General features: G+C 65.6%; 49 protein-coding genes and 1 pseudogene (2 of these 50 cut by a window edge). 17 read left to right on the forward strand and 33 right to left on the reverse strand.

From position 1 onward, the window contains the following. The 3 genes from ligD to AC1VXD_RS01915 all read right to left on the reverse strand — a co-directional run. Positions 1-1,680, reverse strand: the 5' portion of a protein-coding gene (gene ligD / locus AC1VXD_RS01905) for a DNA ligase D (protein ID WP_482990583.1). It extends 792 nt beyond the left edge of the window; 1,680 of the gene's 2,472 nt are visible here — the first part of the coding sequence; its start codon is at positions 1,678-1,680; its stop codon lies beyond the left edge, outside the window. Between the two features lie 3 nt (positions 1,681-1,683). Continuing rightward, complete coding sequence (ku, locus tag AC1VXD_RS01910; protein ID WP_482990584.1) at positions 1,684-2,613, reverse strand: non-homologous end joining protein Ku; 930 nt, start codon at positions 2,611-2,613, stop codon at positions 1,684-1,686. 107 nt (positions 2,614-2,720) lie between these two features. Further along, positions 2,721-3,119, reverse strand: coding sequence for a hypothetical protein (locus tag AC1VXD_RS01915; protein WP_482990585.1), 399 nt, complete (start codon positions 3,117-3,119; stop codon positions 2,721-2,723). A 149-nt stretch (positions 3,120-3,268) separates the two neighbouring features. Here AC1VXD_RS01915 and AC1VXD_RS01920 point away from each other — a divergent pair, with 149 nt between their 5' ends. Next, positions 3,269-3,658 carry a hypothetical protein gene (locus AC1VXD_RS01920; RefSeq protein WP_482990586.1) on the forward strand — a complete coding sequence of 130 codons (390 nt, stop codon included), beginning with the start codon at positions 3,269-3,271 and terminating at the stop codon, positions 3,656-3,658. A 54-nt stretch (positions 3,659-3,712) separates the two neighbouring features. Here AC1VXD_RS01920 and AC1VXD_RS01925 read toward each other — a convergent pair whose 3' ends face one another. Further along, positions 3,713-5,836, reverse strand: a complete 2,124-nt coding sequence (locus AC1VXD_RS01925) for a TonB-dependent receptor family protein (RefSeq protein WP_482990587.1) — start codon at positions 5,834-5,836, stop codon at positions 3,713-3,715. Between the two features lie 168 nt (positions 5,837-6,004). On the opposite strand from AC1VXD_RS01925, the gene AC1VXD_RS01930 reads away from it, so the two are divergent. The 3 genes from AC1VXD_RS01930 to AC1VXD_RS01940 all read left to right on the forward strand — a co-directional run bounded on the left by AC1VXD_RS01930 (position 6,005) and on the right by AC1VXD_RS01940 (position 9,373). After that, positions 6,005-7,207 carry an amino acid aminotransferase gene (locus tag AC1VXD_RS01930; RefSeq protein ID WP_482990588.1) on the forward strand — a complete coding sequence of 401 codons (1,203 nt, stop codon included), beginning with the start codon at positions 6,005-6,007 and terminating at the stop codon, positions 7,205-7,207. A gap of 333 nt (positions 7,208-7,540) precedes the next feature. After that, a complete protein-coding gene (locus AC1VXD_RS01935; protein WP_482990589.1) occupies positions 7,541-8,557 on the forward strand; it encodes a class 1 fructose-bisphosphatase in 1,017 nt (338 codons plus the stop codon). A gap of 108 nt (positions 8,558-8,665) precedes the next feature. Further along, positions 8,666-9,373, forward strand: a complete 708-nt coding sequence (locus AC1VXD_RS01940; protein WP_482990590.1) for a 2OG-Fe(II) oxygenase — start codon at positions 8,666-8,668, stop codon at positions 9,371-9,373. Positions 9,374-9,422: 49 nt separating this feature from the next. Here AC1VXD_RS01940 and AC1VXD_RS01945 read toward each other — a convergent pair whose 3' ends face one another. From AC1VXD_RS01945 to dnaA, 21 genes are all read right to left on the reverse strand, one after another. After that, entirely contained in the window at positions 9,423-9,785 is a 363-nt protein-coding gene (locus AC1VXD_RS01945; protein WP_482990591.1) for a hypothetical protein, read from the reverse strand. Positions 9,786-10,369: 584 nt separating this feature from the next. Then, on the reverse strand, positions 10,370-10,957 hold the full coding sequence (locus tag AC1VXD_RS01950) for a hypothetical protein (protein ID WP_482990592.1): 588 nt from the start codon (positions 10,955-10,957) through the stop codon (positions 10,370-10,372). 604 nt (positions 10,958-11,561) lie between these two features. Beyond that, positions 11,562-13,775, reverse strand: a complete 2,214-nt coding sequence (locus AC1VXD_RS01955; RefSeq protein WP_482990593.1) for an RHS repeat-associated core domain-containing protein — start codon at positions 13,773-13,775, stop codon at positions 11,562-11,564. 15 nt (positions 13,776-13,790) lie between these two features. Then, positions 13,791-14,756 (reverse strand): hypothetical protein, encoded by a 966-nt coding sequence (locus AC1VXD_RS01960; protein ID WP_482990594.1) that lies wholly within the window; start codon positions 14,754-14,756, stop codon positions 13,791-13,793. A gap of 71 nt (positions 14,757-14,827) precedes the next feature. Further along, positions 14,828-16,063, reverse strand: coding sequence for a hypothetical protein (locus tag AC1VXD_RS01965; RefSeq protein ID WP_482990595.1), 1,236 nt, complete (start codon positions 16,061-16,063; stop codon positions 14,828-14,830). Positions 16,064-16,083: 20 nt separating this feature from the next. Next, the gene (locus tag AC1VXD_RS01970; protein WP_482990596.1) at positions 16,084-17,040 is read right to left on the reverse strand and encodes a DUF6531 domain-containing protein; all 957 of its coding nucleotides are present in this window, start codon (positions 17,038-17,040) and stop codon (positions 16,084-16,086) included. Positions 17,041-17,320: 280 nt separating this feature from the next. After that, positions 17,321-18,433, reverse strand: a complete 1,113-nt coding sequence (locus AC1VXD_RS01975; protein ID WP_482990597.1) for a PA0069 family radical SAM protein — start codon at positions 18,431-18,433, stop codon at positions 17,321-17,323. Between the two features lie 246 nt (positions 18,434-18,679). Then, positions 18,680-19,423 (reverse strand): pyridoxine 5'-phosphate synthase, encoded by a 744-nt coding sequence (locus AC1VXD_RS01980; RefSeq protein WP_482990598.1) that lies wholly within the window; start codon positions 19,421-19,423, stop codon positions 18,680-18,682. A 9-nt stretch (positions 19,424-19,432) separates the two neighbouring features. Further along, positions 19,433-19,687, reverse strand: a complete 255-nt coding sequence (locus tag AC1VXD_RS01985) for a hypothetical protein (protein ID WP_164073006.1) — start codon at positions 19,685-19,687, stop codon at positions 19,433-19,435. Positions 19,688-19,729: 42 nt separating this feature from the next. Then, positions 19,730-21,190, reverse strand: a complete 1,461-nt coding sequence (gene cls, locus AC1VXD_RS01990; RefSeq protein WP_482990599.1) for a cardiolipin synthase — start codon at positions 21,188-21,190, stop codon at positions 19,730-19,732. A 160-nt stretch (positions 21,191-21,350) separates the two neighbouring features. Beyond that, positions 21,351-21,764 (reverse strand): ExbD/TolR family protein, encoded by a 414-nt coding sequence (locus AC1VXD_RS01995; protein WP_005411740.1) that lies wholly within the window; start codon positions 21,762-21,764, stop codon positions 21,351-21,353. Positions 21,765-21,767: 3 nt separating this feature from the next. Further along, a complete protein-coding gene (locus tag AC1VXD_RS02000) occupies positions 21,768-22,190 on the reverse strand; it encodes an ExbD/TolR family protein (protein WP_150454962.1) in 423 nt (140 codons plus the stop codon). A 59-nt stretch (positions 22,191-22,249) separates the two neighbouring features. Continuing rightward, positions 22,250-23,011, reverse strand: a complete 762-nt coding sequence (gene exbB / locus AC1VXD_RS02005; protein WP_079224460.1) for a TonB-system energizer ExbB — start codon at positions 23,009-23,011, stop codon at positions 22,250-22,252. Between the two features lie 92 nt (positions 23,012-23,103). Continuing rightward, positions 23,104-23,772 carry an energy transducer TonB gene (locus tag AC1VXD_RS02010; RefSeq protein ID WP_150455009.1) on the reverse strand — a complete coding sequence of 223 codons (669 nt, stop codon included), beginning with the start codon at positions 23,770-23,772 and terminating at the stop codon, positions 23,104-23,106. Positions 23,773-23,915: 143 nt separating this feature from the next. Beyond that, a complete protein-coding gene (locus AC1VXD_RS02015; RefSeq protein ID WP_482990600.1) occupies positions 23,916-25,106 on the reverse strand; it encodes a tetratricopeptide repeat protein in 1,191 nt (396 codons plus the stop codon). A 131-nt stretch (positions 25,107-25,237) separates the two neighbouring features. Further along, complete coding sequence (locus AC1VXD_RS02020; protein ID WP_482990601.1) at positions 25,238-26,044, reverse strand: M48 family metallopeptidase; 807 nt, start codon at positions 26,042-26,044, stop codon at positions 25,238-25,240. Positions 26,045-26,113: 69 nt separating this feature from the next. Continuing rightward, the gene (locus AC1VXD_RS02025) at positions 26,114-26,959 is read right to left on the reverse strand and encodes a CPBP family intramembrane glutamic endopeptidase (RefSeq protein WP_482990602.1); all 846 of its coding nucleotides are present in this window, start codon (positions 26,957-26,959) and stop codon (positions 26,114-26,116) included. A gap of 67 nt (positions 26,960-27,026) precedes the next feature. Further along, positions 27,027-29,486 carry a DNA topoisomerase (ATP-hydrolyzing) subunit B gene (gene gyrB, locus AC1VXD_RS02030; RefSeq protein ID WP_482990603.1) on the reverse strand — a complete coding sequence of 820 codons (2,460 nt, stop codon included), beginning with the start codon at positions 29,484-29,486 and terminating at the stop codon, positions 27,027-27,029. Positions 29,487-29,598: 112 nt separating this feature from the next. Further along, positions 29,599-30,693, reverse strand: a complete 1,095-nt coding sequence (gene recF / locus AC1VXD_RS02035; protein ID WP_482990604.1) for a DNA replication/repair protein RecF — start codon at positions 30,691-30,693, stop codon at positions 29,599-29,601. Positions 30,694-31,569: 876 nt separating this feature from the next. Beyond that, positions 31,570-32,670, reverse strand: coding sequence for a DNA polymerase III subunit beta (dnaN, locus tag AC1VXD_RS02040; RefSeq protein WP_005411731.1), 1,101 nt, complete (start codon positions 32,668-32,670; stop codon positions 31,570-31,572). 276 nt (positions 32,671-32,946) lie between these two features. After that, complete coding sequence (gene dnaA / locus AC1VXD_RS02045; RefSeq protein WP_482990605.1) at positions 32,947-34,278, reverse strand: chromosomal replication initiator protein DnaA; 1,332 nt, start codon at positions 34,276-34,278, stop codon at positions 32,947-32,949. Positions 34,279-34,532: 254 nt separating this feature from the next. Here dnaA and rpmH point away from each other — a divergent pair, with 254 nt between their 5' ends. The 6 genes from rpmH to AC1VXD_RS02075 all read left to right on the forward strand — a co-directional run bounded on the left by rpmH (position 34,533) and on the right by AC1VXD_RS02075 (position 42,192). Then, positions 34,533-34,673, forward strand: a complete 141-nt coding sequence (gene rpmH, locus AC1VXD_RS02050) for a 50S ribosomal protein L34 (RefSeq protein ID WP_005411729.1) — start codon at positions 34,533-34,535, stop codon at positions 34,671-34,673. A 5-nt stretch (positions 34,674-34,678) separates the two neighbouring features. Then, positions 34,679-35,173, forward strand: coding sequence for a ribonuclease P protein component (gene rnpA / locus AC1VXD_RS02055; RefSeq protein WP_482990606.1), 495 nt, complete (start codon positions 34,679-34,681; stop codon positions 35,171-35,173). Next, a complete protein-coding gene (yidC, locus tag AC1VXD_RS02060) occupies positions 35,173-36,891 on the forward strand; it encodes a membrane protein insertase YidC (RefSeq protein ID WP_482990607.1) in 1,719 nt (572 codons plus the stop codon). The genes rnpA and yidC overlap by 1 nt, the downstream gene beginning before the upstream one ends. A gap of 95 nt (positions 36,892-36,986) precedes the next feature. Then, entirely contained in the window at positions 36,987-39,653 is a 2,667-nt protein-coding gene (locus tag AC1VXD_RS02065) for a polysaccharide deacetylase family protein (RefSeq protein ID WP_482990608.1), read from the forward strand. A 3-nt stretch (positions 39,654-39,656) separates the two neighbouring features. Beyond that, positions 39,657-41,006: a tRNA uridine-5-carboxymethylaminomethyl(34) synthesis GTPase MnmE gene (mnmE, locus tag AC1VXD_RS02070; RefSeq protein WP_482990609.1), complete on the forward strand. Its 1,350-nt coding sequence runs from the start codon at positions 39,657-39,659 to the stop codon at positions 41,004-41,006. Positions 41,007-41,085: 79 nt separating this feature from the next. Further along, positions 41,086-42,192 carry a glycerophosphodiester phosphodiesterase gene (locus AC1VXD_RS02075; RefSeq protein ID WP_482990610.1) on the forward strand — a complete coding sequence of 369 codons (1,107 nt, stop codon included), beginning with the start codon at positions 41,086-41,088 and terminating at the stop codon, positions 42,190-42,192. A gap of 38 nt (positions 42,193-42,230) precedes the next feature. Here AC1VXD_RS02075 and AC1VXD_RS02080 read toward each other — a convergent pair whose 3' ends face one another. Beyond that, positions 42,231-43,001, reverse strand: a complete 771-nt coding sequence (locus AC1VXD_RS02080) for a rhomboid family intramembrane serine protease (RefSeq protein ID WP_482990611.1) — start codon at positions 42,999-43,001, stop codon at positions 42,231-42,233. A 107-nt stretch (positions 43,002-43,108) separates the two neighbouring features. Beyond that, the gene (locus tag AC1VXD_RS02085) at positions 43,109-44,071 is read right to left on the reverse strand and encodes a TerC family protein (RefSeq protein WP_482990612.1); all 963 of its coding nucleotides are present in this window, start codon (positions 44,069-44,071) and stop codon (positions 43,109-43,111) included. 350 nt (positions 44,072-44,421) lie between these two features. On the opposite strand from AC1VXD_RS02085, the gene AC1VXD_RS02090 reads away from it, so the two are divergent. Further along, on the forward strand, positions 44,422-45,591 hold the full coding sequence (locus AC1VXD_RS02090) for a class I SAM-dependent rRNA methyltransferase (protein ID WP_482990613.1): 1,170 nt from the start codon (positions 44,422-44,424) through the stop codon (positions 45,589-45,591). A 199-nt stretch (positions 45,592-45,790) separates the two neighbouring features. Beyond that, positions 45,791-47,032, forward strand: a pseudogene (locus AC1VXD_RS02095) (dipeptidase). A 58-nt stretch (positions 47,033-47,090) separates the two neighbouring features. Here AC1VXD_RS02095 and AC1VXD_RS02100 read toward each other — a convergent pair. Both AC1VXD_RS02100 and AC1VXD_RS02105 read right to left on the reverse strand, forming a co-directional pair. Beyond that, entirely contained in the window at positions 47,091-48,518 is a 1,428-nt protein-coding gene (locus AC1VXD_RS02100) for an amino acid permease (RefSeq protein WP_482990614.1), read from the reverse strand. Positions 48,519-48,662: 144 nt separating this feature from the next. Then, a complete protein-coding gene (locus tag AC1VXD_RS02105; RefSeq protein ID WP_482990615.1) occupies positions 48,663-49,658 on the reverse strand; it encodes an aldo/keto reductase in 996 nt (331 codons plus the stop codon). Positions 49,659-49,779: 121 nt separating this feature from the next. Here AC1VXD_RS02105 and AC1VXD_RS02110 point away from each other — a divergent pair, with 121 nt between their 5' ends. Beyond that, complete coding sequence (locus tag AC1VXD_RS02110; protein WP_482990616.1) at positions 49,780-50,682, forward strand: LysR family transcriptional regulator; 903 nt, start codon at positions 49,780-49,782, stop codon at positions 50,680-50,682. Positions 50,683-50,779: 97 nt separating this feature from the next. Here AC1VXD_RS02110 and leuE read toward each other — a convergent pair whose 3' ends face one another. After that, a complete protein-coding gene (gene leuE, locus AC1VXD_RS02115) occupies positions 50,780-51,409 on the reverse strand; it encodes a leucine efflux protein LeuE (RefSeq protein ID WP_482990642.1) in 630 nt (209 codons plus the stop codon). An 8-nt stretch (positions 51,410-51,417) separates the two neighbouring features. After that, complete coding sequence (locus AC1VXD_RS02120; RefSeq protein ID WP_482990617.1) at positions 51,418-52,398, reverse strand: LysR family transcriptional regulator; 981 nt, start codon at positions 52,396-52,398, stop codon at positions 51,418-51,420. Positions 52,399-52,489: 91 nt separating this feature from the next. Here AC1VXD_RS02120 and AC1VXD_RS02125 point away from each other — a divergent pair, with 91 nt between their 5' ends. Next, a complete protein-coding gene (locus tag AC1VXD_RS02125; protein WP_482990618.1) occupies positions 52,490-53,497 on the forward strand; it encodes a zinc-binding alcohol dehydrogenase family protein in 1,008 nt (335 codons plus the stop codon). A 492-nt stretch (positions 53,498-53,989) separates the two neighbouring features. On the opposite strand, the gene AC1VXD_RS02130 is transcribed toward AC1VXD_RS02125, so the two are convergent. Next, positions 53,990-54,592 carry a glutathione S-transferase family protein gene (locus AC1VXD_RS02130; protein WP_482990619.1) on the reverse strand — a complete coding sequence of 201 codons (603 nt, stop codon included), beginning with the start codon at positions 54,590-54,592 and terminating at the stop codon, positions 53,990-53,992. A gap of 44 nt (positions 54,593-54,636) precedes the next feature. Here AC1VXD_RS02130 and AC1VXD_RS02135 point away from each other — a divergent pair, with 44 nt between their 5' ends. The 3 genes from AC1VXD_RS02135 to AC1VXD_RS02145 all read left to right on the forward strand — a co-directional run bounded on the left by AC1VXD_RS02135 (position 54,637) and on the right by AC1VXD_RS02145 (position 57,279). After that, positions 54,637-56,196, forward strand: coding sequence for a DNA recombination protein RmuC (locus AC1VXD_RS02135; RefSeq protein WP_482990620.1), 1,560 nt, complete (start codon positions 54,637-54,639; stop codon positions 56,194-56,196). 72 nt (positions 56,197-56,268) lie between these two features. Continuing rightward, entirely contained in the window at positions 56,269-56,667 is a 399-nt protein-coding gene (locus AC1VXD_RS02140) for a hypothetical protein (protein WP_482990621.1), read from the forward strand. Positions 56,668-56,733: 66 nt separating this feature from the next. After that, on the forward strand, positions 56,734-57,279 hold the full coding sequence (locus AC1VXD_RS02145) for a glutathione peroxidase (RefSeq protein WP_482990622.1): 546 nt from the start codon (positions 56,734-56,736) through the stop codon (positions 57,277-57,279). Between the two features lie 104 nt (positions 57,280-57,383). Here AC1VXD_RS02145 and AC1VXD_RS02150 read toward each other — a convergent pair whose 3' ends face one another. Then, positions 57,384-57,671, reverse strand: the end of a protein-coding gene (locus AC1VXD_RS02150; RefSeq protein WP_482990623.1) for an MlaA family lipoprotein. It continues 720 nt past the right edge of the window; only the last 288 of its 1,008 coding nucleotides appear in the window; the start codon falls outside the window, past its right edge; its stop codon occupies positions 57,384-57,386.

The following is a 57,671-nucleotide window of genomic DNA, read 5'->3' on the forward strand; positions in this document are numbered from 1 at the left end:
GGCCACGTCGCCCTTGCTGAGCTTGCGCTGCGGGTACACCACCCGTTGCGGATGGCTGATGGTCACCGCGGCATCACCGCTGCCTGCTGCCGGTGCCACGCCCAGGTCCTGCGTCTGTTTATCGCTGCGCAGGCGCTTGAAGCTGGCCTGGCGCAGCAGCCCTTCCTTGCCCCAGCCGCGGAAAGCCACTTCAGCCACCACCACCGGTTTCACCCAGCGCACGCTTGCCGCGCGGAAGGGAACATGCGCCGGCAGCTCCAGCACCGCTTTCTTCACCGCCAGCGGTGCCAGCGCGCTGCTCAGCGCCTTCAACGCCGCATCGTCGAAGCCGGTGCCGACCCGACCGACATAGCGCAGGCCGCCGGCATCGGGCGTGGCCAGCAGCAGCGAACCGAAGCCGACCCGGCCGCCCTTGGGCGCGGTGTGGCCGACGACGACGAATTCGTCGGTGTCTTCGTGCTTCACCTTCACCCAGCTGCGCGCGCGGGCATTCACGTAGGGCGCATCGACCTGCTTGCTGACGATGCCTTCGAAGCCGGCCTCACCGCTGGCGGCGAACACCGCAGGGCCATGGTCGAGCACGTGTTCGCTGTAGGCCAGCGTGCCCGGCTCCGGTCCGACCAGGTCCTTGAGTAGCGCCTTGCGTTGCAGCAGCGGCGCGCGGCTGATGTCCACGCCGGCCACACCGGGCAGATCGAACACGATGTAGCGCAGTGGTTGTTTCGAGCTGCCATCGATGACACGCTGCAGAGCCGCGAAGTCGCTGCGGCCCTGCTTGTCGAGCACGACCAGCTCGCCGTCCAGGCGCGCATCACGCACCGGCAACGCGCGCACGGCCTGGGCGACTTCGGGGAAGTCACCGGTCCAGTCCAGGCCATTGCGCGAGCGCAGTTTCAGCTCGCCGTCGTGCAGATCTGCCAGCAGGCGGTAGCCATCCCACTTGATCTCATGCAGCCAGCGTTCGCCATCGGGTGCGGTGTCGCGGTGATCGGTCAGCTGCGGCTTGAAGCCGCGCGGATACGGATGGTCGCGTGCACCAGAAAGCTCCAGCGCGCGCGCATGCCAGCGTGCATCTGCCTTGCGGGGCGCGCGCGATGCCTTCTTCGCTGCTTTCTTCGCCCGCTTTGCTGCGGCCCTGGATGCAGGCATGGCGTTCTCCAGAAGATCATCGGCCTCGGCGTCGCGCGCGTCGGCATCATCACGCTTGATCAGCAGCCACTGCACCTGCCGCCCTTTCATGGCCGTGCGTACCAGCTTCCAGCCGCCACTCAAGCGTTGCCCGTGCAGCACGAAGTCGATCTTGCCATCGGCCAGCGCCTGCAATGGGTCGCCTTCGCAGGCCCAGCTGCCATGGTCGAACACCTGCACGTGGCCGGCGCCGTAATGGCCCTCGGGAATATCCCCTTCGAAGCCGGCATAGGACAGCGGATGGTCCTCCACTTCCACCGCCAGGCGCTTCTCGCCTACCCGCAGCGACGGGCCCTTGGGCACCGCCCAGCTCTTCAGCACACCGTCCATTTCCAGGCGGAAATCGTAGTGCCGCGAACTGGCGTGGTGCAGCTGGATGACGAACTGCGGGCGCCGCTTCGAGTTGCCCGCGGCCGGGCCATCATCCGGCTCCGGCGTCTGCCCGCTGCCACCGCCGAGGCGTCGCTTGCGACGGTACTGGTGCAGCGACATGGCTCAGCCTGCCTTGCGGCGCGGTGCGGTCTTCTTCGTCGCCTTGGCGGCCTTGCCCGCGGTCTTCTTCGTGGCTTTCTTCGCAGCCTTCTTCGCCGGTGCCTTGCGCGTCGCGGTCTTCTTCGCCGGCGTGCGCTTGTTGGCATCCAGGCTCTTCTGCAGCAGCGCCATGAAGTCCACCACGTTGGTGCTGGCATCCTCGTGCACCGCCGGCTCCTCTTCCACCTGGGTGGTGCCGCCCTTGGCCTTGATGCGCTTGTTCAAGACCTGCTGCAGGCGCTCGCGGAATTCATCGTGGTACTGCGTAGGGTCCCAGTCACCGGCCATCGATTCGATCAACTGCTCGGCCATCGCGGTTTCCTTGCTGGTGATCCTGTAATCGGAAAGACTGCCGGTGGGCAGCTTGTAGTCCTCCGGGTCGACCAGCTCCTGCGGGTAGCGCAGGATCATCAGCACCAGCGCGTCTACATTGGGCATCACTGCACAGAGATACTCGCGCGTGCGCACCACTACGCGGGCGATACCCACTTTGCCTGTGCTGCGCAGCGTCTCGCGCAACAGCACGTAGCCCTTCTCGGCCTTTTTGCCCGGTACCAGCAGGTAGGGCTTTTCGAAGTAGCGGGGATCGATCTGCGCGGCGTCGACGAACGACTCCACCTCCACTGTTTCATGGCTCTCCGGCGCGGCCGAGCGGATGTCCCCTTCCTCGAGCACGACATAACTGCCCTTGTCGTACTCGAAGGCTTTGACGATGTCCTTCCACGGTACTTCCTCGCCGGTATCGGCGTTCACCCGCTCGAAACGGATTGGCTTGCGATCGCGCGAGTCCAGCATCCGGAACTGCAGGTCGACCTTGCGCTCGCCAGACATCAGCGACACCGGCACGTTCAGCAGGCCGAAGGAGAGAGTACCGGTCCAGATCGGGCGGGCCATGGGCGCACCAGTCAGTCAGCAGGGGCACCCAGCTTCAGCGGTGCGCCGTGAAACGCCTGTGTCCGGGCTGTGCAGGCGGCATGGCCGGGCAGCTGCCGCGGCCGCCCCTATTGAAGGAGGGGCCTGACGGCGGTAGCAGGAATGTGGTCCAGCGCGCGCCAGGCGTCTTCAACCACCGGCCACGCCTGCTCCCAATCCAGGCGTGACTGCCCTCGCATCTGTTCCCAATGCGCGGCCAGCTCCTCGCAGGTATCCGCATCACCTCCCCGGGGCCAGTCGGCGGCATGGGTGGTCAAGGCGAAGGCGTAGACCGGGCACAGGTCACGCCAGTTCCGCTGGCCGTGGCTGCGGCGCCCTTCGTAGTCAGTCAGCATGTACTGCATGTAGTCCTGCGCCACCGCCTGCGGATCCGGGTGGCGGCGGCTGCCCCGCTTCGGGCTGCGCGCTGACAACGGGTCCAGCAGCGCATTGAAGACGGACGGTGCGGGTCGTTCCAGGCGGGCCATGGCGGGGTCCTGCATCAGTGTCTGGGCTGGCAGGGATACGCGCCACGCTGTTATGCACTGGTGACAGAGGTGTTCATGACGCGGGGTTCGCAGTGGCTTTACCTCCACAGCGGTTAAGTGGGGTCCCCGCCCAGCGAGAAGAGACCGCCATGAACCGAGACACCTCCCGAGACCCGCTGCGCGAGACGACGGCGCCCGTAGCTGGCGAGCAGCGCAGCAAGCACGACAATGATGAGGCCGATTTCCGCGGCACCGGCGCCCCCTTCGTCGATGCTGGAAACCATCCGGTGCATCCCGACCCGGGCAACCCGCAGGCCCCGCAGCAGGACGCGCCGCATCTGCCTGTAAAGCGCGAGGCTGATCAGGCGGCCCTGGACCGTAAGGACTGTGGCGACCGTAATCGCGGAGGTCAGGAAAGCCCGCTCAAGCGCCGCGAGCGCAAGCAGCATGCCAGCGACAACCAGGACCAGGCCTTGGAAGAGACGTTTCCGGCCAGTGACCCGACCTCACCCTTCGTACCGGCCAAGGCACCGGATTGAGGCCACGGGCGCCAGCGTAGCGCTGGCCGCACTGGCGGCCGCCGGCCACGCGCATCAGCGCCATGACCACTGCAGGCCCACGCTGGCGCGCCGGTCCGGGCCCGGTTCGTAAAATCGACCGTTGCCATCGTTGACGATCACCGAGCCGATGTAGGCCTGGTCCAGCAGGTTGTCCAGCCGCGCGAAGGCACGCAGGTCGCCGCCGGGCAGGGTCCAGCGGCGGCCGGCTTCCAGGTTCAGCACGGTGTAGCCGGGCGCGCGCTCGGTGGCCAGGTCGTTCACCACCGTGTCGCTGCTGGCGTTGGCTTCCAGCGCCCACTGCCAGTCGCCGCGCGACCACTGCAGACGGGCGAAGGCCTGCTGCCGCGGCACGCCAGGCAGGCGGCTGCCGGCGGCCACCATGGTGTCGGGCACGCGGCAACCACTGCCACCGCAGGTCAGGTACGGCGAACGCACCTGTGCCTGCAGCCATGTCCAGGCCAGCTGCAGTTCCCATTGCTCGGCCAGCGGCTGCTGGTACTGCAGTTCCACGCCCTGTCGGCGGGTGCGGCCGATGTTGCGGTAGGTGCTGCGGCCATTGGTGTTGCTGGCAACGGCCAGCTCGTCGTCGGTAACGGCGCGGAACACGCTGACATCGAGCTGGGTTCCGTTCTGCGCATGCCACTTGCTGCCGACTTCGATATTGCGGCTGCGCGCGGCCGACAGGTCCAGCGCCAGGCCGGCCTGCCCGTCGCTGCGGTAGCCCAGCTCATTGAAGGTGGGGGTCTCGAAGCCGCGTCCGACCGCCGCGTGCAGGCGCCACTGCGGGGTCGCCTCGAAGCTGACCCCGGCCACCGGCGTGGTCGCCTGGTAGCGGCGGCGGCCGCTGTCGTCGGGATTGCTGCCGGTGATGTAGCGGTCGTCCGACTCAAAGCGGACGGCACTGTGGCGCACGCCGGCCAGCAGCGACCAGCGCGGGCTCCACTGCCACCACGCCTGGGCGAACTGGTCGACGTTCTGCACGGTATCGATCTGGTCGCGGCGCAGGCGGCCGCGCACGCCCAGGGTGGTGCCGACGAAGTTCTCGTAGCCGGTGCGGTGCTGGCGCTGGCGGTCGGCGCTGATGCCCGCCACCACGTCCAGCGGGCGCCCGGCCAGGTCACCGTTCCAGCCCCAGCGCGCGTCCGTCCCGCCATAGCCGCCGTCCAGGTCGATTACGCCGCCGGCATGCAGCGGGTTGGCTTGCGCGGTGGGCGGAATCGGCAGGAACTGGGTCACCGCGCGCTGCCCGGCATAGCCCATCAGCTGCCAGCGCTGGGCGCCGCTTTCGCGGGTCCAACGCAGGCCGGCCTGCTGCTGCCGCACCGATTTGCGGGTGTTGTACTGCTCGGCCAAGGCCGTGGCCTGGCGCGGGTTGGCCGCCACCTGGGTGCGGGTCAGGCCCAGCGGGTCCTGCGCATCGGGGGCATCCAGCGCGTTGAGCAGCAGCTCCAGGCGGCCGCCGCCGACTTCAGCGCCGAGCCGAGCGTTGAGCGATTCACGCCGCGCCTCGCTGTGGTCGCGCCAGCCATCGGTGTGGAAGTGGTTGGCGGCGATGTTGTAGTCGATCACCGGGCCGGCACCGCGCAGCTGCGCGCCGACGCTGACGGTGCTGTCGGCACCGGCGTTCACCCGCAGCCGCCACGGATCGCCAGTCTGGCCCTGCGCGCTCCACACCTGCAGCACGCCGCCGGAGGAGTTGCCGTACAGCGCGGAGAACGGGCCGCGCAGCACTTCGATGCGCTCGGCGCCGAGCAGGCTGGCGTGCGACAGCTGGCCCTGGCCATCGGGCATGGTGGCCGGCACGCCATCGATCAGCACGCGCACGCCGCGCACGCCGAAGGTGGAACGCGCGCCGAAGCCACGGATCGACAGCTGGGTGTCCTGTGCATAGTTCTGGCGGTCACGGGCCAGCACCCCGGGCACCCCGGCCAGCGCCTCGGACACCTGCACCCCGGGCCCGCTGCGGTCGTCGCCCACCCACACCGTGTCCTGGCTGGCCGGCAGCGCGAACGGATCGATGCCTTGCACGCGTGCGGCCTGCACTTCCACGGTCGGCAGCTGCTGCGGGGCAGGGTCGGCGGCGTTCTGGGCCAGCACCGGCAGCGGCAGCAGGGCGATCAACAGGGGCAGGCGGCGGGGCACCAGGGAATCGTTCATCGTTCAGCTACACGCACGGCGGGGAAACAACACGCCATGGTACGGGGTGCGGCGTGACGACGGCCGCCGCGCGCGTGGCACGCTTTGTTACGATGGCATGGCTGTGGCCGACGGCCGCTGCTTCACGACCCGCGCTTCTTCTCCCCCTTAAACAGAACGAGTACTGCCGTGTCCTTCTTTGCAAACGTGGAACTGGTCCCGGGCGACCCGATCCTGGGCCTGACCGAGGCGTACAACGCCGACAGCCGCCCGACCAAGGTCAACCTGGGTGTGGGCATCTACTACGACGAGAGCGGCCGCATTCCGCTGCTTCGCGCCGTCAAGCAGATCGAGCAGCAGCTCGCCACCGAAGCCAAACCGCGTGGCTACCTGCCGATCGACGGCCTGCCTGCCTACACGCAGGCGACCCGTGAACTGGTGTTCGGCAAGGACTCGCCGCTGCTGGCCGCCGGCCGCGTCACCACCGCACAGACCGTCGGTGGCAGCGGTGCGCTGCGCGTCGGCGCCGACGTTCTGAAGAAGCTGCTGCCGCACGCCACCATCGCCATCAGCAACCCGAGCTGGGAAAACCATCGCGCGGTGTTCGGTGCCGCCGGTTTCGACGTGGTCGAGTACACCTACTTCGACGCCGCCACCCATGGCGTGGATTTCGACGGCATGCTGGCCGATCTGCAGAAGCTGCAGGCCGGCACGGTGGTGCTGCTGCACGCCTGCTGCCACAACCCCACCGGCGCCGACCTCACCGTCAGCCAGTGGAAGCAGGTGGCCGAAGTCCTGAAGGACAAGCAGCTGTTCCCCTTCATCGACATGGCCTACCAGGGCTTCGACAAGGGCATCGAGCAGGATGGCGCCGCCGTGCGCATCATCGCCGAAGCCGGCATCGACAGCTTCATCGTCGCCAACTCGTACTCCAAGTCGTTCTCTCTGTACGGCGAACGCGTGGGTGCGCTGTCGATGGTCGCCCCGACCGCCGTTGATGCGAAGGCTGTGCAGTCGCAGGTCAAGCGCGTGATCCGCACGATCTACTCCAGCCCGTCCACCCACGGTGCCGCGCTGGTGGCCGGCGTGCTGACCAACCCGGACCTGCGTGCGATGTGGGAGCAGGAACTGACCGAGATGCGCGAGCGCATCCACGCCCTGCGCCAGGGCCTGGTCGAAAAGCTCGCCGCCGCCGGTGCCCCGCAGTTCGCCTTCATCAACGAACAGGCCGGCATGTTCTCCTACTCCGGCCTGAGCCGTGAGCAGGTGGAACGCCTGCGCGACGAGTTCGGCATCTACGCCGTCGGCACCGGCCGCATCTGCGTGGCCGCGCTGAACCAGAACAACCTGGAATACGTCGCCAAGGCCGTGGCCACCGTCGCCAAGGGCTGAAGCAACGCAGCACCTGCTTGAAAACAAAGGCGCCGAAAGGCGCCTTTGTTTTTGCTCTGCCTTTGACACCCGCCCCGCGCTCGCGGCGAACCCTGAAGCGCGCGGGAGGGGGAGGCGATGCAGGACCGTTGGCGCCATGGATGGCGCCATCGAGCCCCCATGGATGGGTTCACGGCGTGTCCTGCATCGCCTCCCCCTCCCGCGCGCCTCCACAACAGGAAGGCGCCACGCAGCGCAATTCCCCTGTAAACGATTTCGCCTCAAACCAATCACGCACGCGCCGCGCACAGCAGCGACAATAGGCGTTTTCCCGCTGCCGAGACCTGCCCGCTCATGTCCCGTACTTCGTTGACCCGTTTCCTGATCCAGGAACAGCACGCCGGCCGCATCAACGCCGACCTGCGCCAGCTGATCGCCGTGGTCGCCCGCGCCTGCACCAGCATCTCCATCGCCGTCAGCAAGGGCGCCCTCGGCGGCGTACTCGGCGAAGCCGGCACCGGCAACGTGCAGGGCGAAGCACAGAAGAAGCTGGACGTCATCAGCAACGAGATTCTGCTGGAAGCCAACGCCTGGGGCGGTCACCTCGCCGCCTGCGCATCGGAAGAGATGGACCACAGCCAGCCCGTACCGGACATCTACCCGCGCGGTGATTTCCTGCTGCTGTTCGATCCCCTCGATGGCAGCTCCAACATCGACGTCAACGTCTCCGTCGGCACCATCTTCTCGGTGCTGCGCTGCCCGACCAACGTCGAACTGCCGGGCGATGAAGCCTTCCTGCAGCCGGGCAGCAGGCAGATTGCCGCCGGCTACTGCATCTACGGGCCCAGCACCCAGCTGGTGCTCAGCGTCGGCCACGGCACGCATGCCTTCACCCTGGACCGCGAGACCGGCGAGTTCGTGCTGACCACCGAGAACATGCAGATTCCAGCGGCCACCCAGGAATTCGCCATCAACATGTCCAACCAGCGCCACTGGGAAGCACCGATGCAGGGCTACGTGCAGGACCTGCTGGCCGGCAGGGAAGGCGCGCGCGGCAAGAACTTCAACATGCGCTGGATCGCCAGCATGGTCGCCGACGTGCATCGCATCCTCACCCGCGGCGGCATCTTCATCTACCCGTGGGACAAGAAGGAACCGGACAAGGCCGGCAAGCTGCGCCTGATGTACGAAGCCAACCCGATGGGCCTGCTGGTCGAGCAGGCCGGCGGCGCCGCATCCACCGGTCGCGAACGCATCCTCGACATGCAGCCCAACCACCTGCACCAGCGCGTGCCGGTGTTCCTCGGCTCGCGCGAGGAAGTGGCCGAAGCGGTGCGTTATCACCAGGAGCATGACGCGAAGACCGCTTGAAGGCGGCCATCCCTACAGCGGCCATGGCAGTGCGATGACATGACCGCGGGGTGACAGCAGCGGCGGCAAACGGCACCATCAAGCCCTTGCCGCCGAAGGATTGCATGCATGCACGAGCCGGGCCCGGTCGATTTCATCGAAGTCATCCACAACGCCGTCCCCAGTGACGTGTGCGCCGCCATCGTTGCCCGCATGCGCAGCAGCCAGGGCCTGAAACCCGGTGCGGTAGGCAGCGGTGTATTCCCCGAACTCAAGCACAGCAAGGATCTGCGCATCAGCGGCCTGGATGCGTGGCGCGACGTGGACAACGCGCTGCAACAGGCAGTTTTCGCCGGGCTGCAGACTTATCTACGTCGTTATCCACAGGCACTGATCGCACCGTTGATGTTGCAGATCCAGGACAGCAACGGCCAACCGCGCCGACTGTCAGCCGGGGATTTCCCCGACATGGCACCGGAGCAGCTGGCCGAACTGGCCCGGACCTGCCTGCGCCCCGGCGCGATCAACCTGCAGTGGTACGCGGCGGGCGAGGGCGGTTACCCGTACTGGCACTGCGAGCTGTACCCGAAGGATGCGCAGGCCGAGACGTTGCATCGGCACGTGTTGTGGACGCTGTACCTCAACGACGACTTTGAAGAGGGCGAGACCGAGTTCCTGTTCCAGGGCCGCAAGATCGCCCCGCGCACCGGCAGCCTGCTGATCGCCCCGACCGCGTTCACCCACACCCATCGCGGCAACCGGCCGCAGGGCGGCGACAAGTTCATCGCCACCAGCTGGATCCTTTTCCAGAGCGCGCAGAAGCTGTTTGGCGGGTAGAGTCGAGCTTGCTCGACTGCTCTTCTCTCTCAGTCGAGCAAGCTTGACGCTACGAGACCTGCTTACGCCCATACCACTTCGGTCGCTCGTTGGCGACAGGCAACGTGGCGTTTCGCGAGTGGAGATACATCCCCGGCATCCAGGTCAGAACGCCTTGCGCGATCAGCGCCGCAATGCCCCAGAACCATTGCGCTGTCAGGATGCTGGCAACGAAGATCAGTCCCAGAGGCGCTAAAGCCATCAGCGACAGTACGTGCCAGATGGCGGGCGCCACGTAGCCAAGCTCCGACACCACTTCCGATCCACAGCTGCTGCAGCGGGTGCAGGTCTTCCTTTCGATTGCCTGGTAGATCGGAAACCTCTGCCTGGCTGCCCTGCAGGCCGGACAGGAGAAGGTGAACGGCAATCTCATTTCTACGTCCCGGTTCCAAACACTAGTGAAAGGCCGGCATCAGACCAGAGGCAACGAACACCAGCGCCGTCAGACGTCTCGGGTGCCTCGCGGATTGTGGCGTGGGAGCGAAGCATTCGGCTCTATTCTCCTGGTGCCGCTTGTTGCGCTCTCTCTCTGTATACAAGCTGCAGTAGAAGCAGGAGGACTTCAAAAACCAGGTAGGTCGCGCCAAGCGCTGCCAGGTAACTCCATCCGCTTGCTACACCAGGACCGCAGTACGCTCCAGTAAGGCACCCGAAGAGCGGCCGAAGGATCTGAGCTTCGACCAGCAATGCAGCGGCCGCGATAGCGAGCTTCGCGACTACGGATGATGCCTTCCTGAGCATGCTCCCTCGAACGCTGCGGAGATCGCGCAGGATTCTCATGACGCGTACCGGAAGGATACCAACGGCACCTGCGCCGATGAGTCCAAGAAGATAGATCAAAGCGGTGGGTATCACGTGGCCCATATGCTTCCCTTGAGCGCGATTCCAGTGGTCCAGTCAAGCGGATGTCCAGATGTCCTTGATGCAAGGTCGAGGCGACGAATACAGCAGAAGGCATCAGCCTGGCTCCAACTGCCTTTTTGAGGGATGCGCCTCTACAAAGGGAGAGTCATCGGCATGCGGCCTCCCCTCCCACGCACCGAGTTCGGTAATGTTCGCGCTGCCGGCCTTGATTGCACGATGGATGCTGACAGGAACATTGCAGTCTCCGGGCCAGTCCAAAGGGCTTGCGAGCGTGAACGTCGCCCGCAATGAAACCTCAACACGGTGACGCTCGACTGCGTCGACGGTGACCTCACCCGTAGCGGCCGTGCTGTAGCAGCCACTCTTGCCTGCAAAAGCGCTTGCTCCGTTGCTGAAGAACGCGCGTACTCCCTGCTCTCCGATAGTGAAGACCTGTCCGACACGCGGGGATTCGGGAAGTACTACCGTCAGCTTTGAGAAGCTCGAACGGTCGGCATTCCAGGTACGCTTGAAGTCCCTCACAGCGACGACGGTTTGTTCACCATCGGAAACTCTGTGGCATGAGAAGGGCAGGCTTCTCGTATCAACCTCAAGGCATCTTTCCTCAACCGATGATGCGTGGGTCAAGAAGAACGCCGATCGATCAGCCGCTTCTGCCATCACCGGAAACGAAGCCAGCATGCCCAACGCAATTGAGTGGGTGCGCAGACTACTGCGCACAGCCACAGCCGCCCCCGTTGATCCATTGCTTCTGGTTCTCTGTGCGTGCTGCCGCATCCTGGTAAATCTCCGCGTGAGGCCCTTCTGTGGCCGATCCATACCGGACTTGATGCCAGCCGTCCTTTGCCATAGTTCATGAACGGTGGTGTCGTACAAATCCAGCATACCCAGTGGAGACAGTTCTTTGAGTCAGCACGCGGAGGCGGCGGCTCCTGCAACCTCCTGCAATCCAACTTGGGCCAGTGGCTGTTCTCCACGTTGAAGCCCATGCACCTGCGCGCAAGCTTGAATCAGTTGTTTGCCAAGAGCATCAGGAGAACAGCGATAACGCGAATTCCCGACACCTTCCGCTAACGCTCTCCTTGTCCTCTAGAGCTTCCGAGTGAGCGCCGTCGATACAGAATGACCGCTGCTGCTGCTCCGAATATCGCCATGCCAAGGCCAACAACTTCCTTTTCTCCAAAGGACTCGCCTGATAGAAATCTTCCGGTAGTCACCACTATGAAATTCAATGGAAGCATCAGAAGGAATGCGATTCCGAGCCAAAAAAGTACTTTCATGATATTTATTTTCCACAATCACAGGGCGATGTAGGATCCATCACATTATCCTTTATTCCTTTGGCAACTTCGTTTGCGTCTGAAAACTTCGCGTTTCCTCGCAGCACACTTCGAATTCCTTTAGTCAGGCCCGTGACAGTGTTGAAGTCGCTCGCATATCGGCCAATCTGAGCTCCGTGTCCGCCAAGTACTGCACCGCCGACTTTTTCCAATGCTGGCGTCCTCTGTTTGCCGTCGAAGGCTGTCGCCAGATTGTTGGCACCATCGTGAAATGTTGCAAGGCCAAGGGCAGCCACAGATAAACCTGCAAGTCCTCCGTCCTCGCTTCCGGCAAGGGACGCAATGATGGCATCTGCCCCGCCTGTAGCCAAGGCGCTGGCTCCTGCGACCATGTCGACCGCCCCCAGCACTGCTCCAAGGTAGTCCGTCTTGCATAGGCCAAGCGAATCAATGCCGGTGATCGGGTTTCCCTGGACGTATGCGTAGGTGTTTGTCCCCCCCGCCAGTCCAATTGGATCACTCTGCACATACCGCCCCGCGCTCGCATCATAGTCGCGGAAGCCGTTGTACCAGAGCCCACTCTCTTCATCGTAATACTGCCCCGGGAATCCGATGTTCAGGCCACCGATGTCGTCCTTGAGGACGCTGCGTCCGTAGGCATAGTTGTACGCCTTCCACACCACCTGCTGCGTCTTGTTGGTCGCGTACTCAGGTCGGCCAAGGTGATCATTGTGGATGTAGTTCACCGCACCATTGCGATCAATGCCTACGAGTTCGTTGCCAAACCACAGGTAATTCGTCCAGGTCGTGCCTGTCTGTTCGGACAACAGTTGATTTTGGCCAGCGTAGAAGTAGCGACTCGTTGAGTTGGCGCCGCTCTTGCCGACGCGTTGGCCTTGTGCATTGATCAGGTAGTCCGTGCGCAGGCCACCGATGTTGCTTTGTACCATCCGATTGAATGGCCCGTAAGTAAACGTGGAGATCCGGCTTCCAGATGTCTCGCTGATCCGGTTTCCCAGCGCATCGTACTGATAGCTGCGCGTACCGTCGACATTGCCGAACTCCAGCATCCGGTTGCTCTTCGCATCGATGACATAGCGGGTCGCCTCTGTCTTGGCGGTGAGCGCGGCGTAGTTGCCGCCGGCATCGTGACTGAGCGTGTACGTGGTGCCGGATCGGGCCAGCGTGGTCAAGCGTCCCAAGCGGTCGTAGCCCAGCGTCTGACTGAGACTTGCAGTTACGTCGTCGTTAATGGCGGTGATTTCATCATCGCCGTTGTAGCGATAGGACGTACGGCTGAGCGCGGTGCTCTGCTCATTGCGCACCGCTTTGGCCGACAACCTGCCAGATGCGTCCATTGCGAAGCTTTGCACCAGGCTGTTTCCATAGGGCATGCGTTCAAGGGTGCCCAGCGAGGTGTACTTGCTCGGCCCAATGATCTGCTGGGTTACGGTGCCCTTGGTCAACGAGAGTGACTGTGGGTAGCCGAGGGAATTGTACGTGTACCGTGCAACACCTCCATCGGGATAGGTGATGCTGGCGCCTCTGCCGATGGCGTCATAGGTGTAGCTCACAGTACCTTCGGTGATATTGCCAGCCAGCGTGGTCTGATCTGTGCGGCTCACCAGCTGGCCCACTACGGAGTAGGTGAATCGAGCGCTGGTCCCCGGGGCGGCATGGGAACACAGCCTCCCCTTTCCGTTGACGCAGTTGTCATACGTGTAGGACTGTTGCTGTCCATCTGCGCTCTGTGCCGTGAGGCGGCCGAGACCGTCGTATCCATAGCCGACTGCACTGCCGTCACTGCGTACAGTTGCGATGCGCTGTCCTGCCGCATCGTACTCATGATCGGTTCGACCCGTGTCCGGACTGGACTGCATCCACAGCTGGCCGAAGCCATCGGTCTGGTATGTGGTTTTCAGCCCACGCGGATCGGTCACCGAAGTAAGCCGATCCCCCTTGTCGTAGGTGAAACGAGTAGTACCCCCTGCGGCATCGGTCTGGACAACAAGCCGCCCGCGGGGATCATAGGAAAACTTGGTCGCGTGATTCTGCGAGTCCGTTGTCTGGGTAAGACGATCTTCAAGATCGTAGGCATAACGGATGTTGCGCCCCTGATCGGTGCTTTCCGCGACGAGCCGTCCGAGCTCGTCATACTCGTAGTTCACTGCGGAAACGATGGTATTCAGCCCCATCAAGGCCAAAGCAATGCTCGACATGTTCCTGGGCTTTCCTTAGCGCGGTTCTTCACAGAATTTCGGGTTGCAGCTGCCCTTGTCGTTCTCGGCTCTCACCGTTACCTGGCCCTGAGGCCCCCAGGCAGTAGAGCCGGATGCCAGCTGGCCCATGTACTGGAATTGAGCAACGCCACTGCCGCTGTTCACTGGCGCAACGTTCACCGTGAACGTTGCTACCTCACCCGGTGCTACCGCGCCCGGAAGTCCGATGGCATCGCTGGTACGCAGCGTCTTCAGGACCATGTAGGTATCGCCGGGCGTCCAGATGACGTTACCGGTGTTTCGGAACTGGAAGGTCACCGTCGCGGACTGGCCATTGAAGATGTGTGCGGGCGCTGCGGATGCGGCGATGAGATCAGCGGCCTTGACCAGAGCCGGGATAGTGAATTGACCCGAGCGGCTGATCGTCAGGTTGGCGCCGCCGGAGGGAGATAGCCCGTGGATGTAGATGGTCTTGCCACCATGTGACTGGCGCGCCGCGCCGTCCAGCGGGATGTTGAAGGCGTATGCCTTCCCTCGCGCCTGGCATGCATTGGCCACATTCGTGTCCGAGGCGAGGTTGGCCCGCGCCCCGGTGACGAAGCTTCCTCCGCCCGCTGCCGCGCCTGCGTAGACATGCACGTCGATCGACGCATCCTCGCCCTGTGCACACGCCCACCCTCGGACGGTGTAGTTCCATCCTTGATCGCGCGAAACATCGTCGATGTAGCCAGTGATCTCTGCTGCTGGAATTGAATGGACGGCCGACGTGCCGAGCGCACGATTGCCACTCGCACCCAACGGCGACAGGCCGTAGACGGTTACCTTGCGCCCGCCGAGCTGTTGTCTCTGCGAAAGGCTGATGGGCAGCTGGAACCGATAGGCAGAACCCTTGGTAGCGCACTGCGCGGCGATGGCTGGCTCACTGGCGAGATTTGCCGTTACGCCCCCGAGATAGACGTTGCCCTCTGCGTAGCCATCCACCTGGATTGAGGATGCAGAGCCTGTCGAGCATGCCCATCCGCGCACCGACCAATTCCACTGCGCGTCATGGTTTATGTCGTCGATGTTGCCCCTGACCTCAGTGTTCTCCGCGTAGTCAGCGTAGGCGCGCTCGCTCCGTGTGCGGTTCGAGGCTGCGTCGTACGTGTGCCGCGTCCATGACCAGGTCCCGTTACCGAGCGGTATACCTCGCTCAGCAGTCGCCTGCCTGCGTCGTAGCGGTACTCTGTCTTGATGCCAACGGGTGTGGTTACGCTGGCGACGTCGCCAGTGGCGTTGTACGTCGTCGTCGTGACTGCCCAGCTGGAGCCTGTGTTGATCCGATCTGTCAGCACGCGACCGCGGGCGTCATAGGTGAACTCCCGCACATCCCCGTTCACACCCGTGATGCGTCCCGGCTGTCCCATCTCGTTGTACGCGGCGTAAGTGATCCGGTGCCCGAGTGCGTTGGTCACGCTGACGAGGTCACCCTTGGTATTGAAGGTGGAGGTTACGTCGTCCTGTGCGAGTGGCCCATCTTCCTTGACTGATGCCGTCAGTCCATTTGGATGATAGGTGTAGCTGTAGCGGGTAGTTCTGGCCTGGTCCTTTACACCTACGGAGGTCAGGTTCCGGGTCGTGACCGAACTGACATTTCCGCGCCCGACGTAGGTGAAGCTCGTCTCACGGTCACCAGCAAGGGTTTCCTTCAGCAGATGCCGCCCTGCTGCGTCCCACTGGAAGAGTGAGACGCGTTCAGCAGTGCTGCCCACGGCTTCTGTTTTCTTGAGAAGGTTGCCTTCGGGGCTATAGTCAAAGTCGGTGATGTTGTCGACAAAGTCATGGGCAATGTCGGGGTTTCCGTTGGCGTCGTAGGTGCGTTCCTTGTAGCTGGCCGGGCAGGTTGAGGAGCGACTGCCCGTTACGGACACCTGGAGCCCATTCTCGTAAGCGTAGGTTGTCGTGCGGCCTTTGGGATTGGTCTCACTGACCTTCAGCTTGGTCGGGTGGGTGCGCTCCGCAGCGTCCGCTAGAAGCACGGCCTGTGAGCCAGAGCCAGCTGCAAGTTGAAGCGATCCGCCTGGCAGTGAGCGCGGCTGGATGCAGATCTGCCCTTGGCCCGGCTTGTATTCGCACCAGCCGGTCTCGTCACTGCCGCGGATGGGACCGGGTCGGACAGGCGCGGGGGGCGCAGCGACGGGCTTGCTTTGCTCGATGACATAGCTGAATGTATGTCTTTCGATTCCGCCTGCATGTTCGGAGAGCGTTGCGCGCTTGTTGGCGTCATAGGCAAAGGTGGAATAGCGCACACCGTTGTATGACTTTCCAGTCAGCCCCCCGGATAGCGTGCGTCCTCGTAGTGATAGGTGATGCTCGTCTGCGGCGAACCCGGCAGTGTCGTGCTCGCAAGTCGCCCCCGTCCAGTCCCGAACGCATTGGCCGTATAGCTGTACTGGTAGACGTTGCCCGCCGGATCTCTGACCTGCGTCAGCAGGCCATTGTTCCAGGTGAACAGGATGCTTCGGCCGGAAGAGTGCGTAACCGTCTGCAGGTACTTGTTGCTGTAAGCGAAGGTCCAGTAGACCCCCTGCTCGTTGCGCAGTTCGGTTATGTAGCCATCTGCATCGTAGCGCTCGCTCCCGAGCTCTTCATTGTTCAGCGTGAAACTACCATCGCTGTTCTTCACCAGATAGGCGATCGGCTTGGCCCGGTCCTCGTTCCACCGCGCCTGCGCTTCGTTCCAGATCAGCTTGATGCGTCGTCCGTCCGGACGCTGTGCCCAGGCAGTCTTCTGCGCGTTCGAGAATGCCAGGCTGTAGTCGAAGTTGCTGATCCAGTGATTGCCGAAGAGACCACCTGCACTCCAATGGTGGTTGTAGGTCCGTTCCAGGTACAGCCCCATCTCACCGGCAACGGTAAAGTCCCGCTCGATCTCAACCTTGTTTCCGGTGTAGAGCACGACCGGATTGCCCTTGACTTCGCCGCAGTCATCGCGACGATCATCCGTCTCCTGTTCCACGGCCGTCTTCGACGGACGCGTGATGCGGGAATGGTAGGGAACACCCCGACCGATGGAGATCACTCCTCCCACGCCAATTGAAGGGACGCGCGTGTGCGTTACGGTGATCCTCTCCATGTCCGTGGTGTCGGAGGATCCATTGAGGTTCTGAAAATAGATCTGGTGCGATCGCTTTGCGGAAGCAGCAGGCACCCAGGCCGCGCTCGTCAACATCAGTGGGATCAACACGAAAGCGGTGGCGCAGCTGCTTTTCGAACGGAGCTTCATGCTCTTGGAATTCCTTGATTGCCGGATCTTTGCTAAATCGCATCTGAACGTGAGCGTCCAGAGGATGCGGATAGTAGTCTGCCAAGCGGGTGATTGACCAGCACTGGTTCGTCATCCTCGCGTCCTATGCGGGTGCTCGCAGATGAATGCCTGTGAGGTGATGCCGGATGCGACACCATCAGCCGCGTCGAAAGCAAACGCAGGGCGGCAATCGTTCATCGCAGCGAACTTGCTCGAGTGCCTTTCCGCTTTCAGTCGAGCAAGTTCAACTTTATGGGAATCAGAACAACGACCCCTGTGGCGATTCCTTCCGCGGCGGCAACGGCTTCTGGAACCGGCTGCAATCCAGCTTCGGCCAATGGCTGTTCTGCGCGTTGAACCCAAGACGCTTTCGCGCCAGCTTGAACCGGTTGTTCAACAGATCCGCATACACGCCCTGGCCGCGCATGCGCGTGCCGAACTGGCTGTCGTAGTCCTTGCCGCCACGCAGCTGCTGGATGGTGCTCATCACGTGTGCAGCGCGATCGGGATGATGCGTGTCCAGCCAGTCGCGGAACAGCGGGGCCACTTCCAGCGGCAGGCGCAGCAGCACGTAACCGGCGGTGCCGGCGCCGGCATCATGCGCGGCTTCCAGCACGGCCTCCAGCTCGCTGTCGTTGATCCACGGAATGACCGGCGCCACCATCACGCCCACCGGAATGCCGGCCTCGTGCAGGCGCTTCATCGCGCGCAGCCGGGCGTGCGGTGCCGACGCGCGCGGTTCCAGCTTCGCCGACAGGTGCGGGTCCAGCGAGGTCACCGAGAAGTGCACGCTGACCAGGTTCTCTGCGGCCAGCGGTGCCAGCAGATCGATATCGCGCTCCACCAGCGCATTCTTGGTGATCAGCGAGAACGGATGCTTCGTCTCCAGCATCACTTCGATCAGCTGGCGGGTCAGCTTGAGCTTGCGCTCGATCGGCTGGTAGGCATCGGTGTTGATGCCCAGCGCGATGGGCTGCGGCACGTAGCCGGGCTTCGACAGTTCCTTGCGCAGCAGTTGCGGTGCGTTGGTCTTGGCGAACAGCTTGGTCTCGAAGTCCAGGCCCGGTGACAGATTCAGATAGGCGTGCGAAGGCCGGGCGAAGCAGTATGAGCAGCCATGCTCGCAGCCGCGGTAGGGATTCACCGACTGGCTGAAACCCACGTCCGGGGAGGTGTTGCGGCTGATGATGCTGCGCGCGGTCTCGGCACGCACCTCGGTGCGCAGGCGCGGGGCGAGGAATTCTTCGCTTTCGTCGATGGCCCAGCCGTCATCGACCGCTTCGCTCACCGTGCTTTCGAAGCGGCCAGCCAGGTAGGAGGTGGAACCCCGGCCCTTGATGGCGGCCTGGGCGTTGCGAGGGTGGGATTGCATGGCGCCCTCCGGCCGTTTGAGAGGCGTTAGTATTATTGCTAACCACAGGCGGCGCAAGCGGCCAGGATTCACCTAGCTGTAGGCGTTGGGGCGGATCCAGCGGCACGTTGACCCCAGTGTTATCCACAGGTTTCACGTGATCGCGCAGGCGCCATCGCTGCAGCAGGCCGGAAGCATGCGCCACGCACGTCTCAGCATCTGCGATGGGCAAAGCGGTGGCTGCCGGGCAGCGCCCGGCGTCAGCCGTTACAGCAGGGCCAGGTAACCCCGAACGGTGGTATCGAGCCCGTCGTACAGGGCCTCGCCGATCAGCGCGTGGCCGATCGACACCTCCAGCACCTCCGGCACTGCGGCCAGGAAGTCGCGCAGGTTGTCCTGCGAAAGGTCATGGCCGGCATTCACACCGAGGCCGACGGCCCGCGCACGGCGCGCTGCGGTGGCGAACAGGTCCAGCATCGCGGCGGCATCGCCGGCCGCGTGCGCTTCGGCATACGGGCCGGTGTACAGCTCGATGCGGTCGGCGCCGACTGCGGCGGCCTGTTCCAGCAGCGGGTTGCCGGCATCCACGAACAGGCTGACGCGGCAGCCCATCGCCTTCAGTTCGGCCACCAGCGGGCGCAGGCGCTCGCCATCGCGCTCGAAGTCGAAGCCGTGGTCCGAGGTGATCTGGCCATCGCCATCGGGCACCAGGGTGGCCTGCGCCGGGCGGGTCTGCGCGCACAGCGGCAGCAGGCCCGGATAGCCCTCGCGCGGCGGCGCGAACGGGTTGCCTTCGATGTTGAACTCAACGCCGCGGGCGCGGGTCAGGGTCGACAGCGCCAGCACGTCCTCGGCGGTGATGTGGCGACGGTCCGGCCGGGGGTGCACGGTGATGCCGTGGGCGCCGGCGTCCAGGCAGGCCTGGGCCGCACGCACGACATCGGGTTCGGCACCGCCGCGCGAGTTGCGCAGGACGGCGATCTTGTTGACGTTGACGCTGAGCTGGGTCATGGAACGGAACTACGGTGCGGAAGAGGGTGGGGGCGTGCCGTCATGCGCGCGGGCCTGCTCACGCAGGCGGCGCAGCTCCTCGGCATCGACCAGGGTGGACGGATCGCGCTGCAGGTCGCCAAAGCGGGCCACGTAGCGGCCACGCACCCACGCCAGCAGGAAGCCGAGGGCGGCCAGCAGGGCCAGCGACATCAGGCCCATGTGCGGGGTCTTCAGCGCGAAGGCGAAGCAGCCCAGCGCCAGCAGCAGGTACAGCCAGTACATGTTCCAGTCCTCCCCGGGCATCGAGCGCAGTGTAGCGCTGCGTCAGAGCAGCGGCGAGGCCAGGCGGGCGAAGGCTTCGGGCAGGCGGTGCAGCCACAGCGAGCGCCCGGCCTCGTCATGCACGCGGGTGGCGCTGTCGAACTCGGCCTGCAGCAGCGTGGCCAGTTCGGCCACGCGGTCGCGGTCGCTGATCATCATCGACAGCTCGAAGTTCAGCCGGAAGCTGCGGTGGTCGAAGTTGGCGCTGCCAACGATGCACACGTCGTCGTCGGCGATGAAGGCTTTCGTGTGCAGCATGCGCGGGCCGTACTCGTAGATCTTGACCCCGGCATGCAGCAGTTCGTCGAAGTAGGAGCGCGCGGCCTGGGTGACGAACCAGGAATCGCTCATCTTCGGCACCAGCAGGCGCACGTCCAGGCCGCCCAGTGCCGCCGAGGTCAGGGCCATGCGCGCAGCCTCGCCGGGCACGAAGTAGGGTGTCACCAGCCAGACCCGTTCGATGGCTTCCTGGATGGCGGCCACGTGCAGGCGGTGGATGGTTTCCCAGCCCGAGTCCGGGCCGGACACCAGCACCTGCGCATCGATGCTGCCATCGCCGCGCAGCGGCATGTCCGCCGGCCACAGGCGTGCGATATCGAAGCGCGACGGCTCCTGCCCGCTGGCGTACAGCCAGTCCTCGGCGAACACCAGCTGCAGGCTGCGCACCACGTGGCCGCGCAGGCGCATGTGCAGGTCGCGGTAGGCGTTGGGGTTACGGCTCTCGTCTTCTTCGTCGGTGATGTTGATGCCGCCGGTGAAGGCCAAATGGCCGTCGATGATGACCAGCTTGCGATGCGTGCGCAGGTTCAACCACGGGCGCTTGAAGGGTTTCAGCAGCTGCCGTGGGTGGAACCAGATGGCTTCGCCGCCAGCATCCAGCAACGGCCGCAGGAAGCGCGCCGGCAGTGCCGAGGAGCCCACCGCATCCAGCAGCAGTCGCACCTGCACGCCTGCACGCGCGCGCTCGACCAGGGCGTCGCGCAGGGCGGTGCCGGCATGGTCGGGATTGAAGATGTAGTACTCCAGGTGCACGTGGTCGCGTGCCTGGCCGATGGCCTCGATGAGCGCGGCATAGGTGGTCGCGCCGTCCACCAGCCAGGTCACTTCGGTGGCGCTGCTGGGCGCCAGGCCGGTGGTGGCCTGGGCGACCTTGGCCAGCTCGGTGCAGCCGGCATCGGGCGGGCAGACATCGCTGTAGTGCTCCATGCCCGAGCGCGCGCGGCCACGTCGCAGGCGCTGGCGCTTCACCTTCTGCGGGCCCAGCAGATAGTAGATGAAGAGGCCGAGATAGGGCAGCAACGCCAGCGACAGGATCCAGCTGAGCGTGGCCACCGGCTCGCGCTTCTGCAGCATGATCCAGCCGGTCAGGGCGAGCAGGTAAAGCAGATACGCCACCGCCAGGATCGTTCCCAGGTGGGCAATGCCATCGAGCCAGAGGCGCAGCGAATCGAAGAGGGCGAGCATGCGCCGATCATAGCGGGCGCGGACGTGGTAATGGGGTCAGAGCCCTTTCCTGCGGAAAGGGATCCGATCCTGCCGGCATCAACCCGCGCAAAAAAAAGACGCCCCTGTCTCCAGGGGCGTCTGCAGTCGCGTCATGACTGTTGTGCTGCGGTCGTACGTATTACTGCTGTACGAAGCCGATCTTCTTCATCTGAGCATTCTTGGCGGCGGCCAGAACCTTGGCCATCACGTCGTACTCGGAATCCGGGCTCGCATCGATGCGCAGCTCAGGCTGGTTGGTCGGGTCACGCTGGACCTCCTGCTCCATCCGCTGCTGCAGCTCGCTGGTATTGATCGGGCTGTTGTTCCACGAGACCTGGTTGCTGGCGTCGATCTTGAGTTCGATCGGCGGCGGCGGTTCGACCAGCTGCGGCGGTGGGTTGAGCACGCGCTGCGGCAGGTCCACGGCGATCGGGTACGTCATGATCGGCGCGGTCACGATGAAGATGATCAGCAGAACCAGCATCACGTCCACGAGGGGCGTGACGTTGATGTCGGCCATGGGGCCCTTGCCACCACCACTACTGAATGCCATGGCTTATTGCCCCTTCTCTTTGGTCGCGACGAAGCCGACGTCCAGCATGCCCTGCTCCTGCGCGACCTTGGTCAGGTCGTTGATGACGCGCATCTTGGTGGTGCGGTCACCACGCAGGTTCAGCGGCGGCTGCGGGGTCTGCTGGGCGGCGGTCGCCAAGCGCGACTCGAGAGTCTGCTTGTTGATTTCTTCGTCGTTCCAGTAGATCGAGCCGTCTTCCTTGACTGCCAGGGTGATCGGGCCAGAACGCTTTTCAGCGTCTTCCTTCTGGACCAGGTTGGCCTCCGGCAGATCCACCTTGACCTTGTGGGACATCAGGGGCGCCGTGATGATGAAGATGATCAGCAGCACCAGCATCACGTCCACGAGGGGCGTCACGTTGATGTCGGCCATGGGGCCGCCGCTGTTACCACTACTGAAAGCCATAACGGGCTCCGTCTAGATCTTGGTGACTACGTCGTTCGTCGCAGGGTCACGCGCCGCAATCAGCGGACGCGCGAGCCGGTGGCGAAGAAGTCGTGCAGGTCGTGCGCGAAGGTATCGAACTTGCTGATGGTCGCGCTGTTGACCTTGCTGAAGAAGTTGAAGGCGAACACGGCCGGGATTGCGACGAACAGACCGATGGCGGTCATGATCAGCGCTTCACCCACCGGGCCTGCAACGGCGTCGATCGAAGCGGAGCCGGTGGCACCGATCTTGATCAGCGCGCCGTAGATGCCCCACACGGTACCCAGCAGACCGACGAACGGAGCGGTTGCACCGACGGTGGCCAGCAGGGTCATGCCCGACTGCAGCTTGTTGCTTTCGCGGGTCACGGCCTGACGCAGGGCGCGGTCGACGAACTCCGAACGGCTCAGGTTCTCACCCAGACCGCCGGTGGCGCCGCCTTCAGCGCGCTGGTGGTGGGCAGCTGCCTGGGCAGCGTCCAGGGCGATCTTCGAGAACGGCTCGGAAGCCGGCTGCTCTTCCATCGCACGGATGGCGTCCTGTGCGTTCGGGGTGTCCCAGAACAGGCTGACGACGCGATCGGCAGCGCTCTTCAGGCGGACCGAACGGAAGATGTTGATGACGGTCCAGTACCAGGACATGGCCGACATGACGATCAGGGTCAGCAGCACCACCCAGGAGACAGCGAAGTCACCCGGCTGGGTGGTCATCTCGTGGATCAGGTGCTCGAAGCCCATCTGCGACAGGGCGTTGGACGGATTGCCCCCGGCAGCAGCGGCGATGAAAAGTTCCTGCAGCATGACGCTTACCTTTGTTGTGTGTGGTGATAAAGGGTGTAGCTAAGCTAGACAATCGAACCGGAGGAGGGGTGGCCGGCGGCCACCCGCTCGCATCAGTTCAGTGCAAAGTTGACCGGGACGCGGACGCGACCAGCAGCCTTCTTACCGCCAGATTCAGCGGCGTTGAAACGCCACTTGCGGGCAGCTTCCATCGCAGCACGGTCCAGGTCGCGGTTACGGCTGGACTTTTCCACCGTGACATTGGTGACGTTGCCCTGGGCATCGACATCAATGATCAGGATCACTTCGCCCTGGATGCCCGCGCGGAAAGCGGCCGGCGGGTAACGCGGCGGATTCATGGCCTTCGACGAGATGTCCACGCTGGCCTCGATCGAGGCGGGCGGCGACGGCGGCGACGGCGGCGACGGCGGGGTGACGATGTCGTTCGGGCGCGGCTCCGGCACGTCGACGACCGGCGCCTGCGGCGGCGGCGGGACGGGCGAGGGCTTCGGCGGCGACAGGTTCTTCACCGGCGGCGGCGGGGTGTCCTGCGGCGGCGGCGGCGGCGGCGGCGGAGGCGGCGGCGGCGGCGCGTCGACGATGGTCACCATGACGTTGCGCTCCTTCTCAGCCACGGCCTTGGGGGCCACGGCGGGGATGAGGAGCATCATGAAGGCGGCCAGATGCAGGGCGATTACAAACGCGATGCCGAAGATGCGCGGCCAGCTCAGCCCCGATTCTTCAGTTTGTTCGTACCGGTGAACGACTAGTTGTTCCGTCATGCGCCAAGAGCTCAATAGTGGGGCCGGAATCCCGGGGGCGGAATCCCTGATCAGCGGTGCATGACACCGCAGGAACCTCCAAGCTTATACCAATCCTGAGCGCCTGCGCATCAGCTGTGCAGGCATTCAGGCGTTATTCCTACTTACTTCAGGTTGATGATTTTCTTGGCATCAGCCTGGTTCTTCACGCCCTTCGCCAGAGCTTCCTGGGCGGCCTTCTTGGCCTCCGGAACGCGACCTTCGGCATGCAGGACGCGTGCCAGGTTCAGGTAGGTCTCACCGTCCTTGGACAGCGGGGCAGCCTTCTGCCACGCCTCGATCGCCTGCGGCACCTGGTCGGAGTAGTAGTAGGACTGGGCCAGCGCCAGGTAAACCTGGTAGTCCGGCTTCAGGATGCCCTTCTGCAACCCTTCGTTGATGACCGCGATGACGTCCTTTTCCTTGTTCTCGGTGTTGGCGTAGATCGAGTACAGCTGCTTGTACTCGCGCTCTTCGGTGAGCTGGCCGCTGCTGCGCAGCTTGTCCATCACCGCGGCGGCCTTCGGCATCTGATCGGCCTGCATGTACATGTTGGCCAGGTTCAGCTGCGCTTTCTTGTCGTTCGGGTTCTTGGCCGCCAGCGCTTCAGCGGTCTTGACCGCTTCACCGGTCTGGCCGGCTTCGGAGAGGGCAGCCATCAGCAGCTGGTTCCAGTTGTCCTTCGGCTCGGTCGCGCCGGCGATGGCCTGCTGCAGCACCGGGATGGCTTCCTGGTAACGCTGCAGCTGGTACAGGGCCTGGCCCTTGGCAACCAGCTCTTCCGGCTTGTTCGACTTGGTCTCGGCGAAGTACTTGTCCAGCGTGGCCAGGCCCTCGGCGGTCTGGTCTTCCTGCAGCTGCAGCTGGCCCAGCATCAGCATCGACTGGTAGTGGCCGTTGTTGTCCAGACCGTTGAGCTGCAGCGCCTGCTTCAGGTAGCCGATGGCACCGGCGGTGTCGTCGCTCTGGTAGGCAGCCTGCGAAGCCAGCTGCGCGGCCAGCGACTTGTCGTAGTTGTTCGACGCGCTGTTGCCCAGGATCTCGCCTGCAATCTGCAGGGTCTCCGGGAACTTCTGGTCGTTGTAGCTGTCAATCAGCTTCTGCAGCTGCTTGCCCATCTTCGCGGACGCCTTTTCCTTCGGCTCCTCACGCGTGGCATTCGGGTACAGGACTTCGGCCTTGGCCTGCTGCTTGCCACCGCGGTTGCCGCGCTCGGATGAACGCGAGGACTGCGCGAAGGCATCGGTGACCACGGCGCCGGTCAGGGCGGTCGCGATGAGGACGGAAAGCACAGCTTTGTGGTTGCGGAAAATCATCGTTCACCTCGATCGAACCGCCGTCAGCGGCAAAGTCGGACTGTCAGAAAAATCTGAGCCGCCAAACGTATCAGAAACAGATGGCGTGAGAAATCGTTTTATGTGCTGCAATACAGCATGAATCTGCGCACTCAACCACACTTTGGCCTGCGACCAGCGGCCTGGGCCTGCTGGTAGACGGGCAAGAGTGAAGGTGCATCACGCTGCAGTTCGCGGATGCGGTTGGCCGGATCGGGGTGGGTGGACAGCCATTGCGGGCTGCGTCCGCCACTGGCGGCCATCATGTTCTGCCACAGGCCGACGGCCTGTTCCGGGTTGAAACCGGCATCGGCCATCAGCCGCTGGCCGATCACATCGGCCTCCGATTCCTGGGTACGTGAGCCGGGCAGCAGGAACGCGGTCTGGGCAGCGGTACCGCCCAGCTGGTTCACCGTACTGGCCGCGCCTTCGCCATAGGCGGCACCCGCCAACGCACCCAGCACGGACAGGCCCGTCTGCGCGCCCATCTGCCGGGTGATGCGTTCTTCGTGGTGGCGGGCGATGACGTGGCCGATTTCATGGCCGATGACGGCAGCCAGTTGGTCCTGGTTCTTGGCGACAGTGAAGATGCCGGTGTTCACGCCCACCTTGCCGCCGGGCAGGGCGAAAGCGTTGGGTTCCTTGTCGACGAACACGGCAGTCTCCCACCGTACGCCACGGTACTGTTGGGGCAGCTGCGCAACCAGCGCATCGACCACGCACTGCACGTAGCCGTTCTGGCGCCCGTCGGTACTGACCTTCTGCTTCTGCTTGGTCTCCGCGAAGGCCTGCGCGCCCAGCTGGTCGAGCTGGGCCTGCGACACGCCACCGACCATCTGACGGCGTCCGGTGGGGGAGGTAGTGGTCGCGCAGGCGGCCACCAGCACGGTGATGAGCAGGGCAAGCAGCAGTGATTTCATGGAATCCCCCGTGTTCATGCAGGCAGTGTGGACTGGGCCCGCTTAATTTTTCGTCAACCGGCCACGGCCTTACATTGACCCGAAGAACACCAGCGCGCCCAGTGCCACGGCGTTGTTCATGCCGTGCGCGATGATCGCCGCCCAAAGCGTCCCGGTGCGCCGGTACAGCCAGCAGAACGCGGCGCCCATGCCGCCGTAGACCAGCCACAGTTGGGCGATCTCGGCCGGGCCGTTGGCGCTGGTGCCGGGGATCTCATGGATCAGGGCGAAGGCCAGGCTGCTCAGCAGCACGCCCAGCCACGGCCGGCCGGCCTGCCACAGGCGCCCGAACAGCACGCGGCGGAACAGCAGCTCCTCGTAGGCCGGCGCCAGCACCACCGCAAACAGCACCAGGAACAGCGGGAACCGCTCGATGGCGTGCTGCATCAGCGCCAGGTTGGTCGGCACCGGTTCGACGCCGAGCTGCTTGGCGAGGAAGGCGATGCCATTGCTGCCGATCACGATCAGCGTGGCCACCAGCAGGGTCCAGCCCCAGGTGGACGGGCGCCGCAGCGCCTGCGTCGAGGCCTGCCGTTCGGCCGCATTGGCCGGCCGCCGCAGGAAATACAGCAGCAGCGCCGCGCCACCGGTCGACACCAGGGCCATCAGCACCTGTGCCAGGGCACCGGGCGTGCCCAGCGCTTCGGTCACGCTGGACGGGTCGATGCCCGCGCCGTTGTTCTTCGCGCTGGTGTAGCCGACCTGGATGCCGCGATACAGGCCCCACGCCAGGCCAGCGACCAGGCTGAGGATGAACAGCGTGGCGGCGCCGATGCCCAGATCGATGAAGAAGCCTGCCACGGGCGAACCGCGGCGCGGCGCAGCCGAGGCTGGCGGAACGGGCGGCGGGGCGGACACCGGGACGGAAGCGGACATCGATTACCTGCGATCAGAGGGCGAGGGCCGGCGCGCATCCCCGCGCACCGGCCACGGTCGAAGCGTGTCAGATATCCAGGTTGGCGACCTTCAGCGCGTTGTCTTCGATGAAGTCACGACGCGGTTCGACGACATCGCCCATCAGGGTGCTGAAAATCTGGTCAGCCGCGACAGCATCCTCGATGCGCACCTGCAGCAGGCGACGGGTATCAGGATTGACGGTGGTATCCCACAGCTGTTCCGGGTTCATTTCACCCAGGCCCTTGAAGCGCTGGATCTGGCGGCCGCGCTTTGCTTCCTCCAGCAGCCAGTTCTGTGCCTTGGCGAAGCTGTCCACTTCGACCGACTTGGCACCGCGGCCGATGGTGGCGCCTTCGCGCACCAGGCCGTGGAGCAGGCTGGCAGCCTGGTAGATGGCACGCAGTTCGCCACCTTCGAAGGCGGCAAGCGGCAGCACCTGCACGTGTTCCTCGCCCATGTGGCGACGGGTCACCAGCACGGCGGCCGGACGCTCATCGTTCGGCTCCTGCAGTTCCAGGCTGAAACGCGCACTGCCGAGGCGGCCCTGGTTGAGGCGCTGGGCCAGTGCATCCAGGCCCTGGCCCTCAGCGGCACCGCGCAGGTGGGCCAGGTCCATCGGCACGAAGTCGACCAGCGCTTCAAGCAGGCTGCGGTCGTAGCGGTGCGCATTGCGTTCGATCGCGTCGCGCGCGCCGGCAAAGGTCAGCAGCAGCTTTTCGAGCGCGGCACCTTCGATGCCCGGCTCACCCGCAGCCGGCACCAGCACAGCGTTTTCCACCGCGTTGCTGGCCAGGTAGCTGTCCAGCGCCGGGTCGTCCTTCAGGTACAGCTCCTGCTTGCCCTGCTTGATCTTGTACAGCGGCGGCAGGCCGATATAGACGTAACCGCGCTCGATCAGCTCCGGCATCTGACGGTAGAAGAACGTCAGCAGCAGGGTGCGGATGTGGGCGCCGTCGACGTCGGCGTCGGTCATGATGATGATCTTGTGGTAACGCAGCTTGTCCGGGTTGTACTCGTCGCGGCCGATGCCGGTGCCCAGCGCGGTGATCAGCGTACCAACCTGGTCCGAGGCCAGCATGCGGTCGAAGCGGGCACGTTCCACGTTGAGGATCTTGCCGCGCAGCGGCAGCACCGCCTGGTTCTTTCGGTTGCGGCCCTGCTTGGCAGAGCCACCTGCCGAGTCACCCTCGACGATGAACAGCTCGGACAGCGCCGGATCCTTTTCCTGGCAGTCGGCCAGCTTGCCCGGCAGGCCGGCGATATCCAGCGCGCCCTTGCGGCGGGTCAGGTCGCGGGCCTTGCGCGCCGCTTCACGGGCACGCGCCGCATCGACGATCTTGCCGGCGATGGCCTTGGCTTCGTTTGGGTTCTCCTGCAGGAACTCTTCCAGGCGCGCACCGAAGGCGTTTTCCACCGCCGGACGCACGTCGGAGCTGACCAGCTTTTCCTTGGTCTGGCTGGAGAAGCTCGGGTCCGGGACCTTCACCGACAGCACCGCGATCATGCCTTCGCGCATGTCGTCGCCGGTCAGGTTGATCTTGGCCTGCTTGGCGATGCCGTTCTGCTCGATGTAGTTGTTGAGCACGCGGGTCAGGGCGCCGCGGAAACCGGCCAAGTGGGTACCGCCATCCTTCTGCGGGATGTTGTTGGTGAAGCAGTACATCGTCTCCTGGTAGGAGTCGGTCCACTGCAGCGCCACGTCCACCACGATGTTGTTGTGTTCGCCGGTGACCGAGATGACGTTCGGGTGCAGCGGGGTCTTCAGCTGGGCCAGATGCTCCACGAAGCTGCGGATACCGCCTTCGTAGTGGAAGTCATCGCGACGACCTTCGCCGCGCTCGTCGGCCAGCACGATCTTGACGCCGGAATTGAGGAACGACAGTTCGCGCAGGCGGCGGGCCAGAATGTCGTAGTGGAATTCCACGTTGTCGTGGAAGGCCACGGTCGACGGCCAGAAGCGCACGGTGGTGCCGCGCTTGGTGGTGTCTTCCAGCTTGGCCAGCGCGGTGACCGCGGCGCCGTTGCTGAATTCCTGCTGGTAGTGGGAGCCGTTCTGGAACACGTCCACCAGCAGCTTCTGCGACAGCGCGTTTACCACGCTGACGCCCACGCCGTGCAGGCCGCCGGAAACCTTGTAGCTGTTGTCGTCGAACTTGCCGCCTGCGTGCAGCACGGTCATCACGACTTCGGCCGCCGAAACCTCGCGGCCCAGCTTGGCGCTCATCTGTTCGTGCTTGCCGGTCGGGATGCCGCGGCCGTTGTCGGACACCGAGACCGAGCCATCAGCGTGGATCGTCACCGCGACGTGGTCGGCGTGGCCGGCGAGGGCTTCGTCGATCGAGTTGTCGACGACCTCGAACACCATGTGGTGCAGACCGGTGCCGTCGTGGACGTCACCGATGTACATGCCAGGACGCTTGCGGACAGCCTCGAGCCCTTCCAGGGCGGTGATGCTGTTGGCGTCGTAGTTGCCGTTGTTTGCCGGGGTGTTCTGTTCGTCGGTCATTGCGCTTGCCGTAGGCTCCGCAGGTCGGTCACCGCACAGGTGCGATGCGCCGGGTAAGAAGGGGTGCAACCTGAATTATACCAGCCGGGCCCTGCAGGCCCTGATGTAGCCACTATGGCACAGCCACGATCTGCGCATGTTCCACGTGGAACCGGGTGATGTCGGTCAGATCCACCAAGGCCGCCGGGGTCTCGGTGGCCGTTACGAAGATCTGCGCCGGACCGGTCAGCAGACGCTCGAGGACACGGGCCTGGTGGGTGCGGTCCAGCTCCGATGCCAGGTCGTCCAAGGCGATGACCGGCCATTGACCGCGCTGTTCGGCGTAATCTTCTGCCTGGGCCAGCAGGCAGGCGAGGGCGGTGAGCTTGGCCTGGCCGCGTGAGAGTGCATCCCGGCCGGGAATGCTGTGGAAATCCACGCTCCAGTCGGCGCGGTGCGGACCTACCGAGGTGTACCCGGCCTGGCGGTCGCGATCGCGGGCCAACAGCAGCGCATCGGCCAACGGCAGTTCGTGCCGGCGCCATCCCGGGCTGAGATCCAGGCCTTGGATGCCCAACTGCGGTGCCAGCGCGGTTGCCAAGGCAATCGCCCGTTCCTGCAGCCGTTCCAGATAGTGCTGGCGGCGGCTGGTCAGCGGTTCACCCGCCTCAGCCAGCTCGTGGTCCCAGGTATCAAGCATCCGCGAGGGGCCGCCCTGCTTCAAGAGGGCATTGCGTTGCTTGAGTGCCCGCGAGTATCGGCGCCACAGCGAAAGAAAGTCTGGTTCCACGTGGAACAGGCCCCAATCGAGGAAACGACGGCGCGGTTCGCCGCCACCGCTGACCAAAGCATGGCTGCCCGGCTCAAAGGTCACCACAGCCAACGCCGCGCAGAGATTGCCAAGCTGGGCAACGTCTTCGCCGTCCAGGCGGCCCTTCCAGTCCTGGCCGCTATGGCGAAGGCCGGCCTTGCGGCGGTGCGACGCGTGATCGGCGCGCTGTTCGTCCCATTCCACGAAGATTTCCAGCGCTTCCTGGCCCTGACGCACCAGGCCATCGCGGACCCGGCCGCGGAAGCTCCGGCCATAGGCCATCAGGTGCAGGGCCTCGAGCACGCTGGTCTTGCCTGCGCCGTTGTCGCCTGTCAGCAGGTTCAAGCCCGGCTGGGGTGACAGTTCCACGGCACTGAAGCGGCGCAGTTGGTTCAAGGCGAGGCGGCGGATCAGCATGGGACGCGGGAGACCATCCGCTCGGGGCGGTAGCAGGGCAGGGAATCCATCAGCTTACTGCATCGGTCAAGGCCGCCGTTGCGGGCATCGCCTTGCTGATGGAGCTGGCCGGTGTCGCCAGTCCGGACGGTTCCACGTGGAAAACGGTGCAGCGAATCCATGCGACAGGGACGCTGGCAGGGCCTGGATTCCTTGAAATCTGCAGCACCGGGCAGGGCCCTCGCCCTCAGAAATCAGCGGATTTCACCCCAGCGTGGAACCGTACCCGTGCCTCGGAGCCAGGGCAGCTGCTGGTGTTGCCGCGAATTGCTTGAAATCTGCAGGGCAGGGCTGCGAAGCGTTCCACAGATTTCAAAGAATTCAGGTCACTCGTTCCACGCTGTCCACAGCTGCTCTGTATGACTTATACACAAGGTATGGGCAATCTGTGGATAAAAAACCCTTTACCGTCTCCGGAAAAACTATCCACAGCTTCCCCCCCATCCCCAGGGTCCCATATACAGGGGGTTTCAGGTGCACAAAAGCATTAGAAATCAATCAGATAACGCTCTTTTCCACGAGATCTGGCCCTACCATCACCACCATGCTTTAGATTTATACCCAGATTTAAAAGCTAGGGCAGCGCCTTTCGACCAGAAATACGGGCTGTGGACAGTAGCGTCTGCAGAGGGCGAATCCGCTTGCTGAGAACGTCCCGGAGTCGCTCGCCTACCGGACATCCATCGAGCGAGGAACCGATCGAGATCCAGAACGCGATGATCAAACCGGCAACGCAGAACTCCCGTTCCCGCAATCCCCATCAATGCTCCACGTGGAACCAAAAAAAACGCCCGGATCTCCCGGGCGTCTTCTGTTTCACGTGGAACAGCGCAAATGTCAGAGACGCAGCGGCATCACCACATGGCGCGACTTCTCGCTGCTGGACTCACGCACCAGCGCCGACGAGTTGGAATCGCGCAGCTGGATGATGACTTCCTCGTCGCGCAGGGCGGACAGGGCATCCAGCAGGTAGTTCACGTTGAAGCCGATGGCCAGATCGCTGACTGTGGTATCGGCCTCGATCTCTTCCTGGGCTTCTTCCTGCTCCGGGTTGTGAGCGCTGATTTTCAGGTTGCCCGGCGATACTTCCACGCGGATGCCGCGGTACTTCTCGTTGGACAGAATCGCGGCACGCTGCAGCGACGCACGCAGGGCTTCACGATCCACCTTCACTTCGCGGTCGGCGCCGATCGGAATCACGGCCTCGTAATCCGGGAAGCGACCGTCGATCAGCTTCGAGGTGAAGGTGACATCGTCGCGCTTGACGCGCACGTGGCTGCGGCCGACTTCCAGCTCGATCTCGCGATCGCCGCTTTCCAGCAGACGCTGCAGCTCGGTCACGCCCTTGCGCGGCACGATGATCTGCCGCTTGGAACCGCTGGGCTTGGCCAGGTCGGTTTCACACAGGGCCAGACGGTGTCCGTCGGTGGCGACGGTACGCAGAGCATCACCGCGCAGGTCGAACAGCAGACCGTTGAGGTAGTAGCGCACGTCCTGCTGGGCCATCGCGAACGCAGTGCGCTCGATCAGCTCCTTCAGGGTCGCCTCGCCGATGGCCACGCGCTCGGTGGCTTCCACCTCGTCCACCGACGGGAAATCGTTGGACGGCAGCGTTGCCAGGGTGAATCGGCTGCGACCGGCCTGCACGGTGATCTTGTCACCGGTCTGCGAGACGGTGATCCGGCTGCCATCGGGCAGGGCGCGGATGATCTCGAACAGCTTGCGGGCGGGGATGGTGGTTTCGCCGTCCTGGGCATCTTCAACCGCGATCCGCGACACCATCTCCACTTCCAGGTCGGTACCGGTCAGCGACAGCTGGCCGTTCTGCACCTGGACCAGGAAATTGGCCAGAACCGGAAGGGTCTGGCGGCGTTCGACCACGTTGACGACCTGTGCCAACGGCTTGAGAAAGGCTTCGCGCTGCAGTGTGAAACGCATGTGGTTCCGTGCCCCTATGCTTTAAAAAAATGTGGAATAAATCAAAAGCTTGGTGGTGCTGGTAGAGACAGAATCGCTGGAAAACAATGCTAAGTCTTTGTAATAAAAAGAGTTTCTAGCCTCGAAACCCTCTGCATTACCGCCCTCCAGGGGGTGGGGAAAGCTGTGGATAAATTCGACGCGTTTTCAGGCGCCCTTTTTATCCACAACTCATCCCGCGCTTGCTACCGGATTCTGCACCGTTTTGTGCGATGACGCCTCATCAGCGTCCGTGCATCATTCGCTCAGCTTCCGGATCAGCTTGTCCCAGTCCTCGCGGAGCTTGCCGTCGGTTTCCATCAGGGTGCGGATCTGGCGGCAGGCATGCAGCACCGTGGTGTGATCGCGACCGGCAAACGCATCGCCGATCTCGGGCAGGCTGTGCTCGGTCAGCTCCTTGGTCAGGGCCATGGCGACCTGGCGCGGACGGGCCAGCGAACGGGTCCGGCGCTTGGACAGCAGATCCTTGATCTGCAGGCCGTAGTAGTCGGCAACGGTTTTCTGGATGTTGGGAATGCTGATCGCCTGCTGCTGGGCGCGCAGCAGGTCGCGCAGGGTTTCCTGGGCGAATTCGGTGGTGATCGCGCGGCCGGTGAAATTGGCGCGGGCGGTCAGGGTATTGAGCGCGCCTTCGAGGTCGCGCACGTTGGAGCGCATCTTCTTGGCGATCAGGAACGCAACATCATCCGGAATCTCGGCACCGCGTTCGCGGGCCTTCGCCAGCACGATCGCGGCGCGGGTCTCGAAGTCCGGCGGTTCGATCGCGACCGACAGGCCCCACGCAAGCCGCGACTTCAGGCGCGCCTCCAGGCCCTCGACTTCGCGTGGGTACCGGTCGCAGGTCAGGATGATCTGCTGCTTGCCGTCGAACAGCGCGTTGAAGGTGTGGAAGAACTCTTCCTGGGTGCGGTCCTTGCCGGCGAAGAACTGGATGTCATCGATCAGCAGCGCGTCCACCTGCTGGAACTGGCGCTTGAACTGATCCATGGTCTTTTCCTGCAGGGCCCGGATCATCGCGCTGAAGAACTGTTCCGAACGCAGGTACAGCACCTTCGCACCCGGGTTGGCCTGGCGCATGGCGTTGCCAGCGGCGAACATCAGGTGGGTCTTGCCCAGGCCGGTGCCTCCGTACAGAAGCAGCGGATTGTGCGCGCGGTCGCCCGGCTTCTGCGCCGCCTGGAAGGCAGCGGCCAGGCCCAGCTGGTTGCTGCGGCCTTCGACGAAGTTGGCGAAGGTGTAGTGGTTGTCCAGGTTGCCGGCGAACGGCACCTGCGGTGCAGCCACCACCGCCGCTGACACGCTCGAAACCGGCGCGTTCTGCGCCTCCGAGGGCCGCGGGCGCGAGCCGATTTCAAGAAAAACGTCGCCGAAACCCGCGAAGTGCGTCAGCAGCTCGCGGATCCGGGCCAGGTACAGCTCGCGCACCTGGTCGACGATGAAGGCGTTCGGGGCATACAGCACCAGGCTGTCCGCGCGCAGATCGGCCTGCAGCGGCTTCAACCAGGTGTGAACGTCTTCCGGCGGGAACTCCGCTTCGAGGCGTTCGAGACTTCGGGACCAGGCATCCATCGGCAATAATCGTCCGGTGACCTGTGCACAGGCGCGACAACGCGCCCAAACACAGGCCTGAAAGGGGGAAATGGATGGCTCAGACTACCACCGAGCGCCCGGCTTCGGAATGCTTGTCCCCTACTTATTCACAAAAAGATCCACAGCTATTGCACAGCCCGGTGAATTGGCGTAGTCACAAGGGGTTGACGTAGGGGGGGAGACCTCTCTAGAATTTCCGGTTCTTTCCCGTCCCATTCATACGAGAGGCCCACATGGCCACCAAGCGCACCTACCAGCCCAGCAACCTCAAGCGTAAGCGCGACCACGGCTTCCGTGCCCGTATGAAGACCGCTGACGGCCGCAAGATCCTGTCGCGTCGCCGCGCCAAGGGCCGCAAAGTCCTGAGCGCCTGATTGCCATGCCGCACATCGCGGCAGACGCAATCCCTTCGACAGTGAATACTGCAGACCCGCGCAAGCGATTCCCTCGCTCTGCGCGGGTTCGCACGCGTGCCGAATATTCAACGGTCTTCAACGGCGCCCGCCGTGTGTCCGATCCGCTGATGACCCTGCACTGGCTGCCGGCTGACCGGCCGGCCAGGCTGGGTCTGGCGGTTTCCCGCAAGGTTGATCCGAACGCCGTCGGGCGTAACCGGATCAAGCGCGTCCTGCGCGACATCCTGCGTCAGACACGAACCGAAATCCAGCCAGGCGACTTCGTCGTCGTGGCTCGTAGTGCTGCGCGTTCTGCCAGCAACGACGACATCCGCCAGGCCTTTCTGCGCCTGCTGCGGCGCCTGCGCGCATTGCCCGCGCCGGGCGTGGACGGCACAATGCCGCCGCCAGATGGCATCGCACCTCCCTCTTTGATCGAGCCGGCATCGCGTCCCGGCCCCGCCGAGCCTGTCCGCTGATGAACCAGACCCGCGTATTCCTTATTTTTGCCTGGCTGATGGTGGCCGTGTTCCTGTGGATGGAGTGGGGCCGTGAAAAGGCCGCGCCGACCCCGGCCCCGACCACCACTTCCGCGCAGGCCGCCGCACAGAGCGTTCCGGGTGCGACCCCGGGCAGCATCCCCAGCGCGCAGGTCCCCGGTGCCCCGGGCCAGGCCGCGGCGCAGCAGGCCCAGGCCAGCGCCACCCCGGCCGCCCAGCGCGTGACCATCACCACCGACGTGCTGCGCCTGGTGGTGGACGGCGGCCGCGTGCTCGACGCCGAGCTGCTGCAGTTCCCGCAGTCCAAGGAAGAAGGCAGTGCCCCGGTGCGCCTGCTGACCGAAGACCCCGCGCATCCGTACAGCGCGATCAGCGGCTGGGCCAGCGAAGACAAGAACGCCCCGGTGCCGGGCGCCGATGGATTCAAACTGGTCGGTGACGTCCGCGACTTCGTGCTGGCCGACGGCCAGAACGAACTGCAGGTTCCGTTCGTGTGGACTGCCGACAACGGCGTGACCATCAAGCGCACCCTGACCGTCTCGCGCAACGAGTACGCCGTGCGCTTCAAGGACGAGGTCAGCAACACCGGCGCCGCCCCGTGGAACGGCTACGTCTACCGCACCCTGGACCGTACCCCGACCATCCTGTCGCGGAACATGACCAACCCGGACTCGTTCAGCTTCAACGGTGCGACCTGGTACGACAACGACAGGAAGTACCAGCGTCGTGCGTTCAAGGATTACCTGGAAGATGGCGCGCTGAACCAGAACATCACCGGCGGCTGGCTGGCGATGCTGCAGCACCACTTCTTCACCGCCTGGATCCCGCAGAAGGACCAGACCGCGCACTACGTGCTGTCGCAGGTGGCCGGTCGTGACCTGATCGAAGCGCGTGGCCCGGCCTTCACCGTGGCCCCGGGCCAGTCCACCAGCACCGAAGCCCGCCTGTGGGTCGGCCCGAAGCTGGTCAACCAGATCGCCAAGGAAGACGTGCCGGGCCTGGACCGCGTGGTCGACTACAGCCGCTTCTCGATGATGGCGGTGATCGGCCAGGGCCTGTTCTGGGTGCTGAACCAGGTGCACAAGCTGGTCGGCAACTGGGGCTGGGCCATCGTCGGCCTGGTGGTGCTGCTGAAGCTGGTGCTCTACCCGCTGTCGGCCGTGCAGTACAAGAGCGGTGCGAAGATGCGTCGCTTCCAGCCGCGCATCGCGCAGCTGAAGGAACGCTATGGCGATGACCGCCAGAAGTTCCAGACCGCGATGATGGAGCTGTACAAGAAGGAAAAGATCAATCCGATGGGCGGCTGCCTGCCGATCCTCATCCAGATGCCGATCTTCTTCGCCCTGTACTGGGTGCTGGTCGAGTCGGTCGAACTGCGCCAGGCGCCGTGGCTGGGCTGGATCCAGGATCTGACCGCGCGCGACCCGTACTTCATCCTGCCGGTCATCAACATGGCGGTGATGTGGGCCACGCAGAAGCTGACCCCGGCACCGGGCATGGACCCGATGCAGCAGAAGATGATGCAGTTCATGCCGCTGGTCTTCGGCGTCATGATGGCCTTCATGCCGTCCGGCCTGGTCCTGTACTGGGTGGTCAACGGCGGCCTGGGCCTGCTGCAGCAGTGGTGGATGACCAAGCGCCACGGCGGCGAGCCGCTGCCGGTGACCACCGCACCGGCCCCGGTCAAGAAGAAATAACCTGACCGACCCGCAAAAGCCCGCCGCAAGGCGGGCTTTTCGCATGCGGGGCGTAGAATCGCCCGCACACCGTGTCCCCATCCATCGAGCCTGCCATGCCGCGTGCGTCGTCGTTCCGCCTGTTCCTGCCCTCGCTGCTGTTGACCCTGGCCGTTGCCGGCTGCGGCGACAAGGAGGGAAAGGCGCCCGCCGCCGCCGTCACCCAGCCCAGCGCACAGGCCGCCGCCGATCCGGCCGCCGCCCCGCTGTTGGCCGCGCTGCAGAAGCAGCTCGATGGCTACCGCCGCATCATCGTGCTGCTGGCCGACGAAGAGCAGCAGAGTGCCGCCGACCGCGGTACCTCCACCCGCATCGGCCAGCAGCTGTTCCACGATGGGCTGGAACAGCGCACCACCATCGCCGCGCAGTTCGACAGCCTGCTGCGTGGTGGCAGCCCGCAGCGCTTCGCCGCGCTGGGCACCGTGCTGGACTACATCGAATCGGCGCCGGAGCTGTTCGATGCCGATCGCCTCGCCTTCCGCGAAGTGCTGCGCGACCTGCACGAACGTGTCGGTGCGGATTCCTCGCTGCCGGCGGTGAAGCTGCACCAGCGCATCGGCGAAGACCTGGACGCGCTGGACGAGATCGAGCGCAGCTACAACCAGGAACTGACCCGCATCTTCAGCCGCTTCGAGCGCACCCGCGCCATCGACCTGAAGCGCGAGAAGTGGGAGGACTACATCGCCCACCTGCACAAGGACTACAGCCGCGAGGCCATCCTGCGCGACTACGGGGTGATCGAGCCGTACCCGATGTCGATGAAGGACAGCGACCGCGAGATCTTCGGCCGCGACCTGCCGGCCAAGACCGTGGTGCTGACCTTCGACGACGGCCCGCACAAGGCCTACACCGATGAAGTGGTGGCCATCCTCAAGCGCTACGACGTGCCGGGCGTGTTCTTCGAAGTGGGCCGGAACCTGGGCAAGGTCGAGGCCGATGGCAAGGTCAGCCTGGGCCCGATGGCGAAGATCAGCCGCAACCTGATGGAAGAGGGCTATGCAGTGGGCAACCACAGCCTGACCCACGCCCAGCTGTCGCGCACCACCGGCGATGCGCTGCGCCAGCAGGTGCTGGACACCGACACCCTGCTGAAGGATGTCGACAGCAAGCGTGCGCCGCTGTTCCGCTTCCCGTATGGCGCGCGCAACGCCGAAGGCCTGCAGCTGCTGAACGAGGCCGGCCTGAAGTCGATCATGTGGAACATCGACTCGATGGACTGGGCCGACCCGGTGCCGGAATCGATCGTGCAGCGCGTGCTCGGCCAGGTGAACAAGGAACAGCGCGGCATCATCCTGTTCCATGACATCCACGACCGAGCGGTGAAGGCGCTGCCGCAGATCCTCGACCGGCTGATCGCCGACGGTTACCAGTTCGCCGGCTGGAACGGCCGCGAGTTTACCGTCGCCCGCGCGCGCAAGGGCGCCAGCAGCGATGCCACCGTCACCACCGGCTACGAGAAGTCGTGGGCGATCGTGGTGGGCATCGACAACTACGCCAAGTGGCCGAAGCTGGAATACGCCAGCCACGATGCGCAGGCGGTGGCCGACACCCTGACCGGGCAGTTCGGTTTCCCGTCCTCGCAGGTGATCGTGCTGAAGAACGAGCAGGCCACCCGCAACAACATCCTGGCCGCCTTCCACGACCGCCTTGCCGACGACCGCACCGGCAAGAATGACCGCGTGTTCGTGTTTTTCGCCGGCCACGGCGCCACCCGCCAGCTCGCCTCCGGGCGCGACCTCGGCTACATCATTCCGGTGGACTCGGACCCGAAGGAATTGGCCACCGACGCCATTGCGATGACCGACATCCAGAACATCGCCGAGAGCATGCAGGCCAAGCACGTGATGTTCGTGATGGATGCCTGCTACAGCGGCCTGGGCCTGACCCGCGGTGGTCCGTCGTCGTCGTCGTTCCTGCGTGAGAACGCACGCCGCAGCGCGCGGCAGATGCTGACTGCCGGCGGTGCCGACCAGCAGGTGGCCGATGCCGGCCCGAACGGCCATTCGGTGTTCACCTGGGTGCTGCTGCAGGCGCTGGCCGGCAAGGGCGACCTCAATGGCGACGGCCTGATCACGGGTACCGAACTGGCCGCCTACGTGGCGCCGGCGGTGTCGGCCGTCTCGCACCAGACACCGGCCTTCGGCAGCCTGCCCGGTTCGCAGGGCGGCGAGTTCGTGTTCCAGGTGCCCGACAGCCAGGAATACCTCAATGCCGATACGCGCCAGCTGACCCCGGATGCCATCGCATTGAACAACAAGGTCGACGCCGCGCAGGATGCCAAGGGCGCGCAGGCACCGGTGACCGTGGCCGACCTGCAGGGCGGCAAGGCCAGGCTGGTGGTGCCCACCGCCGGCCCGGCCTCGGATCGCCAGCGCGCGCAGCAGGCCAACGACCGTGGCCTGCAGCTGTACCGCGAAAAGCAGTACGACGAAGCCGTCACGCAGTTCACCGAAGCGTTGAAGCTGCGCCCGGACTTTGCCCAGGCGGCCAACAACCTCGGCTTCGTCTACTACCGCCAGCAGCGCTACGCCGAAGCCGCGCGTTGGCTGGAGAACACTCTGAAGATCGACCCGTCGCGTGCGGTGGCCCACCTCAACCTGGGCGACGCCTACTTCAACGCCGGCGACAAAGCGAAGGCGAAGCAGGCCTACACCACCTACCTCGCCCTGCAGCCGCAGGGCAGTGGCGCTGCGCAGGCGCGCGCGCAGCTGGAGAAGCTCTGAGCCATGGACGATGTGACCCGTACCGACACCATCGTCGCCATCGCCAGTGCCCCCGGCGCGGGCGGTGTCGGCCTGCTGCGCCTGTCCGGCCCGCGTGCCGCGGCGATCGCCAACGCGCTGGGCGCGCCCACGCTGCGCCCGCGCCATGCGCACTACGCGCGCCTGCGCGATGCCGACGGTGAGGTGATCGACGACGGCATCGTGCTGTGGTTCCCGGCACCGAACAGCTTCACCGGCGAGGAAGTGGTGGAACTGCAGGGCCACGGCAGCCCCGTGCTGCTGCAGCAGCTGGTCGCGCGCTGCATCGCGCTCGGTGCACGCCAGGCGCGGCCGGGTGAGTTCAGCGAACGCGCGTTCCTCAACGGCAAGCTCGACCTGGCCCAGGCCGAGGCCATCGCCGACCTGATCGCCGCCGGTGACAACCGCGCCGCGCGCGCGGCACGTCGCTCGCTGGACGGTGTGTTCTCACGCCGTATCGAGGCGGTGGTCGAACAGCTGGTGCTGCTGCGCATCCACGTGGAAGCCGCCATCGACTTCGCCGACGAACCGCTGGATACCCTGGGCGGCGCGCAGGTGCGGCGTGGGCTGGAACAGGCGCGCGCTGATCTGGCCCTCCTGCGCCGGGATGCTGAGCGCGGCCGTCGCCTGCGCGATGGCCTGCATGCGGTGCTGATCGGCCCGCCGAACGCTGGCAAGAGCTCGCTGCTGAACGCTTTGGCTGGCAGCGAGCGCGCCATCGTCACCGACATTGCCGGCACCACCCGCGACACGCTGCGCGAGACCATCCGCCTGGACGGCCTGGAGCTGACCCTGGTCGACACCGCCGGCCTGCGCGACGGCGGCGATGCCATCGAACGCGAAGGCATGCGCCGCGCCCACGTGGAAATCGAACGCACCGACCTGGCGCTGATCGTGCTGGACGCGCGCGACCCGGCCGCCGGCGAAGCCGCGCTGGGCGACGCCGTGGCCGCCGTGCCGCACAAGGTCTACATCCACAACAAGTCGGACCTGCTGGATGCGTTGCCGGCGCTGGACGATCCGGACCGCGTGTTCGTCTCGGCCGCCACCGGTGCCGGTCTGGAAGACCTGCACACGCGCCTGCGCTCGATTGCATCGGCCGGCGCAGGGGAGCAGGTGGATGGCGAGTTCTCCGCCCGCACCCGCCACGTGGATGCGATCGAACGCGCGCAGGAGCATGCGCAGCGCGCCGATGGCGAGCTTGTGCATGAACACCTGGAACTGGCCGCCGAAGAACTGCGGCTGGCGCACGACGCGCTGGGCGAGATCACCGGGCAGATGAGTGCGGATGACCTGCTGGGCCGGATCTTCTCCAGCTTCTGCATCGGCAAGTAACGCCAGGGTCCCCAATGCCCCGGCTGTCATATTCCCGCCGCATACTGACCCCCATCACATACCGCTTGGGGAAGTCGCAGTGAAGTCGTGGGGTTGTGCGTTGCTGTTGTCGCTGGCCGTGGCACCATCGGTGGCCATGAGTGCTGAAACTTCCACCCCGGTGACCGCGAAGGCCGCGGTCTACGGCCACCGCGGCGCAAGCGCGCTGCTGCCCGAGCACACGCTGGCGGCCTACGCGCAGGCCATTGCCGATGGCGCCGACTACATCGAACCGGACCTGGTGATGACCAAGGACGGCGTGCTGGTGGCCCGCCACGAGAACGAGATCGGTGGCACCACCGATGTGGCTGAGCACAAGGAATTCGCCAAGCGGAAGACCACCAAGGTCATCGACGGCGAGACGGTGGAAGGCTGGTTCACCGAAGACTTCACCTTGGCCGAGCTGAAGACCCTCTACAGCCGCGAGCGCCTGCCGGAGCTGCGCAGCACCGCGTTCGACGGCCAGTTCCGCATCGCCACGCTGGACGAGATCCTGGCCTTCCTGATGCAGCAGGCCGGCCGTGCCAACCGCGGCATCGGCCTGGTGCCGGAGATCAAGCACCCGACCTACTTCCAGTCCATCGGCCTGCCGATGGAAGACAAGGTGCTGGCCGCGCTGCGCGGCAACGCCTATACCGCCGTCGCGCCGGTGACGATCCAGTCGTTCGAGACCGCCAACCTGCGCTACCTGCGCGGCAGGATCGGCCGTGGCAGCAACATCCGCCTGCTGCAGCTGCTGTGGAAGGGCGATGCCCGCCCGGCCGATGTGGCCAAGGCCGGTGGCACGCTCACCTATGCGCAGATGATGACCCCGGTCGGACTGAAGGACATCGCCAGCTATGCCGATGGCATTGGCCCGGAGCTGCGTTCGATCATCCCGCTGGACGCCCAGGGCGCACTGGGCACGCCGACCGCGCTGGTGCGCGATGCGCATGCGGCCGGCCTGATGGTGATTCCGTACACGTTCCGCCCGGAAAACCACTTCCAGGCCAGCAACCTGCGCAAGGGCGCCGACAGCGCGCGCAACCCGGCCGGTTCGATTGCCGAGATGCGTGCCTACCTGGCCACCGGCATCGATGCGTTCTTCACCGATGACCCGGCGCTGGGCCGGCAGGCGGTGGATGGCATGGGCGCCGCGGGCAATTGAGAATCCGGTAGTGCCGGTCAGCGGCCGGCACTACCGACTCAACCGCGCGGCTCGTCCGGCCGACGGAACGGGATCACCACGTAATCCTGCCCCTCGCGCGGCTGCCACAGCACCGGCACGCGGCGCGGCGAAGGCGGCTCGAGCTCGTCGTCGGCCAGTGCCTCGACCTCGTCTTCCTCGTCCTCCCAGCTGTAGTGCTGGCGCGGCGTCATCGGGTCGGCGTTGCGGAACAGCAGCGCGGCGATGATGCCGGCAAAGGCACCGCCCATGTGCGACTGCCAGGACACGCCGTCGGCATGCGGCAGGATGGTCATCAGCATGCCGCCGTAGAACAGCATGCCGATCAGGCCGGTGGCGATCGCCGCGCGGTCACGGCGCAGCAGGCCCAGGCTGGCCAGCAGGAACATCAGGCCGTGGGTCACGCCGCTGGCCCCCAGGTGCACGCTGCCGGGGTTGCCCAGCATCCACGCGCCGACGCCCGATCCCAGCCACAGCAGGGGCAGGGCTCGCACGGTGGCCTTCGGGTACACGCTGCCTGCCAGGGTGCCGAGGATGAGGATCGCAAAGCCGTTGGAGGCGACGTGTTCAACCGAGGCATGCAGCATCGGCCCGCCGATCAGCCCCAGCAGGCCCTTGGCCTCCAGCGGTGCGACCGCCCACGGCCGCCAGTCGAAGCTGCCCTGCAGGGCGAACACGGCCAGCAGCACCAGCACGGCGCCGAGGCTGACATTGAACGCCCGCAGGATGCGCATGCGGTCGTTGCGGGGGGCCGGCACGTCACCGGCGGGCAGGGGCGTGTTGTTGTCCATACCTCAGCAATGGCGGTGGCGGGCGGGAAACCAAGGCCACCGCTGCGGGAGAGTGGGGGCGGCCGACGGGACAATCCCGCCGGCCGCGCGCTGCAGCCCGCTCAGGCTCAGGCCTGGCCGGCGTCGTTCTTTGGCGGGTACTTCACGCTGAGCACCACGGTGGCGGCAATGATCGCGGCGACCACGCCCAGCGACACCGGGGTCGGGATCTTGAACAGATCGATGATCATCATCTTGATGCCGATGAAGCCCAGCACCAGTGCCAGACCGTACGGCAGCAGGTGGAAGCGGTCGGCCATGCCGGCCAGCAGGAAGAACATCGCACGCAGGCCCAGCACCGCGAACACGTTGGAGGTGAGCACGATGAACGGGTCGGTGGTGATGGCGAAGATCGCCGGGATGCTGTCCACGGCGAAGATCACGTCGGTCACCGCGATCAGGATCAGCACCGCGAACAGGGGGGTGAACCAGCGCTTGCCGTCCTGCATGACACTCATCGCGTTGCCGGCGTAGTCCGGCAGCAGGCGCAGGTGCTTTCGCATCCAGCGCAGGGCCGGGTTGGTCTCCAGGTCCGGCTCCTGGCCGGCGGCGAACCACATCTTCCAGCCAGTGAAGAGCAGGAAGGCACCGAACACGTAGAGCAGCCAATGGAACTGGCTGATCAGCACGCTACCGGCGAAGATCATGATCGTACGCAGCACGATCGCACCCAGGATGCCGATGATCAGCACCTTCTGGCGCTGCTCCTCCGGCACCGCGAAGTAGCTCATGATCATCAGGAAGACAAAGATGTTGTCCACCGCCAGGGCCTTCTCGACCAGGTAGCCGGTCAGGAATTCCAGGCCGACCTTGTTGGCCACCACCTGGCCGGCGGTCTCGCTGAGGTAGTACCAGAGGCCCGCGTTGAACAGCAGGGCCAGCACGACCCAGCCGATGGACCACCACAGGGCCTCCTTGAAGGTGACCTTGTGCGGTCCGCCGTGTCGCATCAACACAAGGTCGACGAGCAGGGCGATGATGACCACCGCCACGAAGCCGCCCCACATCCACACATTACCGATCGTCTGCATTGGGAATATCCGTTGGAAAGATGAATGCCAGGCCGGACGGCGAGGATCTGCAACGGAGGATCGGGAGGGGGATCCAGGGACAGAGCTTCGCCAGTACGGCGAAGGTCTCGCTCGCAACCCCACGCGGGTGGGATTGCCGTTGCACCGGAGCCTGCGGGCTCGAATTGACGGCGACAACGTCTGGGAGCTACTCCCCTTCTGGGGCCGATTCTGCGGCCTGGCCGGGCCGCCGTCAAATGGGCGGCGGGCGGGGGCGGACCCCCGCAGGGGCTCCGACCCCTCGTCGTCGCCACACCGGGGTCAGAGCCCCTGCGGGAATCTGACCCCGGCCGCCGGTTTACAATAGGCCGATGAATACCCCCCTTCCCGTTGTCCGCCTAAAGAACGCGTGGCGCTCCAGCCACCCGTGGATCTTCCAGAAACTGGTCGAGAAGCCGACCGTCCGGCCCAAGCCCGGTTCCATCGTCGACGTCGTCGGCATCGATGGCGAGTTCATCGGCCGTGGCTTCTACAACGGGCACTCGCGCATCGCCGTGCGCATCCTCGAGACCGACCCGAACGTGCCGGTCGATGCCGGCTGGTTCTCGCGCAAGATCGCCCAGGCGGTCGAACTGCGCCGTGGCGTGCTGAAGCTGGACGCGGTGTCCGACGCCTGGCGCGTGGTGCACAGCGAAGGCGACGGCCTGTCCGGCCTGGTGGTGGACCGTTACAACGACCTGGTGGTGGTCGAATTCTTCGCCGCCGGCATGTTCCGCCACCGCGAGTGGATCTACGACGCCCTGCGCGAACAGTTCCCGGGCTGCCGCTTCCACAGCTTCGCCGACGAACACGTGCAGAAGCAGGAAAGTTTCGACTTCCACGGCAACACCACCACCGAAGCGTCGGTGATCACCGAGTACGGCATCAAGTTCCGCGCCGACCCGGCCGGTGCGCACAAGACCGGCTTCTTCGCCGACCAGCGCGAGAACCGGCAGTGGCTGAGCCAGCAGGTGGAAGGCAAGAGCGTGCTCGACCTGTGCTGCAACACCGGCGGTTTTGCCGTGTACGCGGCCGCACGCGGTGCTTCGGAAGTGGTCGGCATCGACATCGATGAAGACGTCATCCAGATCGCCAAGGGCAATTCGCGCCTGAACAACGTGCGCCCGAAGTTCGTCCAGTCCGACATCTTCCCGTGGCTGCGCGATGCCGCCAACCGCGGCGAGCAGTACGACGTGGTGATCCTGGACCCGGCGAAGATGACCCGCGACCGCGACCAGGTCATCACCGCGCTGAAGAAGTACCTGGACATGAACAAGCTGGCGCTGGGCGTGGTCAAGCCGGGCGGCCTGTTCGCCACGTTCTCCTGCACCGGCCTGGTGGCCGAGGACCAGTTCCTCGACATGCTGCGCCGCGCGGCCTACTTCTCCGGCCGCACGATCCAGATCCTGAAGGTGGCTGGCGCTGGTCCGGACCATCCGTTCATGGCCCACGTGCAGGAATCGCGTTACCTGAAGGCCGTGTTCTGCCGCGTGGTTGATTGATTTCAACCTGTAGAGCCGAGCCGCGCCACCTGATCAATGGGGCGCCATTGTCTTGAGCGCATCGCAATGCGCGGCAGACTGGCCGCCGGGCCGTGAACAGGATTCATGCCCGGCAAAGATCCGCCGGGCATGGCCCGGCGCTACCCAATGTGCGGGCGCAGCGCTATGGTCGGGCTCTTGTCCTAACCGGTGAGAGCCCATGCCGTCGCTGCGTCGCCTGTCCCTGCTGCTTGCCCTGGCGCTGAGTGCGCCGCTGTCCGCCCATGCCATCGAGTTCAGCGCGCAGGAGCTGGCCCGCGCCAAGGCCCTGCAGCAGCGTCTGCTGACCCTGGACAGCCACCTCGACACGCCGGCCAACTTCGGCCGCGCCGGCTTCGACATCGAACAGCGGCACGACCACAACGCGCTTTCGCAGGTGGATTACCCGCGCATGGTCGAGGGCGCGCTGGATGGCGGCTTCTGGGCGATCTACACCGACCAGGGCGACCGCACTGCAGCCGCCCACCTGGCCGAACGCGACCATGGCCTGCAGCGGATGCTGGAGATCCGGCAGATGCTGGCGGCCAACCCCGAGCGCTTCGAACTGGCGCTGACCGCCGATGATGCCGCGCGGATCAAGGCCGCCGGCAAGCGCGTGGTCTACATCAGCATGGAAAACGCCAGCCCGCTGGTGGAAGATCCCAGCCTGCTCTCGTTCTACCACCGCGCCGGCCTGCGCTTGCTGAGCACGGTTCACTTCGCCAACAACGAGTTCGCCGATTCGGCCACCGATCCCAAGGGCGCGGAGTGGAAGGGCCTGAGCCCGGCCGGCAAGGACCTGGTGCGTGCCGCGGTGAAGTTGGGCATCGTCATCGACCAGTCGCACGCGTCCGATGCGGTATTCGATGACCTGCTGGCGATGATGCCGGTGCCGTTCGTGCTCTCGCACAGCTCGGCCAAGGCGGTCTACAACCACCCGCGCAACCTCGATGATGCGCGCCTGCGGCAGTTGGCCAAGGCCGGTGGCGTGATCCAGGTGAATGCCTATGGCGGCTACCTGATCGACACCGCCAAGACGCCCGAACGCAAACAGGCCGAAGAAGCGCTGAGCAGGCAGCTGGGCGGCTGGGAAGGCATGACCATTGCCAAGGGCGTCGCCCTGCAACAGGCCGAGCAGGCGCTGGACCATGAACACCCGGTGCGCCACGCCAGCCTGGACGACTTCTTCGCCCACTTCGAGCACATCCTCAAGGTGGTCGGCCCCGAGCACGTAGGCATCGGCCTGGACTGGGATGGCGGCGGCGGCCTGAGCGACCTGCCCGATGTCAGCCAGCTGCCGAAGATCACTGCGTGGCTGCTGCGCAAGGGCTAAAGCGAACAGCAGATTGCCGGCATCTGGGGCGGCAACCTGCTGCGGGTGATGCGCCAGGCGCAGGATTACGCGGCAAAGCAGGGCGGCTGACCGCCCCGCGTGGAACCGGGATTCCGCCGGGCATGGCCCGGCGCTACCGGTGATCCGTTTACTTCGCGATCAACGCATTGCGGCGGCTGTACAGGAAGTACAGCACCAGGCCAACCACGTTCCACACCAGGAAGTACAGCTGGGTGCGATGCGGCAGGCTGATGAACAGATAGATGCAGCCCAGCGCGGCCAGCGGCCCGACCACGAAGGCCAGCGGCGTGCGGAAAGTACGTGCACGGTCCGGTTCGCGCAGGCGCAGCACCACCAGGCAGATGCCCACGGCGGTGAACGCGGCCAGGGTACCGGCGTTGGCCAATGCCGCGATTTCGTCCAGGCGCGCCACGCCGGCCAGCGCCGACACCACCACGGCGGTGAACAGCGTGGTCGCCACCGGCGTGCCGGTGCGTGCGTTGACCTTGGACAGGCCACGCGGCAGCAGGCCGTCGCGGCTCATCACGAAGAAGATGCGGCTCTGCCCGTACAGGAAGGCAAGCAGCACGGTCGGCAGGGCGATGATCGCGATCACGCCGATCACCATGGCAGCGGTCGGGTGGCCGAGCTGGCGCATGATCAGGGCGAGCGGTTCAGCGCTGTGGCCGAACACCGCGTAGCTCATCGCACCCACGGCGGCCAGCGCCACCAGCACGTAGACGATGGTGCAGCCGATCATCGAACCGATGATGCCGATGGACAGGTCACGGCCCGGGTTCTTGGTTTCTTCGGCCGCGGTGGAGATCGCATCGAAGCCGTAGAAGGCGAAGAAGATGATCGCCGCGGCCGCCATCACGCCATGCTCGACGCCATCGGGGCCCATCGACTTGGCAAACCCGTACGGCATGAACGGCTGCAGGTTGGCGCTGTCGAAGGCGGGCAAGGCGATGGCCACGAAGATCGCCAGCGCGATCAGCTTGAACACCACCAGGATGGCGTTGAGCGTGGCGCTTTCCTTGGTGCCGGCCATCAGCATCAGCGCGACCAGCCAGGTGATGACGATCGCCGGCAGGTTGATGAAGCCACCGGCGACATGCGGGCCCGCAGCGAGTGCGGCCGGCAGGGTGATATTCCAGCCGAACTGCGTATGCGCCCATTCGAGGAAGCCGACGAAGTAGCCGGACCAGCCGACGGCCACCGTACTGACCACCAGCGAGTATTCGAGGATCAGGCTCCAGCCCACCACCCAGGCGAACACCTCGCCCAGCGCGCTGTAGCTGTAGGTGTAGGCGCTACCGGCGGCCGGCATCATCGTCGACAGCTCGGCATAGGACAGCGCCGCGCAGGCGCAGACCGCACCGGCGATGGCGAAGGAGATCAGCACTGCAGGACCGGCCAGGTTGGCGCCGACGCCGATGAGCGTGTAGATGCCGGTGCCGACTATGGCACCGATGCCCAGGGCGATCAGGTGCGGCCAGCTGAGGGTCGGCACCAGGCGCCGACCGGCTTCATGGACAGTGACGGAATCTAGCGACTTGCGCCGGAGCAGGGACATGCAGGCCTCGGAAGGGGATGACTTGGAACGACAAGTTCCCGAGTGTGACCGAACGCAGCGCAGCATTACCACTGGCGAGGGTCATACCCGTCGGGGCGCCCGCTGCGCCCCGACCAGGCTGCCGGAATCGGCACAATCCGGCGGCTACGAGTCGATGTTGGCCATGCCACTGACTGAATAGCGCTCGCCGACCGCGGCATGCAGCGGGAAGGCCGCATCCAGCGCGTCCAGCGTGGCGGCGTCCAGTTCGACCCGCAGTGCACCGAGGTTCTCGTCCAGTCGTGCCTGCCGCGTCGTGCCCGGAATCGGCACGATGTGCTCGCCACGCGATAGTACCCAGGCCAGGGCCAGCTGCGAGGCGGCAATGCCGCGCTTGGCGGCCAGTGCCTGCACAGTGTCCACCAGCGCCAGGTTGCGCTGGAAGTTCGCGCCCTCGAAGCGCGGCGAGGAACGCCGGTAATCGTCGGCCTCGAAATCATCCGGGCTGCGGATGGCACCGGTCAGGAAGCCACGGCCCAACGGCGAATACGGCACGAAGCCGATGCCCAGTTCCGCCGTGGTGGCCAGCACCCCGTTCTGTTCCGGTTCGCGCGACCACAGTGAATACTCGCTCTGCACGGCAGTGATCGGGTGCACCGCATGCGCCCGGCGCAGGGTGGCCGCCGAGGCCTCGGACAGGCCCAGCCAGCGCACCTTGCCCTGTTCCACCAGGCGCGCCATCGCACCCACGGTGTCCTCGATCGGCACGGTCGGGTCGACGCGGTGCTGGTAGTACAGGTCGATGTGGTCCACGCCCAGGCGGCGCAGGCTGGCCTCGCAGGCGGCCTGCACATAATCCGGGTGGCCGTTGACCTGCGGCGCCTGCGGGTCGGAAGGCCCCAGGCCGATGCCGAACTTGCTGGCCAGGAACACCTGGTTGCGGCGGCCGGCGATCGCGCGGCCGACCAGCACTTCGTTGGTGTGCGGGCCATACACATCGGCGGTGTCGAGCAGGGTCAGGCCACGGTCCAGCGCGTGCTGGATGACGGCAACAGCGTCCTCCTCACTGCTGCGGCCGCCGTAATAGGCGCTCATGCCCATGCAGCCCAAGCCGAGGGCGGACACGGTAGGGCCGGCAGGGCCGAGGGTACGGGTCTTCATGCGGATCTCCTTGGGGGAAGCACCTCGCCCGGATGGGCGGCGGCGTGGGGCATAGCTTCCTCCTGTCGATCATGTGGATAAACTACGTACAACCTGACTCACCTTGAAGGCTGTCTTCACAATGGATGCCTCCGTCCCGCTGACGGCCGTGGTCGCCTTCGTCCACGTGGCAGAGCATGCCAGCTTCACCCGCGCCGCCGATGCGCTGGGCGTGTCGACCTCGGCGCTGTCGCAGAGCGTGCGCGCGCTGGAAGCACGGATGGGCGTGCGCCTGCTGCAGCGGACCACGCGGCGGGTGGGCCTGACCGAACACGGCGCGCGTTTCCTGCAGCGGGTGCGAGGCGGCCTCGACCAGATCGACCAGGCCTTCGCCGAACTGGACAGCGCGCGCTCGGTGCCGGCCGGGCGACTGCGGGTGACCCTGCCACGCATCGTCGCCGACCGCATGGTGCTGCCGCGGCTGCCCGATTTCCTGGCGCGTTACCCGCAGGTGCAGGTGGAACTGTGCGTCGACCCGGCACTGACCGATCTGGTGGGCGAGGGCTTCGACGCCGGCATCCGCCTGGGCGAATCACTGGCCCAAGGGATGATCGCGGTGCCGGTCGGGCCGCCCGAGCGGCAGGTGGTGGTGGCGACGCCGGCTTACTTCGAACGCCATGGCGTGCCGCAGACCCCGCATGACCTGCAGGGCCACGCCTGCATCGTGCACCGCCTGGCCAACGGCCGGCTGATGCCCTGGGAGTTCAGCCGCGAGGGCCACGAGCTGGACGTGGAAGTGAGCGGGCGGCTGGTGTTCAACGATGCCGGCGTCGCCCATCGCGCCGTGCTTGCAGGGCTGGGCATGGCCCAGGGCTTCGCCTCGCTGATGGCTGATGACATTGCTGCCGGGCGACTGCAGAGCGTGCTGCAGGACTGGCAGCCGCCGTTTCCCGGTTTCCACCTGTACTACCCGGCGCGCGAACAGATGGCGCCCAAGCTGCGGGTGTTCATCGACCACCTGCGCGCGGAACTGCACGACCGGTAGGCTCGAGCTTGCTCGACTGCTCCGCCGCCTTTGGAGAGTCGAGCCATGCTCGACTGCTATTTGCATCAGTCGAGCAAGCTCGACTCTACCCGCCGGATCATCCATTCAACCCCAGGCGGATGCCGAAGCCGACCAGGAACAGGCCGGCCACGCGACGCAGCACGGTGCTGATGCGCGGATGCTGGATGAGATGGCGACGGGCCAGGTTGCCCGCGCCGATCAGCAGCGAGCAGTACGCCACGCTGACCACGAAGATGATGCCGGCCAGCGCCGCGAAGGTGGCGATGCCGTGGTGCGCCTTCGGATCAATGAACAGCGGCAGGAAGGCCATGTAGAACAGGATCGCCTTCGGGTTGAGCAGGCTGACCAGGATCGCCTGCTGGAAGTAGCGGCCGGGCTGCATGCGGATCGGGCCGGCATCGCCGCCCTCGGTCTTCGGCGTGCGCAGCAGGCTGATGCCCACCCACACCAGGTAGGCCGCGCCGAGGTACTGCACGGCGTGGAAGACCAGCGGGTTGGCCTTCAGCAGCGCGGCCACGCCGGCCAGCGCAAGCCACATCAGGATCTGGTCACCGACCAGCAGGCCGGCCAGCGCGGTGTAGCCGCCGCGCACGCCGCCGCGGCCGGTGGCGGTAAGCAGGGTGAAGGTGCCGGGCCCGGGCAGGGCGAGGAACACCAGCACGGCGAGCAGGAACGTCCACAGGTCCTGGATGCCCATCCACGGCATGGCATGGCTCATTGTTGTTGCGGGGGGGCGCCATTGTCGGCCACCGCCGCGGCCGGCGACAGGGGGCCGCCCTCGCCACCGGGCAGGCCGGACAGCAGCGGTTGCAGGTGATCGCGCAGCTGCGCGTGCAGCTGCCGCACCGCCGGCGAGAACTGCTTGCGGTGCGGGCACACCAGCTGCAGGGGAATGTGGCTGCCGATGCCGTCCAGCAGCACCCGCAGGCGCCCGGCCTGCACGTCCTCGCGCAGGTCCAGCCAGGATTTGTAGGTGATGCCTTCGCCGGCCACGGCCCAGCGCCGCACCACGTCGGCATCGTCGCAGACCAGCGGGCCGCGCACCGGCACCACCACGCGCCGTCCCTCGACCTCGAACGCCCAGCGGTCGTGGGTGCGTCCGCCCAGCTGGTAGGCCAGGCAGTCGTGCTCGCGCAGGTCCTCCAGCCGCGCCGGCACGCCGCGCCGCCGCAGGTAAGCGGGCGACGCCGCCAGCACGCGGCGGTTGCCCTCCAGCAGCGGCAGGGCCACGTAGCTGGCATCGTCGAAGTGGCCCAGGCGGATCGCCACGTCCACCGGGTCGCGGAACACGTCGGCCACCTCGTCGGACAGGCGCAGGTGCAGCCGCAGCCGCGGGTGCGCGGCGCGGAACGTGGCCAGCCACGGCAGCAGCAGGTTGCGGCCGAAATCCGACGGCGCCGACAGCTGCAGGGTGCCGTGCAGGTCGGCGTCCTCGCCCTGCACGCGGGCCTGGCCCTCGCGCAGGGTTGCCAGAACCTCCTGCGCGTAGGGCAGGTACAGCGCGCCCTCGCCGGTCAGGCGCAGGCTGCGGGTGGTGCGCACGAACAGGCGCAGGTCCAGCTCGCGTTCCAGCCGCGCCACCGCGGCGGCCACCTGGCCGGGCAGCAGGTCGGCCTCGCGTGCGGCCTGCGAAAAGCTGCCCAGCGCCGCGGTGCGGACGAACAGCTGCAGATCGTCGAAACGGATCATTTTCATTGCCGGAGTGAAAGTGCTGACCGATTCTGCGCCTTTTCGGGGAGCCACGCGCGGCGCACGCTGTGGATTCCTTTCCCCCTGGACCGCTGCCATGCGCGCCATTGCCTACACCCACGCCGGCCTGCCGATCGATGACCCGCAGGCCCTGATCGACATCGACCTGGACCTGCCGCAGCCGGGCCCCCGCGACCTGCGGGTGGCGGTGCGCGCCGTGGCGGTGAACCCGGTGGATACCAAGGTCCGCCGCAACGCCGCCACCGAGGGCCCGCGCGTACTGGGCTGGGATGCGGTGGGCGTGGTCGATGCGGTGGGCAGCGAAGTGACCCTGTTCCAGCCCGGCGACGCGGTCTACTACGCTGGCGTGATCGATCGGCCAGGCAGCAATGCCGAGTACCAGCTGGTGGACGAGCGCAGCGTCGGCCGCAAGCCGGCCAGCCTCGACGATGCCGCCGCGGCGGCCCTGCCGCTGACCGCGATCACCGCCTGGGAACTGCTGTTCGACCGCCTGCGCATCGCCGAGGGCGGTGGTGAGGGCCAGACCCTGCTGGTGATCGGTGCGGCCGGCGGCGTCGGCTCGATCCTGGTGCAGCTGGCACGCACGCTGACCAAGTTGACCGTGATCGGCACCGCCTCGCGGCCGGACACCCAGGACTGGGTCTATGCGATGGGCGCGCACCACGTGATCGACCACAGCCTGCCCCTGGCCGAAGGCCTGGCCCGGCTGGGCATCCCGCAGGTCGAGCACGTGGCCAGCCTGACCCACACCGACCAGCACTACGCGCAGATCGTGGAGGTATTGGCGCCGCAGGGCCAGCTGGGCCTGATCGACGACCCCGGCCAGCTGGACGTGATGGCGCTGAAGCGCAAGGCGCTGTCGCTGCACTGGGAACTGATGTTCACCCGCCCGCTGTTCAAGACCGCCGACATGCAGCGCCAGCACGACCTGCTGGACCGCGTGGCCGAGCTGATCGACGCTGGCGTGCTGCAGACCACGCTCGGCGAGCACTTCGGGCGCATCAATGCCGCCAACCTGCGGCGCGCGCATGCGCTGGTGGAGAGCAATCGCGCGAAAGGCAAGATCGTGCTGGAAGGCTGGTAAGGATCCAGGCCAACGGCTGAGCCCCTCGTGGCGGGCTGCGTCGATTGAATGCCGCGGAGCGGGCCGGGCGAGGTGGATTGCGCAGGACACGCCGTAAACCCGTCCATGGGGGCTCGATGGCGCCATCCATGGCGCCAACGGTCCTGCGCAACCCACCCCGCCCGGCCCCTGACAGTTTCCCGGTCGCCCACCACGGAAAAGAAAAAAGAAGAGCAGAAGCCGGTCGCTTCGCTCGTGTGTCGACCAAGGTCGACACCTACCAGAGCAATACTCCTTGCCAACAGACCGCAGGACACTGTCGAAGGCGGGGTGGGTCCGGTTGAGGGGGCGTGAGCCGCATGGATGCGGCGACCGAGCCTCCATGGACGGATTCACGGCGTCCCCCTCGACCGGACCTACCCCGCCAACCCACGGATACCCAGCTTTTGCTTTTGCAGTTGCCGTTGCATTGAGCAGGTGCAGGGCTGCAAGCCCTGCAAAAAGACCCACCCCTCAGGCAACCCCGTTGTCGACGTGCGCCGCAAACCCCGGCTGCCGCCGCAGCCGCTCGAACCACGCGTCGACATTCGCCAGCACCGGCTTCCCGCCCGGCGTGCTGCGCCAGCGCTGCGCCGACAGCCCCAGCACGATGTCCGCCAGAGTGAAGTCATCGCCGGCCACATGCGCGTGGCGCGCGAGCTGCGCATCCAGCATCGCCATCAGCCGGCTCCACTGCGCCAGGCTCGCCTCCGCCCGCGCATCGTCCGGGTAATCGGCATGCCCGCGCACGCGCGCCATGAACACGTGGCGCCATGCCGTGTTCAGATCGGTCGCCTGCCAGTCCATCCACTGCTCCACCCGCGCCCGCGCCTGCGGCTCGACTGGCAGCAGGTCATCGCGCCCGGCGCGCGTGGCCAGGTAGCGGCAGATGCTGTTGGATTCCCACAGCACGAAGTCGCCCTCGCGCAGCACCGGCACCTGTGCGTTCGGGTTCAGTCCGCGCAGCAGGCCCGCATCGGGGGCGGCGTGGTGCTGCACCGCCAGGTCCAGCCCGGCGCACAGCCACAGCACCTTGCGCACGTTGATCGAGGTCGGCTTTCCGTACAGTTCGAGCATCGTCAGACGCAGCGTTTGAGACGGGGCCAGCCTACACTGGTGGCATGAACATCGAACTTCTCATGATCCTGGCCGTGGTCCTGCTGCTGGCGACGCTGGTGGCGCTGGTCATTCTGTTGCGCCGCGGCGCAGGCGACGCGTCCTCCAGCGACCTGCACCAGCAGCTGGCCAACGAACGCGAACAGCACCGGCTGGCCCTGATCGATGCTGGCCAGCTGCGCGGCCGCCTCGACGCGCTTACCGGGGAACTGGAAGGCGAGCGCGCGCGTGGCCAGCAGCACGCCGAGGCGGTCACCACACTGACCACGCAGGTCGCACGCGAAGCCGCCGTGTCAGCCAGCCGTGAGGCGCTTCTGGCAGAACGCGAAGGGGCCCTGGCCCAGGCACGCAAGGCCCTGTCCGAAGCGGGCGCGGAACTGCAGCAGGCACAGCAGCGCTATCAGCAGCTGCACGGTGAACACGCGCGTGCCCTGGCCAACCTGCAGCATTCGGAACAGGCCAGCACGGAGCTGCGCAGCTATCTTGAGACAGCCAAGGAGAAGCTCTCGGGCGCTTTTGCTGAACTGGCCGGCAAGGTGTTCGAGGAGCGTGGACAGCAGTTCGAGAAGAACGTGCGCCAGGCCACGGTGCAGTCGCGCGCGGATATCGAAGGCCTGCTCAAGCCGTTCGCCGACAAGCTGGGCGATTTCCGTACCCGGGTAGATACCCTGTATGGCGAAGAAGCCCGCCAGCGGGCCAGCCTGCTCGGCGCCGTGGGCGAACTGAAGACGCTGAACCAGGACATGGCCGCGCAGGCGTCCGCATTGACCAACGCCCTGAAGGGCAGTGCCAAGGTCCGCGGCGATTGGGGCGAACTGATGCTCGACAACGTGCTGCGTGGGTCAGGCCTGGAAGAGGGCGTGCACTACCAGCGGCAGAAGCATGCCGTGGACGATGACGGCGCACGCCTGCGTCCGGACGTGGTCGTGCAGTTCCCAGACGAACGCAGCGTGGTGATCGACAGCAAGGTCAATCTGATCGCCTGGCAGGAGGCGATGAACGCCGCCACGCCGGAGGCATCCGAAGATGCGTTGCGCCGCCATGCGGTCGCGCTGCGCCAGCACGTCAAGGATCTCGGCGAAAAGAACTACCCCAAAGCACTTGGCACCGAGACGCTGGACATCACCATCGCCTTCGTTCCCATCGAAGGTGCATTGTCTGCTGCACTTGGCGCCGACGGCAGCCTGCAGGCCTACGCCTTCGACAACCGCGTGGTGTTCGCTTCGCCCAATACGTTGATGGCCCTGCTGCGCGTGGCCGAGCGGCTGTGGACGCGTGACAAGGTGCAGAAGCAGGCACTGAAGATCAGTGAGGCAGGCGGGTTGGTGCTGGACGCTTTGACCGGCTTCCTGCAGGACTTCAGTGCCATGGGAAAGAAGCTGGATGATGCCGGCAAGGCGTACGCGGATGCTCGCAACCGTCTGATCGACTCGCCGCAGTCGGCCATCAGCCGTGCGCGCCGGCTTGCCGAACTGGGCAGCAAGGCCAAGCGCGCGCTGCCGCCAGAGCTGACCCCGGATCCGATGCAGCAGCTGACCGCTCCGGAGGACGGCGAAGAGACCTGAGCGCGCTGACACACCACCTGCACCACGCAATGCGTATGCTGGCGGCCTCGATCACCGCCTGCAGGTCCGACCATGCGCCTTCGCTTCCTTGCCAGCCTGGCCCTGGCTGCCGTGTTGTCGGCCTGCAGCAGCACGCCGCCGGCTGCCGATACGACGGTCCAAGTGGTCACGCCCGAGATCCCGGAAGCGACTGCCGCCTATCAGGAAGCGCGTGACGTCGATTGCAGTGCAGCCGGCGGCACCCTGCAGCCGCTGGGCCGCCTGCAGCGCGTGCAGTGCGTGATTCCCTATGCCGATGCGGGCAAGACCTGCAGCGGCAAGCGCGACTGCAGCGGCCAGTGCCTGGCCACCGCTGAAACCGAAGCAGGCGTGGTGGCGAGCGGCACCTGCCAGCGTGATGCCAGCCAGAACTTCGGCTGCCGCCAGCGCATCGAAGACGGCAAGGCACAGGGCACCATCTGCGTCGATTGAACGCCCGCGACGCATACGTGCAGCGCTATGCTGGTGGACCTTTCCACGGCATAGCCGGAGCCCCGCGTGAGCACCCCGATCCAGGATATTTCCCTCACCACCATCGACGGCCAGCCGTCCACCCTGGGCGACTACCAGGGCAAGGTCCTGCTGTTGGTGAACGTCGCTTCCAAGTGCGGCCTGACCCCGCAGTACGAAGGCCTGCAGGCGCTGTACGCGGAAAAGCAGGCACAGGGCCTGGAAGTGCTGGGTTTCCCGGCCAACAACTTCCTCGGCCAGGAGCCGGGCAGCGAGGCGGAAATCCAGCAGTTCTGCCAGCTGACCTACGACGTGACCTTCCCGATGTTCGCCAAGATCAGCGTGGCCGGTGAAGACACCCACCCGCTGTACCAGCAGCTGACCGCTGCCCAGCCGCAGGCGATCGGCGAAGGCCCGCTGCGCGAGCGCCTGGCCAGCAAGGAGATCCCGATCCACGCTGCACCGGCGGTGCTGTGGAACTTCGAGAAGTTCCTGGTCGGCCGCGATGGCAAGGTGGTCGCACGCTTTGCCCCGGACGTGGCCGCCGATGACGCGCGCCTGCGCGAGGCGATCGACGCCGCACTAGCCGCCTGATCGCATGGAGTCGGGCCCCTTTCCCACGGGAAAGAGATCCGACCCCGAGCCACGCACAAAAAAACCCCGCCAAGGCGGGGTTTTTCATGCGCGGACCAACGCGATCAGTTGGTCCAGTTCGGCATCGGCATGGCGTCCACCGGGATCGGCGAATTCTCATCCTCGCTGCCACGCTCGCGCTTGCCGCGCAGGTCGTTCTCGATCTGGTAGTTGCGGCGCTGCAGCCACGCATCGCGCACCAGCGCGTACTCATCCACCGCCGAGCTGCGCAGGTCGTCGACCGCCATCAGCTGCGCGCGGGTATCGACCAGCTGCAGGCCCTGCAGGCCGATGCGGACCTTGTCCTCTTCGATCGTGCGGATCGGCGACAGCGGCATGTCACCGGCCAGCCC

It is taken from the genome of Stenotrophomonas sp. STEN054, from assembly GCF_056854535.1.

Bases quoted from the DNA above. Each gene is read 5' to 3' on its own strand.
- ku (WP_482990584.1), bottom strand. From the start codon at position 2,613: ATGGCCCGCCCGATCTGGACCGGTACTCTCTCCTTCGGCCTGCTGAAC.
- AC1VXD_RS01915 (WP_482990585.1), bottom strand. From the start codon at position 3,119: ATGGCCCGCCTGGAACGACCCGCACCGTCCGTCTTCAATGCGCTGCTG.
- AC1VXD_RS01920 (WP_482990586.1), top strand. From the start codon at position 3,269: ATGAACCGAGACACCTCCCGAGACCCGCTGCGCGAGACGACGGCGCCC.
- AC1VXD_RS01925 (WP_482990587.1), bottom strand. From the start codon at position 5,836: ATGAACGATTCCCTGGTGCCCCGCCGCCTGCCCCTGTTGATCGCCCTG.
- AC1VXD_RS01935 (WP_482990589.1), top strand. From the start codon at position 7,541: ATGTCCCGTACTTCGTTGACCCGTTTCCTGATCCAGGAACAGCACGCC.
- AC1VXD_RS01940 (WP_482990590.1), top strand. From the start codon at position 8,666: ATGCACGAGCCGGGCCCGGTCGATTTCATCGAAGTCATCCACAACGCC.
- AC1VXD_RS01945 (WP_482990591.1), bottom strand. From the start codon at position 9,785: ATGAGATTGCCGTTCACCTTCTCCTGTCCGGCCTGCAGGGCAGCCAGG.
- AC1VXD_RS01950 (WP_482990592.1), bottom strand. From the start codon at position 10,957: ATGCTGGCTTCGTTTCCGGTGATGGCAGAAGCGGCTGATCGATCGGCG.
- AC1VXD_RS01955 (WP_482990593.1), bottom strand. From the start codon at position 13,775: ATGTCGAGCATTGCTTTGGCCTTGATGGGGCTGAATACCATCGTTTCC.
- AC1VXD_RS01970 (WP_482990596.1), bottom strand. From the start codon at position 17,040: ATGAAGCTCCGTTCGAAAAGCAGCTGCGCCACCGCTTTCGTGTTGATC.
- AC1VXD_RS01975 (WP_482990597.1), bottom strand. From the start codon at position 18,433: ATGCAATCCCACCCTCGCAACGCCCAGGCCGCCATCAAGGGCCGGGGT.
- AC1VXD_RS01980 (WP_482990598.1), bottom strand. From the start codon at position 19,423: ATGACCCAGCTCAGCGTCAACGTCAACAAGATCGCCGTCCTGCGCAAC.
- AC1VXD_RS01985 (WP_164073006.1), bottom strand. From the start codon at position 19,687: ATGTACTGGCTGTACCTGCTGCTGGCGCTGGGCTGCTTCGCCTTCGCG.
- cls (WP_482990599.1), bottom strand. From the start codon at position 21,190: ATGCTCGCCCTCTTCGATTCGCTGCGCCTCTGGCTCGATGGCATTGCC.
- AC1VXD_RS01995 (WP_005411740.1), bottom strand. From the start codon at position 21,764: ATGGCATTCAGTAGTGGTGGTGGCAAGGGCCCCATGGCCGACATCAAC.
- AC1VXD_RS02000 (WP_150454962.1), bottom strand. From the start codon at position 22,190: ATGGCTTTCAGTAGTGGTAACAGCGGCGGCCCCATGGCCGACATCAAC.
- exbB (WP_079224460.1), bottom strand. From the start codon at position 23,011: ATGCTGCAGGAACTTTTCATCGCCGCTGCTGCCGGGGGCAATCCGTCC.
- AC1VXD_RS02010 (WP_150455009.1), bottom strand. From the start codon at position 23,772: ATGACGGAACAACTAGTCGTTCACCGGTACGAACAAACTGAAGAATCG.
- AC1VXD_RS02015 (WP_482990600.1), bottom strand. From the start codon at position 25,106: ATGATTTTCCGCAACCACAAAGCTGTGCTTTCCGTCCTCATCGCGACC.
- AC1VXD_RS02020 (WP_482990601.1), bottom strand. From the start codon at position 26,044: ATGAAATCACTGCTGCTTGCCCTGCTCATCACCGTGCTGGTGGCCGCC.
- AC1VXD_RS02025 (WP_482990602.1), bottom strand. From the start codon at position 26,959: ATGTCCGCTTCCGTCCCGGTGTCCGCCCCGCCGCCCGTTCCGCCAGCC.
- gyrB (WP_482990603.1), bottom strand. From the start codon at position 29,486: ATGACCGACGAACAGAACACCCCGGCAAACAACGGCAACTACGACGCC.
- recF (WP_482990604.1), bottom strand. From the start codon at position 30,693: ATGCTGATCCGCCGCCTCGCCTTGAACCAACTGCGCCGCTTCAGTGCC.
- dnaN (WP_005411731.1), bottom strand. From the start codon at position 32,670: ATGCGTTTCACACTGCAGCGCGAAGCCTTTCTCAAGCCGTTGGCACAG.
- dnaA (WP_482990605.1), bottom strand. From the start codon at position 34,278: ATGGATGCCTGGTCCCGAAGTCTCGAACGCCTCGAAGCGGAGTTCCCG.
- rpmH (WP_005411729.1), top strand. From the start codon at position 34,533: ATGGCCACCAAGCGCACCTACCAGCCCAGCAACCTCAAGCGTAAGCGC.
- rnpA (WP_482990606.1), top strand. From the start codon at position 34,679: ATGCCGCACATCGCGGCAGACGCAATCCCTTCGACAGTGAATACTGCA.
- yidC (WP_482990607.1), top strand. From the start codon at position 35,173: ATGAACCAGACCCGCGTATTCCTTATTTTTGCCTGGCTGATGGTGGCC.
- AC1VXD_RS02065 (WP_482990608.1), top strand. From the start codon at position 36,987: ATGCCGCGTGCGTCGTCGTTCCGCCTGTTCCTGCCCTCGCTGCTGTTG.
- mnmE (WP_482990609.1), top strand. From the start codon at position 39,657: ATGGACGATGTGACCCGTACCGACACCATCGTCGCCATCGCCAGTGCC.
- AC1VXD_RS02080 (WP_482990611.1), bottom strand. From the start codon at position 43,001: ATGGACAACAACACGCCCCTGCCCGCCGGTGACGTGCCGGCCCCCCGC.
- AC1VXD_RS02085 (WP_482990612.1), bottom strand. From the start codon at position 44,071: ATGCAGACGATCGGTAATGTGTGGATGTGGGGCGGCTTCGTGGCGGTG.
- AC1VXD_RS02090 (WP_482990613.1), top strand. From the start codon at position 44,422: ATGAATACCCCCCTTCCCGTTGTCCGCCTAAAGAACGCGTGGCGCTCC.
- AC1VXD_RS02100 (WP_482990614.1), bottom strand. From the start codon at position 48,518: ATGTCCCTGCTCCGGCGCAAGTCGCTAGATTCCGTCACTGTCCATGAA.
- AC1VXD_RS02105 (WP_482990615.1), bottom strand. From the start codon at position 49,658: ATGAAGACCCGTACCCTCGGCCCTGCCGGCCCTACCGTGTCCGCCCTC.
- AC1VXD_RS02110 (WP_482990616.1), top strand. From the start codon at position 49,780: ATGGATGCCTCCGTCCCGCTGACGGCCGTGGTCGCCTTCGTCCACGTG.
- leuE (WP_482990642.1), bottom strand. From the start codon at position 51,409: ATGCCGTGGATGGGCATCCAGGACCTGTGGACGTTCCTGCTCGCCGTG.
- AC1VXD_RS02120 (WP_482990617.1), bottom strand. From the start codon at position 52,398: ATGAAAATGATCCGTTTCGACGATCTGCAGCTGTTCGTCCGCACCGCG.
- AC1VXD_RS02125 (WP_482990618.1), top strand. From the start codon at position 52,490: ATGCGCGCCATTGCCTACACCCACGCCGGCCTGCCGATCGATGACCCG.
- AC1VXD_RS02130 (WP_482990619.1), bottom strand. From the start codon at position 54,592: ATGCTCGAACTGTACGGAAAGCCGACCTCGATCAACGTGCGCAAGGTG.
- AC1VXD_RS02135 (WP_482990620.1), top strand. From the start codon at position 54,637: ATGAACATCGAACTTCTCATGATCCTGGCCGTGGTCCTGCTGCTGGCG.
- AC1VXD_RS02140 (WP_482990621.1), top strand. From the start codon at position 56,269: ATGCGCCTTCGCTTCCTTGCCAGCCTGGCCCTGGCTGCCGTGTTGTCG.